This window comes from Pantoea sp. GM_Pan_3 (genome assembly GCF_026541045.1).
Classification (GTDB): domain Bacteria; phylum Pseudomonadota; class Gammaproteobacteria; order Enterobacterales; family Enterobacteriaceae; genus Pantoea; species Pantoea anthophila.
The window spans coordinates 230685-287682 of the sequence record NZ_JALNVA010000002.1; the positions used below are offsets into that span (position 1 = coordinate 230685).

The following is a 56998-nucleotide window of genomic DNA, read 5'->3' on the forward strand; positions in this document are numbered from 1 at the left end:
TGGGTCGTCACGAAGTCAGTGTCGATAAACGCCACTTTATTGGCATATTTCACCGCGAAATCGATGTACTGCGCCTGTCCCAGCGCGATCTTGTCGTAATCAGAATATTGCAGCGCCATTTCGTCACCGCCCAGATGGGAAAAGACATAGTCGCGGCCATATTCCCAGGCACTGGTGGTGTTGAAGATGTTGGCGAGTTTGTTCACCAGCGTCGATTTACCGCTCGACTCGCCGCCGAGGATCGCCACGGTACGCACAAAGAAGGGTTTAACTTCTGTCGGGATGTATTCCCAGAAGCGGAACGGATCCTGACGGATCTGCCCGCCGCTGATGCTCATAAAGGATCGGTTGGGATCGACCAGCACGGTCTGAATGCCCAGGTGCTGCTGATACATCTCCGCATCCGGCGCTTCGCTGGTGTAGATACAGTCCGCAGCAATGCCGTGCTCGCTGAGAAAAGCGCTGACGCCCTCACTCCAGACATCCCAGCCGTGCGGATAGGGTTCAATCCCCTCCTCGTTGAAGGCGTGAATGCGGATGTTTTTCTGGTACTTAAAGGTCTGCAGCAGCCAGCGCAGGCGATCGCTGACCGTCGGCTGCTGGGACATGGCGCTGTTCTCAAACAGCTCCCGATCGCGCGGCTCATCGTAGCCCATGATGATGTGCAGCTCATCCACCTGACTGCAGGCGCGCTGGATCAGATAGATATGGCCGGTATGCAGCGGATAGAACTTACCGAATACCACGCCCACCCTTTTATCACGGCGCGGAAATTCCAGCCCCAGAAAGCGGTGCAGCGCTTCCAGCTTCTGCGCGCTGGGACTTTTGATTTTGGCATTGAGCAACTGGCTCAGATAGCCTTTGGTCATGCCGCTGGCGTCAGCGACCTGTTGCAGCGTGTGCCCCTGCTGGCGAATGGCCGTTTTCAGATACTCAAACGACGACATGTCGTGCCTCCTGCATCAATGCGGTTAAGGTGGGTGCCGCCTGCCCGTGGTTTTTCCGGGCAGGCGTCAGGCGCGTTACAGATCGTCCAGAATCGCCAGCGCATCGGCCAGCTTTTTCGCGCTGAAAACCTGCATCCCGGCAATCGGTTTTTTCGGCGCATTTCCTGCCGGAACGATGGCACGTTTGAAGCCGTGCTTCGCCGCTTCCGAGATGCGCTCCTGACCGCTGGGCACCGGGCGGATTTCACCGGCCAGCCCCACTTCGCCGAAGATCACCAGATCCTGCGGCAGCGGACGATCGCGCAGACTCGACACCATCGACAGCATCAGCGCCAGATCGGCGCTGGTTTCGGTGACTTTGACGCCGCCCACGACGTTGACGAACACATCCTGATCCGCCATCTGCAATCCGCCATGACGGTGCAGCACCGCCAGCAGTATGGCCAGGCGGTTCTGCTCCAGCCCGACCGCGACGCGACGCGGGTTGCCCATCATTGAGTGATCGACCAGCGCCTGAATCTCCACCAGCAGCGGTCGCGTTCCCTCCCAGAGCACCATAACCGAGCTGCCTGAAGTTATCTCTTCACCGCGCGACAGGAAGATCGCTGACGGATTGCTGACTTCGCGCATGCCCTGTTCGGTCATGGCAAACACCCCCAGCTCATTGACCGCACCGAAGCGGTTTTTATGACTGCGCAGGGTGCGGAAGCGGGAGTCGGCATCGCCATCCAGCAGCACCGAACAGTCGATGCAGTGCTCCAGCACTTTCGGACCGGCCAGCGAGCCATCTTTCGTGACGTGCCCCACCATGATGATCGCCACGCCGCGCGTTTTGGCGAAGCGTGTCAGGTAGGCGGCGGTTTCCCGCACCTGGGCGACGCTGCCCGGCGAGGACTGGATCTCCGCCATGTGCATCACCTGGATCGAGTCGATCACCATCAGCTGCGGCTGCTCCTGCTCGGCGATCAGGCAGATCTGCTCAATGCTGGTTTCCGACAGCATGTTCACATTTTCGGTGGGCAATCCCAGACGATGGGCGCGCATCGCCACCTGTTGCAGGGACTCTTCACCGGTGACGTACAGGGTTTTCATCCCTTCCGACAACCGGCACATCACCTGCAGCAGCAGCGTGGATTTACCGGCGCCAGGGCTGCCGCCAATCAGAATCGCACTGCCCGGCACCACGCCGCCGCCCAGCACCCGATCAAACTCTTTAAAGGTGGTGGAGAAGCGCGGGAGTGCCTCCAGGCTGATTTCTGAGAGTTTCTGCACCCGGCTGGTGCCGGCGCTGCCGGCATAGCCGCTCAGGCGCTCGTTGCGCGCAGCCGCGGGTGAGGCGGCAATGCGCACCTCGGTGATGGTGTTCCAGGCGTGACAGGCACTGCACTGCCCCTGCCAGCGTGGGTAATCTGCGCCGCATTCGTTACAGACAAATGCGCGTTTTGCCGCTTTGGCCAAATCAATTCCTCAGTTAACGCTCTTCGTGGATCAGGCTGCCGGTCAGGATGCAGAACACCCCCATGAGATCGGCATGGCGAATGGTGACCGCAGTCTGCTCATTCACCTTAGGTTTAGCATGGAACGCAATGCCCAGCGCGGAGGCTTTGATCATCAGCAGGTCATTGGCCCCGTCGCCAATCGCGACCGTCTGTTCCGGCGCGATATCAAAACGCTGCGCCAGCTTCTTCAGCGTATCGGCTTTATATTGTGCGTCGACAATCGGACCCAGCACGTTGCCGGTCAGTTTGCCGTCGCGGATTTCCAGTTCGTTGGCGACCACGGCCGACAGATGCAGCTTATCGCGCAGGTATTCGGCGTAGTAGGTGAAGCCGCCGGAGGCGATAGCCACCTGCCAGCCCAGCGCCTGCAGCTTCTGCGTCAGGGTGGTTAAGCCCGGCATTAAAGGCAGCTCATCACGCACCTGTTTCAGAATATTGGCGTCTGCGCCCTGCAGGGTGGCAACGCGCTGACGCAGGCTGGCGCTGAAGTCGAGTTCACCGCGCATCGCGCGCTCTGTCACTTCTGCTACCTGCTCACCGCTGCCTGCCAGTTTAGCGATCTCGTCGATACATTCGATCTGAATCGCGGTGGAGTCCATATCCATCACCAGCAGACCGGGGGTCTTGAGGTAAGGGATTTTACCCAGCGGCGCCACGTCCAGCCCGGCATCGTGCGCCAGTTTAGTCGCAAACGGCGTCAGCGAGCCCGCCAGGCGGATCACCTGATACTCATCGACGTTCCAGGCGCTGACAATCACCATCGCTGCACCCAGCTGATGCTGATAATCGGTCAGCCGTTGCTTATCCAGCCCGCGGCCATACAGCAGCCAGCCGGTGCGGCCAGCGCGATAATCCAGCGGCATCACTTCATCACCGCTAAGAGAAAGGGGCAAACCCGGCCAGAGAGAGACATCGGCGGGAAGATCGCACCAGGTTAAACGATTTGGCATCAGAGCTCCTGTAGGGACAACAAAACCACGCAAGAGGCTACCCTGTCTGCGTCGCTTCTGGCAACATAATCTCCAGGCTTTCTGTTGTGACATGACCCGGATGAGTAATGGCTAAAACCGCGCTGAAATTTCGCTTACATCGTACCGTGATCGTTCTCATCTCGATGACGCTGCTGGTCGCCCTGATGCAGGGCGTCTCCTGGTTCAGTACCGGTCATCAGATGGCGCGTTCTGAACAGGTCGAAGAGCTGGCTCATACGCTGACCAGCCAGGTGGCGTTCAGCCTTAAGCCGTTGATGGACAACAGTGAAAACAACCGTAATCAGATAGAAGCGATTCTGAATCAGATGACGGCGAACAGCCGCATTCTGGATGCGTCGGTGTATGACGGTGATGGCAGCCTGGTGGCGCACAGCGGAGAAAACATCAACGTGCGCGACAGGCTCGCTCTCGACGGGCAGCGTGCGGGCAGCTATTTCAATCATCAGATTGTGCAGCCCCTGGCCGGAAACGATGGCCCGCTGGGCTTTCTGCGCGTGACGCTGGACACCCATGTGCTGGTCACCGACTCACATCAGGTCGACAACACCACCAATATTCTGCGCCTGATGATGCTGCTGGCGCTGGCCATCGGCATTATCCTCTCCCGTACCCTGCTGCGCCACCGCCGTACCCGCTGGCAGCAGTCACCGTTCCTGCTCACCGCCAGCACGCCGGTGCAGGAGGATCGGGATGAAGATGACCCGAAGAAAGAGTAATGTCCGGCTCTGATGAGAGGATAAAACGAGAAAGGCCCGCTGTGCGGGCCTTTTTTATACTGCCGGGCAAACCAAATCCGGCTTAGCCTGACCGCAACGAATAAGCTAAACGCGCAGGGAACAGGGGCAGAGGAGGAAAGCGTCCCGCGCCAGGGACAAAAACGTCGGGAGCGTTTTTGAACAACGCAGAGCGTTGGCCCGGCTACGGGCGCACCTCAGGGATGAGGTGCGTAATTGCGCGGGCCGAGCGGCCACGGATGGCTTAAGCGACTTTCCGATCTGACCCTGTTCCCTTCGCCGGCTCGGTCTCACCGCTGTCCCGTGCTGAGTTTGTGAAAAACGAGAAAGGCCCGCTCTGCGGGCCTTTTTTATGGGAACGTTGCGGATTTGCGAGATAGCTTCCCTTAGCCGATCAGCAGCGCTTCCAGCTCAGCCAGCGATTTGACCTGCCAGGTCGGTTTGATATGTTCCGGCAGCGGCCGGGTGCCATGATCGAGCCAGCAGGTTTTCACCCCGGCATTCATGCCGCCGAGAATATCGGATTCCGGCGTATCCCCGACCATCAGCACCCGCTGACGATCCGGATTGCCCATCAGGTTCAGCGCATAATCAAAAATCTCCACCGCCGGTTTTGGCACCCCGACCTGCTCAGAGATCACCAGCGCCGAAAAGTAGTCGCGGAAACCGGTGCGCTCCAGGCGCGTCTGCTGCAGCGCGGTAAAGCCGTTGGTGATGATGCCCATCTTTACCCGACCGTGCAGCTGCTTCATCAGGCTCACCGCGCCTGGCAGCGGCGTACAGATCTCGCCCATGGCGGTCAGGAAGCCGCTGTTGAGGATCTCCGGCGCGACGCTGAGCTTTTCGCTCCAGTGATTGAAACGCTGGGTCTGTAACTGCAACGCGGTAATCGTGCCGTTCTGATAATCGACCCAGAGCGGCTTGTTAATCGCCTGATAGTCGCTGTAATCCTGGTCGGAGAACTGCACGTCATAACCGGCGAACAGCCGCTGCAACCCGGCATAAGCATCAAAATGAAAAAGGGTATCGTCCGCATCAAACAGGATGCAATCCCACTGTTCTGACATTAAAGCTCCTTAGCACCGCTACAGCGTCAGCGCCATCATCAGGGCATCTTCACGCCCGCTGGCGGTGGGATAGTAGTTGGAACGACGGCTCACCTGGTTGAATCCCATCTGCTCATAAAGCGCAATGGCGGGCAGATTGGACGCCCGGACTTCCAGCCACAGCGTCAGCACATCGCGTTTTATTAACTCGTCGATCAGATGCTGCAACAGCTGACGGCCAAATCCCCGGCGCTGCCAGGCGGGATCGACCGCGATGTTAAACAGCGACGCTTCATCCAGCACCACCTGGGTAATGGCAAAGGCGGCCATTTTTCCTTCGGCATCCAGCCGTAAATTGAGGAAGCGCTCGCCCTGATTGCTGGCAAACGTCTGTTCACTCCAGGGAAACGCGTGACTGCGACGCTCGATGGCAAAGGCCTCGGCCCGATCGTCAGGGGTGAGTAAAGAGATGGCTGTCATGGTTACACATCTGTTGCCAGAGCGCGCGTCTGGCGACGCCGCTGCTGATCAGTTCATTGAAAGCGGCGCTGGTCAGTGCCACGCCATTAAAATTTTGTGCACTCTCAACCCCAAGCAGCCAGCCGGCGCAGTTCAGCGTTTCCGGCAGCATCTGGAGTTGATCCGGCGTCACGGTCATCACCTGGGCGGGTTGAAGATTGAGCGTCTGCAGCACGTCGCGCATCAGCGGTTCATCCAGCCCGGGGGGCACGTCAGCGACAATGATTAACTGCGTGTCCGGCGCCAGCGTGACGGCAATTTCGCCCTGAAGCACGCGCGGGCGGCGCAGTTGATACTGCGTAATTCCCATTTGCTGTAAAAGCCAGTCGCGCCTGGACGTCATGGTGTTACCTGTTGGCTGCCTGAATGCGACGCTATGCTAGCAAACCCATCGAACATGCGCCAACAAACCACTATAATCCCCGCTCAGATCTTACAGGAGCTCTACATGTCTGCTTTTACCCCGGCCAGCGAAGTCATTCTGCGCCACAGTGATGAATTTACCGCCCGCCACGTTTTATTTGCTGGCGATTTGCAGGATGACCTGCCCGCTCAGCTGGAAACCGCCTCGTCGCGCGTGCACACCCAGCAATATCATCACTGGCAAAACCTGAGCCGCCGTATGGGCGAACAGGCGCGTTATGGACTGGTTGCGCAGGCGGAAGATGTGCAGGGCTGCGATACGCTGGTCTACTTCTGGACCAAAAATAAGCCGGAAGTGCAGTTCCAGCTGCAGAATCTGCTGTCGCTGCTGCCGGTGGGCTGCGACGTGTTCGTGGTCGGTGAAAACCGCAGCGGCGTTCGCAGTGCAGAAGGCATGCTGGAGTCCTGGGTAACGCTGGAGAAGATCGACAGCGCGCGCCGCTGTGGTCTCTATCACGGTCGCCTCGACGCACAGCCTGACTTTGATGCCGGCGCCTTTGGTCATCAGTATCAGATGGATGACCTGACGATTCACACCCTGCCTGGCGTCTTCAGCCGCGATGGTCTGGACAGCGGCAGTGCCCTGCTGCTCTCCACCTTTACGCCACACACTAAAGGAAAAGTGCTGGATATGGGTTGTGGCGCGGGCGTCATTGCCGCCTCACTGCACGCCCGTTCGCCTAAAGTACGCCTGTGGCTGTGTGACGTTCACGCGGCGGCGATTGAAGCGAGTAAGGCGACGCTGGCCGCCAACGGCATTGAGGGCGAGGTCTTCCCCAGCAACGTCTTCTCTGACGTCACCGGACGTTTCGACATGATTATTTCTAACCCGCCGTTCCATGAAGGCACGCAGACCAGCCTCGATGCGGCACAGGCGTTAATCCGTGGCGCGGTGAAGCATCTGAACACCGGCGGTGAACTGCGTATCGTTGCCAATGCCTTCCTGCCCTATCCACAGGCGCTGGATGAGGCGTTCGGCAGCCATGAAGTGATCGCACAGACTGGCCGCTTTAAGGTTTACCGTGCCGTCTATGGTCGCGGTGCGAAAACCCGTTAATCCTTTTTTCCGCTGCTGACCGCGTTGCCGGGCTGAAAATGTTGCTTTTTAGAGCGATCGTTTCAGCCCGACGAAATAGTTGTTGACGCAAAGAGTAAAATCTCTAGAATGCGCCTCCGTGGTTGTAACATTCTCAGGGTGTTACGGGTATGCGAAGGTGGCGGAATTGGTAGACGCGCTAGCTTCAGGTGTTAGTGTCTTAACGGACGTGAGGGTTCAAGTCCCTCTCTTCGCACCAAAATCACATGTTTCATATCGCGAGCACTGCGCGAAGGTGGCGGAATTGGTAGACGCGCTAGCTTCAGGTGTTAGTGTCTTAACGGACGTGAGGGTTCAAGTCCCTCTCTTCGCACCATTGCGGTGATATGAAAAGACAACAAGATGCGAAGGTGGCGGAATTGGTAGACGCGCTAGCTTCAGGTGTTAGTGTCTTAACGGACGTGAGGGTTCAAGTCCCTCTCTTCGCACCAACGTTGTCATCCTCCGGCTTTATTCATGTTTTCTTCCAGTTCTGACCGTTTCTTTGCCGTTTCAGGCTCGCCTTCTGATTTTTACACCTTCTCTGTTACGCCAGCATGACGCCTCTGCGCTGTTGCTAATTCAGATGAAAATTCACGGAAACCGCCGCCAGTCCGGTCGCTAATGCCAGGCAGGATGGCAGCAGCAGATAGTGACGCAGGCGCTGATGAAAGAGCATCACCACCGTCAGCAACAGCGCAACGATCATCACCATTCGCCACTGACTGAATCCCGGCTCCCACAGGGCAAACAGCGGCAGCGCTATGCACGGCAGCAGAACCCCCCACGCACTATCCAGTTTTTTACCCAGTGCCCAGCTGATTCCCCACAGGCCGCAGGCCGCTACAATCGCTATCCCCATGACGCCAACCTCAAATGATAAGCATTCCCATTATCATATGACAGTTTTTCCCGTTCTGCAGCCTGTTTTTGGCTGGCCCGGCGCTGAAGATGACAGATCATCTGGAAAATGCTAGATTGCGGCCGATAACACCTTTAATAACAGCACTAGCAATATTTGCTCATTGTCCTGCAGACCCCTCCTTTCTGCTGGCTTGCGCTTTGGTATTTCAGGGTCGTCACGAGTATTTATAATGAAATTACAATCATATGAAGAACTGAAGCAGAGTAAATACCGGCTTTCAGTGATGCTTTTCCTGTTTTTAAATATCGCCGTTTCCCTCTTTTATCTGCTGCCAATAATGAGCACGGAAAAAAGTGAGACGACTCTGCCGGTTATGTGTGTCGCCGCCTTCAGCTCCCTCACGTTAATTGCCCATTTAATCTGGCCCAAAGTTAAACTCCCCCTGTTAAATCCTGTTGCGCTGCTATTAGGGATCTTCTGGGCCTGGCATATTAATTATCGTTTCCATCTGGTGTTCTATTTTGATGGTGGCTTTCTGATTATCAGCCTGATCAGCGTGTTATTTATCAGCGCCATCGCCCTGAGCGATTATCTGGTGGCTTTCTGTCTGCACGTCGCCCCGCCCGTTCTGACCGTATTGCTGCTCGACAATGGTCAGCATCTGCCGCTTATTCTGCTGACCATCTCCCTGCCGCTGATCGGTTTTTCATTGCAGCACCTGATGCGCCGCCGGGCCGACAACTTTACCCTGCGTCTGATGCATCAGCTTTACGAAGAGAAAGAGACCTTCAGCGACCTCAGCATGCTCGATCCGCTGACCGGGCTGTATAACCGCCGTGGCCTGAAGAACCGGCTCGACAATATCCTGGAAAACCACGCCGGCAGCCACTTTGTGCTGTTGCTGGATATCGATCACTTCAAGGCCTACAACGATAATTATGGCCATGCGATGGGCGATCAGGCGCTGGCGCGGGTCTCTGTGGCGATCCGTGATGCGGTGCGTTCGCGCGATGTCGTTACCCGCTATGGCGGTGAAGAGTTCCTCGTGCTGATGACCAACGTGAACAGCTCCATTGCGATGAAGCTGGCAGAGCGCATCCGTCAGTATGTGGTGGATTTAGAGATCCCCCATCTGTTCAATGAGACTGTGTCAACGCACGTCACCATCAGCGCGGGGATTGCGCCGATTTACGACAACGAGTTCGACCAGGCCGTCGCCAATGCTGACAGTGCTCTCTACGTCGCGAAGAATCAGGGCCGGAATACCATTCTCGCCTGGGAAGATTTACCCAGAGAGGCGCCTCACACCGCAGAAGAGCCCGTATAACACGCTGATAACCGGCATCCGCCCCTGTTGATCTGACCGATCTGTCGCGGTCATCGCCGGGCTGATTTCTCCTCTCCTCCCCTGCTGTTTTTACCGCCAGCAACCGCACGCTTTTACGCCGCTTGTAGAGTTAATCAATAACGATTATCATTTGCTTTCTTATCTACACTTTTCGCGAGTCGTCATGGCAACCGCTTCAGCTCAGGAACAGCGTTTCAGCGCTCAGTCGATGATCTTCCGGCAGAATGACCGTCCACTGGCGGAAAGTCTGTATGAACGGCTGCAACAGCAGCGCAGCTATCTGCTGGATTCAACGAAGCTCAGCCAGTCAGCCCCGCGTGATGCGCAGACCCTTGCCGTCTGGTCACACGCTGACGCCTTCGCCCCGCTTATCCGGCGCTACAGTGACTATCTCTATCGCGATCATCCCGATGCGGTGCGTGAAGCGAAACCCGTGCTCTCACTCTGGGCGCAGTGGTATTTCGGCCTGCTGATCCCGCCGCTGCTGATGGCCCTGCTGCAGGAGTCCCGCGCGCTCGACTGCTCGCCTGAACACATTCGTGTCGGTTTTCATGAGCATGGTCATCCGGCCACCTTCTGGATTGATGTGCAGGAGGATGAGGAGGCGCGCTATCTCAACCCGCTGCAGCGCATCGACCGCCTGATTCAGCAGCATCTCATCCCGGCCGTGAATGGCATTACGCAGCATGGTGACATCAATGCCCGCCTGATCTGGAACAACATGGGGTTCACCTTCCAGTGGTTCCTGGGTGAGCTGAAAAGCCAGATAGATGAGACGCTGGTTCTGCAGCTGGAACAGGCGCTGTTCTTTAACCAGCGGCTGCTGGATGGCAGCGACAATCCTCTCTATCGCACCATGATCCCGCGTGACGGTGAGCTGGTGCGGCGCAGCTGTTGCCAGCGCTATCGCATTCCCGATGTTCAGCAATGCGGCAACTGCACCCTGAGCAGCAGCTAAACAGACCCGATTCCCGCGAATTCTCCGTTTATCCCGTTTACAGGCACAAAGGCTTGTGGCAATTTTTACGCCTTCGATCAGCCTGGAGAGAAAGATGAGTCTGGAGTCTGTGCGCCAGTTCTTCGCCGAACACGCCCCTGAAATTGAAATTATTGAACTGGCAGAGAGCACCGCAACGGTCGGGATGGCCGCTCGCGCCCACGGCGTGACGCCAGGCGAAATAGCAAAAACCCTGTCGCTGAAAGTGAAAAACGAGGTGGTGCTGATCGTGACGCGAGGCGATGCCCGGCTGGACAATCGCAAGCTGAAAGCGGCGCTGGGCGCGAAAGCGCGCATGCTGAGCGTTGACGAGGTGATTAACTGGACCGGCCACCCGGTGGGCGGCGTCTGTCCTTTCGGTCTGGAAAACCCGCTGACCGTTTACTGTGATGTTTCACTGCGCAGTTTTGAAGAAGTCTTACCTGCCGCTGGCGCTATCCATAGCGCCGTCCGCATTTCGCCGCAGCAGATGGCTGAACTGACGAATGCCCGCTGGATTGATGTCTGCGAAGCGATCTGACCCTTTACTTCTGCTCAGCTAATCAGGCGTCTGAAAGCCTGCTCAAGGATCGATAACAGCAGCGTGTTATCGACGCGATGCAGGACATGCACCGAGGCGCCGCACTGCTCGGGCACACCGACAGAGAGCCGGAGCGGCTGCCGATAACGCCAGCTCTTGCCGCGCGTGGCACCGGGACGCAGCTCGATGTCGACCCGGTAATCGATCCCTGAGGCGACACGCTGATTCAGCAGCCAGGCGACCACCAGCGCATCGTGGATCCAGCATCCCGCCAGCTGACGGGTCTGCATCGAATAGTCGATCCACGGACGCAGCGTGTCGCGCACAAAGTCGGCCAGTGGATGATCGACGGCAGTCAGCCGGGTCAGATCCTGCTGGGTCAGCAGCGTCTGCGTGGTGACATCCATCGGCACCAGCGTTACCGCAGCACCACTGTGCAGCACCTGGTGCGCCGCTTCCGGGTCCAGGCCGAAGTTGGTGTCTTTGATATAGTCATCCAGCGCAAAGACGCCTCCCATGACCACAATCTCCGCCACCGATTCGGCCATCGCGGGATAGCGCTGCATCGCCAGCGCCACGTTCGTCAGCGGGCCAATCGCCACCAGCGTAATCTCGCCCGGATTGTCGCAAATCAGCCTGCCGATAGCATCAGCCGCGTCAAATCCGTCCGCGCTGACATCGGCTGGCTGACGGACATCCTGCCAGAGATCGGCCAGCGCCAGCTGATTAACCCGGTTATCGAGCGTCTCGCGCCACGGCGCCGGATCTTCCTGCAGCGCCTGTGTCGCCCCCTGCACCACCGGAATGGTGAGTCCCAGCCGGGCAATCAGATCTTTCGCCACGCGCGCGCCCACCTCACTCGGCGTATTACCCGCCACGGTGGTGATTAATTCCAGCGACAGGCCGGGTGAGGCTAAGGCCAGCGCAATTGCCAGGCCATCATCGGTGTTGGCACCTGCAATCCCATTACCGGGATCGCAATCAATAATGATTCTTTTCATCTTCTTATTCGTTAACTCTGAGATTGCGGCGTGCAGCCGCAGGATTCACCGATTTCAAGATAGTGTGGAAACTCCTTTAACTGGGCTTCGCTCTGCCCCTCTTTCAGCATGTGGATCGCCGCACGCGCCATCTCGCGCAGTGGCTGACGCACGGTCGTTAATGTCGGAACATGAAACGATGACTGATTGGTCCCGTTGAAGCAGACCAGCGCGACATCCTGTGGCACCCGGATCTGATGCTCCGAAAAGGCCCGCACTGCGCCAATCGCCTGACCTTCGTTGCTGGTGAACAGCGCGCGGGGCACGCAGCCACGGGCGATCATCGTCTGCACCGCTTCATATCCCCCCTGCGGGGTGTAGCTGGCGGGAAACATCAGCGATTCATCAATCGGCAGGCCGCGCTCCTGCATGGCATCGCGCCAGCCCTGAATACGATCCTGCGCATTAAGCATATCGACCGGACCGGTGATGATGCCGACCTGCTGATAGCCGTGGCTCAGCAGATGTGCCGTGACCTGCCAGGCCGCCTGGCGCTCATTGACGCGCAGCATGTTCACGCCCGGCTGAGGTTCCACCCGTTCCAGCATCACCAGGGGCGTGCCGCTCGCTTTAATCAGGTCAATGTAAGGATGGCGATCGACGCTGTTATAAAACAGGCCATCGACCTGCCGGTTGAGCAGCCCCTGAATAAGCTCCAGTTCGCGCCGGCGATCGTCACCGGCATCGCCCAGCAGCATGACATGACCGTGATTCATCGATTCCTGCAACAGCACGTGTGCCATGGAGGCGACAAACGGATTGCCGATGTTCGGCACGACCAGACCAAAGGTTTTGGTGTTGCCGGACGCCAGCGCCCGTGCAGCCGCATTGGGCCGGTAACCGGTCGCTTTAATCGCCTCCAGCACCCGCTGCCGGGTCGCCTCGGCGACCGGACGCGGCCCGTTGTTAATGACATAACTGACAACTGCCACTGAGGTGCCTGCCGCTTTCGCCACTTCACTGCGGGTCACTTTTCCCGTTAACGACTTAGGCACATCACTTTCCTCCCTAAAAAAACAGGCCGCTTTACACGGCCTGCTGCTTATTTCGTTTTGCCCTGTCAGATGGCGTCATCAGGCAGATTGAGATCCCGCCCTCGCGTCTCAGGCGCAACAAAGGTGGTAAAGAATCCAATCGCGGCCATCGCCGAGAAGTAGACCGCAATCGGCCACCAGTGTCCGGTATAAGAGAGCATAGCAGCCGCAATCAGCGGTGCCGTGCCGCCGGAGAGAATCGAACCCAGCTCCTTCGCCACCGCCATTTTGGTGTAGCGATGATGCACGCCGAACATCTCCACGCCCCAGGCGGCCTGCACACCAAAAATACCCAGCGACGCCAGCCCCATGCCCACCACAATCACCGGAATGACCAGCATCGGTTCACGCGTATCCAGCAGCGTAAAAGCGGGCCAGGCGTAGAGCATCAGCAGCAGACAGAAGACGCGATAAACGATCCGGCGACCAAAACGGTCAGAGAGCCAGCCCGCAAAAGGGATGATCAGGAAACCCAGCAGCGACGCAAGGAACACCGCCGTGGTCGGAACCGACTTATCCACCAGCAGAACCTTCGCGACATAGCCGACGATGAAGCCCTGCGACAGATAGGAGGGACCGTTTTCACCGATGCGCAGCCCCACCATCGTCCAGAAGGCGCGGGTGCGCTGGAAGAACGGCCGCGTATCCTTCACCGGCGGGGTCGCCAGCACTCCGGCGCGCGCCGCCTCCATCTCCGCTTTTCTGCGCTCAAAAACCGGGGTTTCCCGCAGATGACGCCGGATCCACAATGCCACCAGCGCTATCAGCGCACTGCTGAGAAAAGGAATACGCCAGCCCCACGCCAGCAGGCTCTGCTGATCCATCTGCACCACCAGCAGCCAGACCAGCGACGCCAGCAGTGTGCCGCTGTTAGAGCCCAGCGCGATAACGGAAGCGACCAGCCCGCGACGCTCTGCGGGCGCATACTCGCCCAGCATGACCGTACCACCAGAGAGCTCTGCACCCGCGCCGAACCCCTGCGTGAAGCGCAGCAGGACCAGACAGGCGGGTGCCCAGACGCCAATCGTGGCATAGCTGGGAATTAAGCCGATAAAGGTGGTGGAGGCCCCCATCAGAATGATGGTGGTGATCATGACCGCTTTTCGCCCTTTGCGGTCGCCGAGCCAGCCGAAAAAAAGTGCGCCGATAGGCCGGGCAACGAAGCCGACTGACCAGGTGGCAAAGCTGGAGAGCAGCGCCATGGCCGGTGTCGATTCGGGAAAGAAAACATCGCCGAAGATGATACCGGCAGCCAGACCATAGAGCGCGAAATCCGCGTACTCCATCGCCGTTCCGAGCCAGCATGAGAATGTGGCGCGCCAGAAATCTTTGCGGCCTGAGGGGGTATTAAACCGCGCATCGGCGGCTGAAGAGGATGACAGTGATGCCTGCTGCTTAACGGAATTGTGTGCCGTCATAACCCTATCCCTGAATGCGTATGCAGATCGATAAACGCCCGTCCATGGGTCGATTCCCTGATAAAAGCGGAATTCCCCGGTGGCGACGTTCAGTTGACTAACCATGATGAAAGGTTAAAGGATTCCCTGGTGTTGGAATCATCTGCCTCGCCCGTTTTCGCCGATCTTTTTTAACCGGTCACTTAAACTGAGCGAATGTAACTTAACAATCGATGGAGCCGACTGTGCATCGAGCACCGTGAGCAATCACTGGGGACCTAGTGTATCTACGCGCGTAGATAAATCAAGCGATCCCGACGCAAAATGTTAGTCAGACTTCACTATCACAGTGCGTCATCATGGTTTTTTATCGCAAATTCAGCCAGTTAACAGCGCCTCACTTTGCACAAAAAAAAGTCATCACTCGCGTTAAGTCAGCACTTTCTCTAATCATTAAGCATGATAAACAGGCGGGGCTGCTTTCATCGGACTCTGTTGTCGCACAGCTCTGTGACCGCAGGATGACACTCAGGCTCGGGCTGAAAAATCGCTGCGCGCGCAAATAATGCGTTACCCTGAAAAAAAGGCCAGGCAGAGAATGTATGACCATTATTCTGATGCGACACGGTAAACCCGATCATCAGGCCGCAGGCCGTCTGAGCGTGCAGGCGCTGGCAGACTGGTGCGAAGCCTACGATCGGTCACAGGTCAGTGACGGACCGCCGCCGCGCACTGTCCACATTGCCCGTCAGGCGGCGGTTGTTGTCTGTAGTCCCCTGCCCCGCGCGCAGTCCTCCCTGAGTCAGCTTGGTCTGCAGCCGCATGAGGTGAATGCTCTGTTCAGTGAAGTTGCCGTGCCGATGCTGCGAATGGGCGCGATGCAGCTGCCGATCCTCTGCTGGCTGGCGCTGCTGCGGTTGCTCTGGTTCTGCGGATATGCGGGTGATGCGGAGTCACTGCCTCATGCGCGCCAGCGCGCCGCGGCGGCCGCAGAAAAGTTAATCGGGTACTCCGCTCAGGGCACCGTGCTGCTGCTGGGCCACGGCATCATGAATAAGATGATTGCCCGGGAATTACGTAAACGGGGCTGGCAGGCGGAGAAGCATGCCAGCAGCCGCCACTGGAGTTCCGCGATCTATCATCGCCCGTTTATCTGATCGAGCGAAAAATAGCCCAGCACTTCACACCCCGTTCCCACGCGCGGCGTGGCAATCACTTTACGCTGCGCCAGATCGATCACGCTCAGCGTGCCATCATCCTGATTGGCAATCAGCAGCTGCTTTTTGTCGGGGGTAAAACAGCCATCCATCGGCATGTTACCCACCGCGATGTCACCCAGCGGGTTCAGTAAATCGTCAAACAGCGTGACCAGGGGTTCCTGATCCCCTATGGCCACCAGCTGTTCGCCATCGTCGCTGAAGCGCACCACCTGGCAGGGCTGCTGATGGCCCGGCAGCGTCAGGCGCTGACGGATGCGGTGGCTTTGCCGATCGATCACATAGAGCAGCGGCGCGTCAGCCGCGCTGGCGACCAGGTAAGGGTGTTTCGGTGAGGCCGCGATACCGGCAATCGGGCCAGGCAGCAGAATGGTGTCGATGACCCGCCCTTCCGCCTCACACAGATCCACCACCGTGATGGTGGCATCCTCTTCGTTATCGGTGAAGAGCTTGCGGCCGCTGGGAGAGAGCGTCAGGCGATGCGCATTGTGCGAAGGAATCGGAATAACTTTTTCGACCTTGTCACTCTGTGGATCGATCACCGCCACGGCGGCGCTCTCCTCACAGCAGAGGTAGACTTTACCGTCGCGCCCCAGCTGACCGCTGTGGGGTGCCCGCAGCGGCGAGAGATCGATAAAGCCGCTGATCGTCCGACGCGCTAAATCAATGACCGCCACTTTATGACCCGGATGGGGATTGTCGCCATGCACGCCGTCGCCATAGACCGGCACATAGGCTTTACCCCAGGGGGCCAGCATCAGGAGTTCATGCGGGCGCGGTGGAAAGGCGTTCAGTTCCCGCTCAACCGCGAACGTCTCCGGATTAAGAAACAGGACGCGATTGCCCCGCTTATCGACCGCCAGCAAACCCCATGATTCACTCTGCATGTGCGCTCCTTTCTCAGTAAGTTCTTCTTAAGCGTAGACAATGCGCTTCAGGCTGTCTGATTCGGCGGATTGATGAGCCGGGCTTACGTCACACATTAAGCGCAATCACGCCCGCCCCCGCATTCCCGTAAGCACCACGGTCCCGCGATTCAGATATTCCTTAATAACGGCGCGTGCCGGGATGAAATAAATGATTAATTACGGCCATAGTTTTATTTTTATTTCATGCCCGGCCTGATTCCGTTTTATCCTAAAGTCAAAAAAAGGCATAGCTAATCAGTAAATAATGTTTTATTAAAAAGGTGCAGTGCAATTCCAGATAGCCGTGAGGAAACTACCGCGCGCTCAGGCACTGCGTCGCCACCAGGGAAAACCTTTCAATAATTCCCGCACGCATCGGGGTTGCAGCCAGTCTGTAATGCCGCCTGTTTCCGCCACATGCGAACAGGCAGAGTCTGCACTATGACGGGAAAATAAAAATAACAGGTATATCATGACTGCACATCGCCAACGTCCAGCGCATAAAATCTGGCGCAACTGGAAAAGAATATCGTTCAGCAGCCAGATGTTATGGAATAAAAAACAGCAAAGACTCTGTCGGGCGCCGGAATATGATCCGGGTCAGGAAGATAATGTCGTTTTAATCGCTCAGCAGAAAGATCTGCCGGAGATTCCAAAGATTGTCTGGATGGTCTGGCATAATGAACAGCTGCCTGCCTCGATGGCGCTCAATATCAGCAAAATACGGCGGGATAATCCCGATCACCAGGTTTATCTGGTGACACAGCGCACCCTGTCGCAATGGCTGCCCGACCTCCGGTTTATCTCAGCCGATCTGACGCTGGCGCATAAAAGTGAGATCATCCGGCTGGAACTGCTTCACCGTTACGGCGGCATCGGCATTGATTGCAGCACTCTGCTGTTTGAGGATCTCGCCTGGGTGCATCGCGTTCACGAGGCGCGGTCTCTGGATCTGATCGGCTACTACCGTGAGCAGTCAACGCTGAACCTGCTTGCGCCGGTCATTGAAAGCTGGTTTCTGGCCGCCCCGGCGCAGAACCCTTTTATCCGTGAATGGCTGAAACAACTGGCCCCGGTTAAAAATGTCGGCATCCGCAACTATTTCCATGAGCTGCAGAAGCGCGATGACTTTCCGCTGCTTGTGCAGAATATGGATAACCCGTCCCGTCAGCTGCTCTCACTGGCGCAGCAGGTGGCGATGCGTGAATACCGGCGGGCCAATCTCTATCTGCGTAAAGGTGAAGCCAGCGCCTGGTATTATCAGCGCCTGCACGCCGACAGCAGCAGCGCCTTTGCGCAGTCAGTGCTGTTTCAGCAGCGTCCCCAGACGCCGCCACCGATTATTAAGTTAACCGGCAATGAGCGGCTGCATCTCGACTTCAATCTGCGTATCGGCCTCTATAACCGCAGCAGCCTGATTGGGGAGATGATGCATACCCGTTCGCCGGGACTGGCACTGCCCTCAGTGGTTAAAGCGGGCGCGTAACCAGTGTGTAAAGGTGGTGACCGCGCGCGGCACCTGTGCCGCCCAGGGTCGCACGATCCACAGGCGGGCGGCAAAAGCGCCGACCGGCTGCCACTCCGGTAACACCCGCTGTAACGATCCCGCTGACAGCGCCTCACGGGCGCTGAAGTCGGGCAGCATGGCAATGCCCAGACCCTGCAGGGCCGCATCGCGGATCGACTCACTGTTGTTAGTGGCAAAGCTGCCCTGAATCTGCACCTGAACCGTTTCGCTCTCCCCCGGCGCGACAAACCGCCAGCGCGGTGACTCGACGCCGCGCGGGTAGTAAAGGCAGTTGTGCTGCGCCAGTGCCTGTGGCCTCTCCGGCACGCCCTGCGCCCTGAGATAGGCTGGCGAGGCCACCAGCACGGTCTGCGTGTCGCACAGTGGCAGTGCCACGTGCGTTTCCGGCAGCGTGTCACTGTGGCGAATCGCCAGATCAAACCCCTCGCTGCTCAGCGAGACAAGGCGATCCGTCACATCCAGCTGCAGTCGTACCTGCGGATAGTCGCGCAGAAACTCGCCGATAACCGGCACCAGTTGCTGGCGGGCAAACGCCACGGGTGCGGTGATGCGCACCAGACCCCGCACCGGCCCGGCGGTATCCCGCACGCTGAAAAAACTCTGTTCGATGCGGGCAAAAGGCTCGCGCAGCTCCTCCACCAGCTTCTCACCGGCGGAGGTAAGCCGCACGCTGCGCGTGGTGCGCTGCACCAGCATCAGACCCGCTCTCTCCTCCAGCTCTTTGATCTTCTGGCTCATTGCCGCTTTGCTGACATCCAGCCGCGCTGCCGCGCGGGTGAAACTGCCCTGCTCTGCCAGTACCGTCAGCCAGTGCAGATGCTCCCACAGGGTGTCCGTCTTCATCTCTTTCATCAGCATTGTTCACAATAATGAATAATCATTTCAGGCTACGCGCTTTTTCCCGCCGGATAAAGCCGTCACCATAGGCGTCTTATTTCTCAGGAGAAACCGCTATGCCACTGCTGCAATTTGATGTTATTGAGGGTCGTTCAGAATCAGAGCTGCGTACATTACTGGATGCCGCGCACCGGGCCGTGCTGACCGCCTTTAACGTGCCGGAACGGGATCGCTATCAGATTGTTCATGAAAACAAACGCTATCAGATGGTGTTTCAGGACACCGGGCTGGGATTCAGCCGCAGCGATAATCTGGTGATGGTGCGGGTCTTTACCAGTCCGCGCAGCAGCGAACAGAAACAGCGGTTTATGGCGGAGCTGGCGCGCGAACTGCGTGAGCATTGTGGCGTGCAGGGCAACGATCTGATGATCAGCTTTATCACCAATGACAAAGGCGACTGGAGTTTTGCCGACGGCGAAGCGCAGTATCTGACCGGCAAACTCTGAAAAGCGGCCCGGACGCCTGCTCTGCTGACGGTGCGCGCCAGCCACCGTCACGTCTGCTGAACGCCCGGCAGGCACGACACAAAATCCCTCTGCGCTTCCTCGCACAAATCCGCCGGATATGTTGCAGCCTGATGACAGCCAATATAGATTGTCGAAAAACCATCCCCCGACGATGGCCGGTTGCGTGACGCCCCGCGCCCCCCTGCAGAGAGAGGATTTCCCGTTGTCCGAATTTGTGTCAGTCGTGCTGTTTCTGGCTGCTATTGCTATCTATTCCTGTAAAGCCGGGCGTAACAGATTCTGGTTTGTGCTTGTTCTTGTTCTGCTGGTGATATTTGTGGTGCTGAACGCCACCCTCTACGCCAGCAACTATTTCACCGGCGACGGCATTAACGATGCGGTGATCTATACCCTGACTAACAGCCTGACCGGGGCGGGCGTCAGTAAATATGTGGTGCCGGCCATCGGGCTGATCATCGTGCTGTTTCTGCTGTTCTGCCTGCTCTCCTGGGTGCTGCGGCGGCGTAAACGTCCCCATCATCTGGGCTGGTCGTTGCTGGCGGCCGCCTGCGCGATCGGCTCGGTGCAGACTACCCCCGCCTTTCGTCAGGTCGCGACGCTGATCGTGTCGCATACCCAGCTGGCCGATTCTGACTTCGACACCTTCTATAAAGTGCCGCGTAACCGCATTGAACAGCCGCGCCTCAACGTGGTTTATATCTATGGCGAGAGTTTAGAGCGCACCTATTTTGATCCGATTGCCTTCCCCGGCCTGGCACCTGAGCTGAGCCGTCAGAAAGAGCAGAGTATCGATTTCAGCCAGACCGAACAGCTGCCGGGCACCGATTACACGATCGCGGGCATGGTCGCCTCACAGTGCGGCATTCCGCTGTTTGCCCCGTTTGACGGCAATGCGTCGGCGTCACTCTCCAGCTTCTATCCGCAAAATGTCTGTCTGGGCGACATCCTGAAAAACTCCGGCTATGAGAACTGGTTTATTCAGGGTGCCGATCTGCGTTTTGCCGGTAAGGATGTCTTCCTGAAATCGCACGGCTTCGATCCTGCCAACCTCTATGGTTCGCAGGAGCTGAAAAGCCGCGTCGCCGATCCCAGCTACCGCAATAACTGGGGCTATTATGACGACACGGTGCTCGACGAAGTCTTCGAGAAGTATCAGGCGCTCTCCCGGGCCGGTAAACCTTTTGCGCTGTTTACGCTGACCGTCGACACTCACCATCCTGACGGATTTATCTCGCGCAGCTGTCAGCGCCGAAGCTACAGCATTGAGGGAAAACCTAACCAGTCCTTCAGCGCGGTCGCCTGTTCACAGGAGCACGTCGCGCGGCTGATCGATCGCATCAAAGCGTCACCGTGGTTTAAAAATACCGTAATCGTGGTGAGTTCCGATCATCTGGCGATGAACAACACCGCGCATCCCTGGCTGATCAAACAGCCGCGTCGCAATCTCTTTATGGTGATCCGCGGGGATAAACCGCAGGCGGAGCTGCTGGAGGCAAAGCGCAGCACGCTGGATAATGGCGCTACGCTGCTGGATATTCTCGGCGGCGATAATGCGATAGGCCTGGGCCGCAGCAGCCTCTCTTCGCTGTCGCTCTCAACGCAGTTTGACGATATGAAGAGCAAGGTCATGAGCTGGAAGCCCGATATTATCCAGCTCTGGAACTTCCCGAATAAGATGGAGAACTTTACCGTCGATCAGACGAAGAATACCTTCAGCTTCTCCGGGACCACTTTTAAGCTGCCGATTCTGTTCCGCATCAGCGACAAACACGTTGAGCCGATGCCGGAAGGGGAATATTCGGCACCGCTGCGCTATCAGCTGGCCGATTTCGCGGCAGCCGATAAATTCGTCTGGGTTGATCGCTGTTTTAAAATGGCGCGACTCTGGCAGCCGTCGCTGGCCCTCTCCGGCGATCTCTGTGTGGCGATGGGGCAAACCGGCGGCACACCGTCCGTTACCCACATCGACAAACCGCAATGGAAAGGCCGGGTGCAGTTCCCGGACGGGCCGATCAGCGATGCACGTTATCAGCAGAATCTGGCGCAGATCCGTATCGAAGATAACAATATCCGCTACAGCGCTGACAGCTTCCGGCTTGATATCCCCGGCGCGCCGCTGAGTGTGAAAAGCTTCAGCGGCATCTCACGCCCGGAGAGCTGGGGACGCTGGTCGAATGCCAATCTCGCGCCTGAGGTGCATATCGACTACGTCGATGCCCTGCCCGCGAAGTTCGATCTGGTGATCACGGCGCGGGCTTACGGCGCGAATGTGCACCGGCCGATTCCGGTTCGCGTGGGCAATCAACAGCAGCTGCTGTCGCTGGGCGAAGCGATCTCGACCCATACCCTGCATTTTGATAACCCGGACGCCAGCCACCAGCTGGTGATCGCCCCGCCTGAACCTCAGCTGAGCAACACCGGCAATATCACGGGGCAGGACCCGCGCAAACTGGGCATTGGCATGGTCGAACTTAAAATCGTGCCCCAGCCTTAATCCCCTCTTTTCTCTTCAGGCCTCTGCCTGTTTTGCAGAGGCCTCTTACTTTGTCGCCACCGGTTCAGGGCCTGCCGCGCAGCGCTTCCAGCTTCTCACGCTGCTGACCATCGGCGGTAAAATTCTCCTCCGCCAGCCAGCGCTGCAGCCCGCTTTTCACCTGCGGCCACTCGCGATCGATTATCGAAAACCAGCTGGTGTCGCGCGAGCGACCTTTGTAAACAATGGCCTGGCGGAAATCACCTTCATACTGAAAACCGAGGCGTGCCGCGGCTCTGCGAGAAGGCGCATTGCAGCTGTCGCATTTCCACTCATACCGGCGGTAACCCAGGGTTTCAAAGGCGTACTGCATCAGCAGGAAATGCGCCTCTGTTGCCATACGCGTCTGCTTCAGTCGGGGCGAAAAAGCGACATGACCGACTTCCATCACCCCATGTTCAGGCTGGATACGCATTAACGACAGGCTGCCCACCGCCTCTCCGGTGGCGAGGTCGATCACGGCGAAATGCAGCGGGTCGCGGCTGGCCTCCAGCTGCCGGAGATAATCCTGCCACGCCTGGGGATCATCGAACGGCCCCATAAACATATAGGTCCAGTCGCGCCCATCTTCCGCCAGCGCCCAGGCGTCAGACAGGGCCTCTCCATGCCGCGCGGCGCTGAAGGGCTCCAGCCGACACGACTGACCGGTGAAAACCTGATGTTGTGGCAGAGGACGCGGCTGCCAGTCTGGCAAAGGCTGGCCGACCGGCTGACCATAGTGATTAAGGTGTTGTGACATATCGCCTCCCGGCTGCAGATAGTGTCAGCAGAGTGCCACGTTCCCGGTCGCTTAAAAAGCCTGCCCCTCAGGCAACATCCCGAATCCTTTACCCGCAAACAGGCTGACGCGCCGGGCTGCTCTTCAGCAGGCTGGCGCAGCAATCGAGTGGCGGATCATCAGATGGGCATCGAAGCGCGGCACAGGGCCGGGGGCCTCGCCGCGGATGGCGGCGATCAGACGTCGTGCGGCTTCACGGCCCATTTCATAGACCGGTTGCGCAATGACCGTCAGCGGTGGCGTCACAATCTCACTCCACGGGAAATTGTCATACATCACAAAAGAGAGATCGGCCGGGATACGCAGCCCGCGCTGCGTCACTTCACGCAGCAGCCACATGGCGACCACGCTGTCAGACGCCACCAGCGCGGTGGGCGGCTGCGGACGCTGCCACAGCGCTGCGACGATACGGCTAATCGATGCCTCGTCCAGCGCGTTCACCTGCACCAGCGACGGATCAAACGGCACGCCTGCGTCAGCAAAGGCCTGCATCATGCCGCCCACGCGCTGGGCAACCGGCGTCAGGCCAAAATCGTCCGGCGTGCTGTAGTCAGTGGTCAGCGCCATGCTGGTGATATAGGCGATATGGCGATGCCCCGCGGCCAGCAACCGGGCCGTGACATCTGCGGCCACGTCGGTAAATTCACAGCAGACCGCGTCTACATCAAGACCGGTTACCGCGCGATCGAACAGCGTCAGCGCTCTGCCCTCTTCCTGCACCTGTATCAGATGCGCGTTCTGCTCCAGGGCTGAACAGCAGGGCGCAACGATAATGCCATCGACCCGCTTTTCCAGCATCACCCGCACCGCATCCTGCTCCGCCTGCAGCTTTTCATCACTGTTGCTCAGCAGCAGATGGTAACCCGCCGTGCGCGCCACGTCCGCCATGCCACGCAGGGCCAGACCAAAGTGAGGATTCTCAATATCGCCGACAATCACCCCGATAGTATTGGAGCGGCCGGTGTTCATACTGCGCGCCAGCGCATTGAGCCGGTAGCCCAGCGCGGAGGCGGCGCTGTTGACCCGCTCCTGCACCTCATCGCTGACCGCGCCATAGCCACCCAGCGCGCGCGCTGCCTGGGCTTTGGAAACATTTGCTGCGCGCGCCACATCTGCCACGGTCGGCGCTTTGGATCGTCTGTTCTGGCTGGTCATAATTATTTCGAATCACAGGTTGATGACAGGAATATTGACGCCGAAAAAAGGCTGTGCTTAAACTCATTGTAACTCCTTGAGACCGGTCTCACAATGTTTCTGTCTTAAGGTGCCACCTGCGTTGAGACCGGTCTCAATCAGAATTACTGGCTCAACAGTCTCTGATGTTTAAACCTGCAAAAACGGATGAGCTATGAAATCGCAAATCACACTGGGCAAACTGCTCGGCACCGCACTCGCACTCTGTTCACTGTCGTTCTCTGTGCTGGCCGCCAGCGACAACAATCCTTATGGGCTGATCGAACCGGGTCAGCTTCGCATCGCCAGCGTCGGCGACTCAAAGCCTTACACCTTCACCGACGCCAGCGGTCAGTTCACCGGCTTCGACGTCGAATTTTTCAGAAATGTCGCCCACCGCATGGGCATCGATAAGGTCGATTTTATTGGTCAGGACTTCTCGGCCATCATGCCCGCGGTCGCCAACGGTCAGTACGATGCGGCGGTGGCGGCGATTGGCATCACCCCGGCGCGGGAAAAAACGGTCGATTTCTCCACCGGCTATCTGGCCGGATTCCTCACCGTTCTGACCCGCCATGACAGCGGCGTGAAAGATGTCGCCACGCTGGCCAAGCACCGGCTCGGCGTGGTTCAGGGCACGCTCCAGGAGAACTATGCCGTGGAGCACTTCCCGCAGACCGATCTGGTGCGCTTCCCGGATAACAACAGCGCGGTCTCTGCCCTCAACAACGGCACGCTCGATGCCGTCTTCCTCGACTACGAGGCGGCCAAAAGCTACGCCGAACGCTTTAAGCTGGTCTCTGCCGCCGATATCCCCTCTTTTGATGCACCGGCGGGCATTGCCATTGCCAAAGGTAAACCCGCCTTCAAGGCTGCGCTGGATAACGCCATCAAGGCTGCGATGCAGGATGGCACCTGGCAACGGCTTTATCAGAAGTGGTTCCCCGGATCGCCGATGCCAAAACAGTATCTGCCTGGCGGTCAGTAAAGAGGTGGACGTTTACGTCCTGAGTTAACCGGGGGATGCCCCGCTCTGCAAGGAGACGGCGATGGAGCTGCTCACGATTCTTTCCCGCACCTTCTTTGATTTTTCATCAATGAGGGAAGTACTGCCGCAGATGCTGACCACCGGGCTGGTCAACACGGTGATTATCTCACTGGCGGCGACGCTGCTCGGCACGCTGTTTGGCCTGCTGCTGGCGCTGATGGGCATCTCGCCCTCGCGCTGGCTGCGGGTGCCTGCCCGGCTCTATACCGATCTGTTTCGCGGTCTGCCTTCCATTCTGACCATTCTGCTGATTGGTCAGGGTCTGGCGCGCTTCAGCTATCAGCTGTTCGGCCCGACACCCTATCCGCTGGGGATCTTCGCCCTCAGCCTGATCGCCAGCGCCTACATGGGCGAGATTTTTCGCGCCGGTATCCAGAGCGTGGAACGCGGCCAGCTGGAAGCGTGCCGTGCGCTGGGGATGAGCTATGGCCGGGCCATGCGACGGGTCATCATCCCACAGGGGATCCGTCGCGTGCTGCCCGCCATCGTTAACCAGTTCATCGCCATCATCAAGGATTCGTCGCTGGTCTATCTGCTCGGCCTGATGACGCAGCAGCGTGAGCTGTTTCGCGTGGGTCAGGATGCGGCGGTGCTGACCGGCAACCTGTCGCCCCTGATGCTGGCAGGACTCTTCTATCTGATGATCACGGTGCCGCTGACGCACATGGTCAACTATGTCGATGTGCGCTACCGCACCGGACGCCGTCGTCTGACGGCCCCGCAAAGCGGTCTGAAAGAGGTGGATGAGGTCAGACCGTCCGGCGGCGCCGTTCTGGTCACTCACCCCCGGATGGGAGGCAACCATGAATAATCTGAATGGCGCGAGCTGGCGCGGCGCCAGCCTGGAGCTGCGCAATCTGACCCTCGCCTATGGCCCGATTGAAGTGCTGCGTAAGGTCTCCCTGCAGGTGGCCCCCGGCACCACCACCTGCATCATCGGGCCATCGGGATCGGGTAAATCGACCCTGCTGCGCGGTATCAACCGGCTGCACGAACCACAGTCGGGGGATGTTTTGCTGGCCGATCGCTCCGTGCTGCGCGACAAGCCTGATGCGCTGCGGCTGCGGATTGGCATGGTGTTCCAGCACTTCAATCTCTTCCCCGATCACACTGCGCTGGAGAACGTCGCCCTCGCCCCCTGGTGTGTCAAAGGCCTTCCTAAGGCGCAGGCGATGGCGATTGCGCGTCAGCGGCTGGAAGAGGTCGGTCTGGGTCAGCGCGCCGACCACCGGCCGCGCGATCTCTCCGGCGGGCAGCAGCAGCGGGTCGCGATAGCCCGGGCGCTGGCGATGGACCCGGAGGTGATGCTGTTCGACGAGGCCACCTCCGCGCTTGACCCCGAACTGGTGAAAGGGGTCCTGACGCTGATGGCGGATCTCTGTCGTCGCGGCATGACGATGGTGGTGGTGACACATGAAATGGGCTTTGCGCGCAAAGTGGCGGATCAGGTGGTGTTTATGGACGAAGGCGAGATTGTGGAAGCCGGGCCGCCAGACGCCATTTTTGACGCGCCGCAGTCGCCGCGCCTGCAACGTTTTCTCTCTGAAGTGCTGTAACTGAGCAAGGAACCTGACAATGGCGGTAAAAACTGAAATGAAGGTGGTGGTACTGGGCGGCGGCGTGCTGGGCGTTTCGACGGCGCTGGAGCTGACAAAACGCGGGGCGGCGGTGACGCTGGTGACCGAGGCGGAGGTCTGTTCCGGCGCGTCGGGACGTTCACTCTCCTGGCTCAATTCGGCGGGTGAGCGCTCCCGGCCCTATCATGCGCTGCGCATGGCGGGCATCGATCGCTATCGCACGCTGTTTGCGCAGCACCCTGACCTCGACTGGCTGCGTTTTGATGGCGGACTTTGCTGGTTCAGCAACGATGCGGCCGGGACGCAGGCGCGACACGCCTATGAGAAGGCGCACGGCTACGACTCTCAGCTCATGAGTGCCGATAACGTGGCGCTGGCGGATGCGACGGTCGATCCCGATGCGCTGCCGTCGCAGGCGATCTTTAATCCGGGTGAAGGCTGGGTCAGCCTGCCGCACCTGGTGGATTATCTGCTGAACCAGTTCCGGTCACGCGGCGGCGAAGTGATCGAACACGCCGGTAAAGCCGCCGTGATCACCGACCAGGGCCGGGCCTGCGGCATCCGCAGTGACAAGGGGGAGATGCGGGCGGATGCGGTAGTGGTCGCCTGCGGCCCCTGGACCCCGGACGTGATCGCCCCGCTGGGCGTGACGATCCCCAATGGTTCGCCGGTCTCGATGCTGGTGATCACGGAACCGGCCGGGCATCAGCTGAAAGCGGTGCTCAACACCCCGCGCGCCGCCATCAGACCGAATCCCGGCAACCGCTACGCGTTGGATCATGACTGGTATGAGGCGGATATCCAGCCGCTGGCCGACGGCGATTACCATATTGATGAACATGTCGTGGCCACGCTGGCCGCGGAGGCGAGCCGGCTGTTACGCGGCGACGAGCCGCTCAGCGTGCAGAGCTGGAAGATTGGCCTGAAGCCGATTCCGGGCGATGGCGATCCGGTGCTGGGTGAACTGCAGAAGGTGCCGGGCTGTTATGTGGCCTTCACCCATTCGGGTGCCACGCTGGCGCTGATTGTCGGCGAGCTGCTGGCGGAGGAGATCGTGACCGGTGAGAAGCATCCGATGCTGGCCAGTTTTGGGGCTGAGCGCTTCGGCTGAAAAAAAGCCGGTCATCACGACCGGCTGATTATTTTAGCCACGGAAGAAGATATCACCCGATTTCCCCATGACGATTTTGCCGGTGTCATTGGTAATCAGGATGTAGTTGGCGTTGATGTAGGCCCAGTGGGTGTTCTCCTGCGGGGCCGGCAGATTGCGTTTCTGCCACTCAACGATAGTGTAGGTTTTATCCGTGTACTTCTCTGGCACCGTGTCACCGATGTTGTACTGTTTGTAGTCGATGATGATGGTGCTGAGATCGTAATTCGGACGCGCACTGTTGGCCGTTGACGGCGTGGTAGGCGTCGTCGGCGTAATGCCATCGTTAGACGGTGAGCTGGTCGGTGCCTGGCTCTGCGCGGCACCGTTGTCCGGCTGGGCGCTGCCTGCACCAGACTGCGGCTGGGCATCCGGGTTAGCGGGCTGGATCTGCGGCGGAGGCGGAACGCTGTCGGTTGCTTCGCCAGCCGCCTGAACAGCAGGGATCAGGCTCAGTGAGCCAACCAGTAATCCCATTGATAAAAGTACACGTTGAGTCCTGCGCATAATGATTTCCACGTTGAATTTTGACAGTCAGGCTAAATTTATCGCACTTCAGTTCCGGCGCGATGACGCTATGTGCCAGGCAACACAGCGCAATTCACTTTATGGCGCCCTGGTCAGCGGTAACGGATCGCTGTGCGACCACTTTATCCTGAGTTGCCAGATCGACCAACAGCGCAATGCCTAAATAGTTACTCCAGTTAAAACCGTTCTGCAGCACCACAATCGCGTTACCGTGACCTTTATCGTAGCCGATAAAACTCGCGTAGCCGCCGATGTAGCCCACCTGATAGGTGATCGGCTGCCCTTCTGTTGTCTCGGTGACCCAGGCGATATTCTGCGTCTGTGCGCCCTGCCGGTACCAGGCACGGTTCACCGCCGCAAACGCCCTGTCCCGTTCTGCATCACCGGTGGCCGTTAGGTGCGCGCGCAGATAGCGACTCAGATCGCGCGCGCTGCTGTAAAGGCTGGCCGCCGCCACCATGTTGCCGTGAAAATGCCAGTCAGGCGTCAGCGCGCCACGGCGGATAAATTTCGGCTGATCGCCGGCGTGGCCCAGCGCGCGCCACGGATAGCCCGCCAGCGTTTCCGGCTCAAAACTGCTCTGATCCATCTTTAACGGGGCGAAGATAAGCCGGGACGCCAGCGTCTGGATATCCTGATGAAAGCGCTCGCGCAGAATGAAGCCCAGCAGCGCATAGCCGAGGTTGGAGTAGCAAGGCCTGCGAACCGCCGGAGCAGAGAAATCCGCCAGGTAACTCAGCACGCTATCGCTGTCCAGATTGCCGTAGAAGTTCTCGCCCGTGCCGAGATAGCGGATGAACTGGTGCAGCATCGGCAGATCCATATCCTGCCGCGGCAGACCGGAGGTATGCGTCACCAGCTGCAGCAGCGTGATGCGGCGTGCGTCACGACTCAGCGGCACGCCCGCGGGCAGCAGATCGGCCAGCGTGTCGCTCCAGTGCAGTTTGCCCTGATCCACCAGCTGGATAATCACCTCGGCCGTCACGCCCTTACTCAGCGATCCCAGCGCAAACAGGGTGTCCGGGGTCACCGGATAGCGATGCACCCGATCGGTGACGCCAAATGAATAGTAGTGCGTTGGCTCATCATGATGGATGACGGCAATGCTGATGCCAGGAACCTGCTTCTGCTGCATGTAGTGCTGCACGATGTCATCGACATTTTCGTTGAAGGTGGCATGCGTCAGGTAGACACGATCGCTGACCGGGGCGGAGGTTTGCGACAGGGTGCCACAGCCGGTCAGCAGAACGATCGCCGCAGCGATCCCGCAGGGTCTGCCGATCCGCTGAGCGACCTGAGCCAGCCGTCGGAGGCAGAACGCAGCGATCCGGCTGCCAGAAAATTCCTTTTTCATAAAGTAATCATTCAGTTAAGTAGAGTTATCGCGCAGCAGGCTGGCCGTAGCGCAAAAAGGTACCATAAAGTGCGGCGGGCTATCGCCTGCATAATGGGGTAAAAGGGGGGTTAAACGCAGGTTAACCCTGCTGATGCCGGACAGCGTTAGCTGTGTTGCTGCCCGCAAGGGTGTACACTGCTGCGGTTTTAAGGCTCAACGCCGCGCTGAAATTTAGATATGCCCGGGAGGCAACCGCATGAAAGAAGGCCCACTGACCGAAAAAGAGCTGCAATGGCTGGAAGATATGCTGGAAAAGTATGGCAGCGAAGCGTCGATTCTCGATGTCTCCGAACTCGATGGACTGCTGACGGCGATCCTCTCCGGTCCCGTAACCGTGGAACCCAGCCAGTGGCTGGTGGCCCTGTGGGGTGGCGAGAAACAGATTCCGAAATGGAGCAACGAGCGCGAAATGACGCGCTTTATGTCGCTTTGCTTCCAGCATATGAATGACGTGGCAGACCGCTTAGCGGAATTCCCGGAGCAGTTTGAACCGCTGTTTGGCATCCGTGAGATGGAAGGACTGGAGTTTACCGTGGTGGAAGAGTGGTGCTTCGGCTATATGCGTGGCGTCGCACTGACCGACTGGTCGGCGCTGCCCGCGGATCTGCAGCCTGCGCTGGACGCTATCGCCCTGCATGGCACCGAGGAGAACCTCGAAAAGCTCGACGCCATGACACCGGAAGAGATGGAAGCCAGCATCGAAGCTATCCGCCCCGCTGCGCTGGCGCTGCACGATCACTGGATCTCGCAGCCCGAGGCGGTGCCGGTACCGCAACAGCCGGTGACCGTCGATAAGCAGCCCGGCCGCAACGATCCCTGCCCGTGCGGCAGCGGCAAAAAATATAAGCAGTGCTGTCTGCATTGATCGCTGAAAGGGCTGAATACACAGCCCTTAATTAATAGCTGTAAGTCGCCTTAATATAACTTCTTATATAAATCAATTTCGCCTCGTGTATTTAGCGAATGTGCAAAATTTTTCCTTTACTTTTCGCAGCAGAAACATGATCTTAATATACCATCAGAAAGGAATACAGATTTTATTTAAGCCAGTAACATATTAGGGACGTAGCATGGCAATATTGAGGAAGTTAAAGGACATTAGTAGGAAAAATAGGTTAGATCTGATTTTTCTTTTGACGTTTATGTCAGTCATCGGCTTTTCAGGACACCGTCAGGCAATAAGAGAAATCGTGGGTTCAATTGGCATAGTAGTCGTGATCTCATCTGTTATCTTTCTACCTCAGCGAGCGCTTGATATTTGTAATTTTTTTATATTTCAATACCAAGACCGCAAATTAAAAAAAATTGCAGGAATATTTACTCTTTCATCCTGGATTTCCTTCTTATTAGGCTACATGATACTTCCATTTGGCTTCTTGATTACAGGTCGTCTTTTCCTTTTGGCTTTCATTCTATTAACTATCATTGCTAGCATCCTGACATTTTATGATTTAGAGCAAAGTGGCAACATTCATATCCGAAAAGGTCGATTAGTACTTTGGTTTTTGTTACCTATATTTTTTATTTTTACAAACTCTCTGGCATCCAGCTACTTCACCCAAATAAGTGCGTTAGACATTTCGTCTGTTCCATACACAGAGTTTGCATGGAAGTTTGTCTTTTCAATTATGACCCTTACATTGTTACTCCAACCAATAAGTTATGGGATATTCATTACCCAAACAGATAAAACTCAGGGGTATCAGAGCGCAACTTTACTTGCTTTATTACTGTCCGCCACATTTATGATGGTTGCGATTCCTCATTGGAGTTCAAACATTCTTGCGTCGGTTCTGGACCATGCTACTCGATTTGAATGGCGTGATGAAGTCATGTGTGGAACTTTGAAAATAAAAAGAAATGATGAGCATTATTTCGGTTTCAATAGCGATAAATATACGGTCTATTTCTCTAATTCTGACTACTGGGGATTTTACGAGCTAAAATGTGTCAGGGATCAATACAATAATGATACCTTCAGACTATTTCCGGTATACATTAAAACACGTCGCCCTTGGTTTAATCACTAACACATTGTTCTTTCATTTTGCAATTCGAAGATTACTACTGGCGTATTGTATTTTCAGTCTCATGCTAAAATTTATTTATATGAAATAATCTTAAAAAGTTAGCAGATTTTTGTTTTTTATGTGCTATAGAATAATGTGATCAAGCTGCTCTGCTTCGCCAACATCTTTCTTTAAGTGGTGAGTATCGGCATCGATCAGGGGTGAACGGTTTATGCCTTTCAGGAGCTGAAGTTCTCAAAAGAATTTTCGATACAGGGCTTTACCCTGTTTAAAGCAGGCGCGCTGGTGGAGACATTGCTGTAGGGCTGGTTATCCGATCTGGCCTTCGCCTACCTGATTGGCGATAGCTTTGCCAAGCTGGGCCTGGGCATGATCGCAGACGGCACACCAATCTTCGGCCTGACCGGCTGGGCAGGTACCTTTGCCGCACTCGATACCGCCGCTATCGCCTGTATCTGTCTGATGGCGATGGTCGCAGTAATGGAGGAGCGCAAGATTCGCCGCGAGAAGCGACTGCAGCGGCTGAAGATGGCATAAAGATGTTATCGGGCCCGGCGGATGCCGGGCTTTTTTTGTGCCCAACCCGTCACAGGACTCTGTTTGGCTTTTGCTGACTCAATTCGCCGTTACGCTTAATGCTTGCAAACAGGCTGGAACAGGCATTTTATCCTCTCCTCTTCAATTTTATTTTCTTCCTGACAACGTAATAACAGGCAATCGTTAATAGCAGATTTGATGCCAGAAACGCTGCGAGATTTAATGATGAAAAAGCCTGTTCATCCGGGAAAAAGGATGAATAAGGCAGCGTTCGAAAAAGCAGCCAAAAGATAAATGTGAACAAAAAGATTTTCCCCAACCGACGCAACGTTGAGAAAGCCCACTCTTTAGCAAGATAACCTGGCCTTATCCTTCGCGTAACGCCGTTGAAAAAAGTGATGAACACACTCATAACAGGCACGCTGATCAGGGTATTAACTAAAATGCTGATGTAGTCCCTTAATGATTCCCGGACCTCCGGGTCAGGCTCACCCAGAATAAAACGAGTCAAAACCTGAGCGTTATGAAAATTAAATGATGCTGTTAAAGCGTTCACTCCCCCCTCATAGGGAACCGCTTTAGCGACAAGCAGCATAATTACAGTAAACAACGCTATCCTGATAAAAAGATTAAAGGCACGCTTTGCCATGAGCAATGACCTTAATATTTTCATAAACCATTAGCTCCTTCATACAACAACCCTCTCTCTATTGCATTCTCAATGGTGCATTACGTAAGAGACCCTATACACAAACTTTCCATGCAGGGCCATAAATAATTCCCCCCTGCTTTTTCTCTACCCTATTCTTTATCAACCAGGCGGAAGAATGATTTTTTCTGTAGTTTTCTGATTTCAATGCCTGACACAACTGAGAGGCATGCCCCACCTCTGAGGTTGCCTGAAGCATCAACGTGCGGCTTCAGGCAACCGATGAGAGCAGATAAAAACGCTCCCGTATTCAGAGGCTGATGCTTTCGCTGGTGTGCCACCTGCCGCATAGCTGTCCGCCATCCGGCAAATCTGCCCGTCGCCATCACAATGACCATCACACCGCAATCAGCCTTCTCCCTGACCGTTCATCTCGTCTCTGTTATTCCAGAACCCGCTGTCAGGTGGTCAGCCAGCCCCCCGGGTTGTGGCCATGTTTTAATATTTACAGGGTCTGGTGCCTTTGCTTAGATGATAACTCCCAAAGGCGAATAACTGATTAAGCGGAACCTGAAGATGATGAAGGCGCTGACAGAACGGCAACTGACCATTATGCGACAGCTTATTTCTCATAACAGTTATGTGAGCCTGCGCGCTATTTCAGAAAAAACGGCCATCACGCCAAGAACGTTACGCCGCGACATTGCCGATATTAATGAAAAACTCGCTGACCAGGGGATCACACTGAGCGGTAAAAGTGGGAGAGGCATCACAATTAAATTTGCTGACGCCACATCCGAAATAGCGGCCCGACGAATTTTTTCTGCAGAGGTGGACGATTTCAGCAGTAACGTCAGAATGCTGAAAATAGCCTCCGATCTGTTAATGCTCTCACCCCGAAGTTCGTCAATCAGTGAGCTGGCCGATAAATATTTTATCAGCCGCGCATCAATAGTGAATGATTTAAAAACATTAGATGCCTGGTTACATCAGTTTAATTTAACGTTATTAAAAAGTCGTACCGGCACCAGCATTAAAGGCAGTGACCAGAATATTCGCCTGGCGATGAAAGCGCTGGTCTTAAAATCGATTTACAACCGCCAGGACATGATGGAGAGCCGCCTGGATGAAAGCACGCTGCAGGAGCTTTCAGAGAAGTTTGGTCAGCAGGCTGTCCATTTCACCCTGCAGCTCATCAATTTTATTGAACAGCAGCTGCACTATACGATAAGCGATCCTTACTACATTAATCTGTTCACCCACGTTCTGGTGCTGATTCACCGCAGTCACTCACCGATGCACAGCCCGGACGCCCGCGCCGTGGTCATGAACCGGGTCAGCGACCCGCACGCCTGGCAGGTTTCACTGGCGGTCATAGAGCGTATCGAGACGGCTTACAATACGCTGCTGGTCGCCGAGGAGGCGCACTCCATCTATCAGTATCTGGTGTCGTCCGGTAAAGCGGGCGGCGATGCCGATCGGCACGATGACGCGCTGATTTCAGAACGGGAAACCCGCTTTGCTGCGGCGCTGATCGACCGGGTGGCGCAGCGAATCAACATCGCCATCACCACCGATCCGAAGCTGCAGGCTTCGCTGACTTCACACATCAAGCCGATGCTGAACCGCCTCAGATATCACATCCGGATTAAAAATCCGCTGCTGCACGATATCCAGACCGAACTGGGCACCGTGTTCGCCGCCGTCAAAGCGGTGATCCGGGAGCTGACGCAGGAGTATCAGCTGGATGAAATCAGTGACGATGAGGTGGCCTATCTCACCGTGCATATTCAGGCGGCCATCGAAAACAGCATTAAGGTAAAGCGGGTGCTGCTGGTCTGCTCCAGCGGCCTGGGCACCTCGCAGCTGCTTTACGGACGGATCCTGCGCGCCTTTCCTGACTGGCAGATTATCGACATTGTGCCCGGTAAAAACATCGCGGACTCCCTGAAGCGACAGGCGTGCGACGTGGTGATCTCGACTATCCGGCTGGAACCGCTGGAAAAGCCGGTGGTGTATGTCTCCGCCCTCTTTTCGGCGAAAGATATCGCCAGGGTTACCGAATGTCTGGTATCGAACTCAATTAATTAATGATGGAGAAATAAAATGACGACAGCCGTGGCGATTAATGAAGTGCTTAAAGAAGAGTGCATTATTCTCGATGTCGATTGCCAGACCAAAGAGCAGATTATTTCTCAGCTGACTGACCTGCTCTGCCAGACCGGGGCGGTCACGGATAAAGCCGCTTTTCTGAGAGATGTTTATCTGCGCGAGGAGTTAGGCTCAACCGGATTTGAAAATCATATTGCCATTCCGCACGGTAAATCGGCTGCGGTCGTTAAAACCCGGATTGCCGTCGGACGCCTGCGCCAGGATATTCCCTGGGAGACCATCGACGGCACCCGGGTGCGGCTGGTGATCCTCTTCGCGGTTAAAGAGTCCGATAAAGATGTCGGCCATATAAAAATGCTCGCCAGAATATCCATTGCCCTCGGTGACGAAGAGGTGGTTGAACAATTACTGAATACAGAACACCGCGAAGAGATGTTTCATTTACTCCTGTCCCGCTCGGGAGCCTGAATAACAGGGAGAGCGTGACAAAATAAAACAGTAAGGAGGTTTGCAGACAGTCGCCATCCATCAGTCGTTAAAAAGATAAAAATAAAATCGTTTCCTTTTACCGGAGAACGTTTATGAACATTATTGCCATTACCGCCTGTCCTACAGGTGTTGCCCACACCTACCTTGCCGAAAGTAATTTAAAAAAAGCGGCGAAAAAACTGGGGCTGAATGTATTAGTGGAAACCCAGGGTGCCATAGAAAGCGAATATATTCTCAGCGACGATGATATTCATCAGGCTGACGTGGTGTTGATTGCCGCAGATAAAAAAGTTGAGATGGCACGCTTTCAGCATAAAAACGTGATTGAAGTGCCCGTCACTCGTGCGGCGAAAGATGCGGAAGGTCTGTTAAGCGCCATCGTGAATGGCGAGCTGGCACCGAAGCTGGTCGAATCTGCGTCACCGACCGGCGCTGCGGAACCGGCTTCTGCGGCCAGAGAGGCGTCGGCTTCCCGCTCCTGGGCGTCGGAGATTTATGTCCACCTCATCACCGGTGTGAACCTGATGATCCCGTTTGTGGTGGCGGGCGGCATTCTGATCGCGCTGAGTTTTTCCTTCGGGATTACGGCGGCCACACCAGGGGACGCACATTTCAGCCCGATAGCGAAGATGCTTTCTGACATCGGCGGCGGCTCCGCCTTTGCCCTGATGCTGCCGATTCTTGCGCTGGGCATCAGCCAGTCGATCAGCGGTAAAGCGGGCATCGTGGCAGGGGCCGTGGGCGGGATGATGGCGATCCACACCGGCTCCGGCTTTCTCGGTGCGCTGATTGCCGGCTTCCTGGCGGGCTATATCACGCTGCTCATCAACAACCATATCCACCTGCCCAAAGCGGTCGCCGGGCTGAAGCCCATTTTAATCGTGCCGCTGCTGAGCGTGCTGCTGACCGGCGCACTGATGGTGCTGCTGATTGGTGAGCCGATCAAGATGCTGCTCGGCTGGCTGACCGCCTTCCTCAGTTCGCTGGGTAACACCAATGCGGCCATTCTGGGCCTGCTGTTCGGCATGATGGTGGCTTTTGATATGGGCGGCCCGCTGAACAAAACCGTCTGTATGTTTGCGATTGGCCTGATGTCGAGCGGCATTTATGGCCCGATTGCCGCCTGTATGGCGGCGGGCATGGTGCCGCCGCTGGGCATCGCGCTGGCGACCACCCTCTTCCGCCGCAAGTTTACTGAGCAGGAGCGGGAAACCGGCAAGGTAACCTACATCCTCGGCCTCTCCTTCATTACCGAAGGCGCGATCCCGTACGCGGTCGCCGATCCGCTGCGCGTCATCCCGGCGATTGTCGCGGGCTCCGGCTTAGCGGGCGCGCTGTCGATGATGCTCGGCTGCGCGTCCCGCGCTCCACATGGCGGCATCTTCGTCATCTTCATTCCTAACGTGATCAGCAACGTCATGGGTTATCTGTTTGCGATTGCCGCAGGCAGTCTGCTGACGGCGCTGATTCTGTTGTTCCTGAAAAAAGATATCTCTCTTCCTGCAAAACAAGGATAAAACCTATGCTTTACAACATGAAAGACCTGCTCAGCGTGGCCCGGCAGCATCAGTTTGGCGTGGGCGCGTTTAACATCGCCAGCGCTGAGTTTGGACGCGTGGCGGTTGAGACGGCCGAGCGACTGGATTCACCGCTGATTCTGGAGATCCACCCTGATGAGATGGCGTTTACCGGCCCGGAGTTCATCGGCTATCTGCGGACGCTGGCGATTCAGGCGCGGGTGCCGGTGGTGATCCATCTGGACCATGGCCGCACGCTGGAAGAGGTGATGAAAGCGATTTACGCCGGTTTTACCTCAGTGATGATGGATGCCTCCTCGCACCCTTTTGAGCAGAACATTGCGCTGACGAAGAAGATTGTGGAGATCGCCCACGCGGTGAATGTCTCCGTGGAAGCGGAGCTGGGCACCATCGGGGTGGCAGAAGGCAGCGGCGAAGGCGGCAGTAATGAGATTCTCTATACCGATCCGCAGCAGGCTGAGACCTTTGTGCGCGAGACCGGCACCGACACGCTGGCGGTCGCTATCGGCACTTCGCACGGCCTCTACCCTAAAGGCAAGCAGCCGAAGCTGGATATCGAGCGTCTGCAGCAGATCCGGAAGGTGGTGGATATCCCGCTGGTGCTGCATGGCGGTTCGGGTAATAAAGACAGCGAGGTGGCGGAGTCGATTCGTTATGGCGTCGGTAAGATCAACATCTCCAGCGATATGAAGAAGGCGTTTTTTGTGGCGCTGGAGCAGGAGCTGAAACAGGGCGGACACGAACCCAATGCGCTGTTTGTAAAACCGATGCAGGCGGCGGGTGAAGTGGTTGCGGCGAAGATGGCGCTGTTCAGTTCGGTGGGGAAAGCGGCGCTGTACCGGTAAGGGGTTGTGTGGTGGATGGCTGGGATGAGGTTTAGTTACTCTGCGGCTGAAACGTCAGCGGGCGGCGCGGAAAGAATAGCGCAGCGTTTATCCAGTAGCGACTCAACGGACGCCCGATTGCCCTTATCCCAGCCGCGCCGGGTAGTTAGCACGATAAACCCTTTTTCTCCCGAGAACGTCGTCGGGATGAGCGCCACGCCAGACTCCGCCAGCTGCGGCGAGGAGAGATGGAAATGGCGTGCCACGGAGGAGACAGGATAGATCCCCATCGCCGTCGGCTGTATGACGCGACGGGCATAGTAGGTGTGATTCAGCAAACGATCGGGTAAGGGTCGCCAGTCATCATGAATAAAGGGGCGCTCGGCCTGAAGCTGACGATAGACATCTTCCCGCAGGCAGGTCAGATGAATATGCAGTTGGTTCTGGCTGCGGCCATAAGCGGAATTGAGCGCCATGCCGAGCCGATCTTCAGGCACGGTAGCACCATAAGCCGCCATCAGACGATAGCGCATTAACCAGGCGTAGCCGAAATAATCGGGACGTCCGGGTCGTGATAGCGCAATGCTCTCGATGCCTGACATCGCCACCGTGGGCACCAGAATAAAGTGCAGCCTGTGACGGGGATTCTGGATGATGCTGTAGCCCTGAGTGTTGTCCTGCGGCAGATAGATTTGCTGGCAGGGTGCCGGATCGCGACGGTAGTGGTAGTTATTCATGCAGAGGTCATGCGTGACCGTCCACAGCGCATCAGAGCGGGCGCATCCTGTGAGCAGCAGCGCGATGACCAGCGACAGAGGCAGGCATCGCCACAACGATTTTTCGTTCAGTGGATTGCGTCCGGTCAGGAGACTCAATGCAGGTACAACCTCATCAGCAGGGGTTCATATTGGGGAGTGTTTATCTGAATGGCGAATCAGCATTCAGCATCAAGAAAGAGATGCACTAACCTTTTGCTTCAAAAGCTTCAGGAATTCTGCAGGCGTCGTTTCCCATAAGTCTGTAGAAAATTCTTCGCCATAGCGGCTTTTGAAGTCCTCCTCCAGATTGTCACATTCCCTTATAAACTGCTCAATATCGCCAATCAAGCCATGCCGGGAAGCAGCAGTGGAGTCTGCAATCCATGCGTTGATTTGAGCATCAACACTCTCACCACTACCGAACAGGTCATAATCCTGTCCAAAATAGATGGCAATGAGGCTGTCCAGTCCGGCTATATTCATGTTTTTCAACTTTGTATCCCGGGGCTCAGTTAGTGAGAATTTTGGTCAACTCGATCTCGCGGGTAGCAGGGTTAACGTACAGATAAAACAGTTGCCCATCCAGCTGATCAGGCTTTGCCCATATTTCCTTCTCCCCCAGACTGCGCTTTTGCTTCACGTATCCCAGCTTTTCGAGATAAGCACGTAGTGAAGCCGTATCTGTAGCGCCTTTGAATAGGATGCTATTTGAAGGGGAATAGCCGTCTCCAGGGTGAGACTCGAAGTAGAACTCGTTAGTTATACGCGGTGCTTTTTCGATATCGGGGTCTGTCAGCATATGGTAGTTAAAAAAATCATTTTCTTTATAAACAGTCGCCTCATCAGAGCCCGATGCAACCAACCAGACAAACAAGCCGCCACAAACAAGCACGGTAGCAACCATAACCGCGGACCACTTAAACAGGTTTTTCATTGCTTCGTCCCTATGAATGAGAGTGATGTCCCATCACTGGTAACGACCCTAACGACTCCAGATGTGAAGTCGTTCCAAGGCCTGAGCCAGGTCATAAAATGCGGAAGATTTACCTGATAGGGCTGGTGTCGCACACATTGATCATCTGGGTCAGGAAAAAGAATCGGACGGAATCCGTGATTTTTATGGGAGCCGATAGCTCCGTAGTGATCCCAGCGGCGAACAGCTGAATCATAGCTGACTGGCTTGAGACGATAGCCATACCGACCCGGTATGATAGCCCGATAAAATCCGAACAGATCGGACACCAAATCTTCACCACTAAAACCGCTGTCTGTATACCAAGAAAATGACCTCAGACTTTGCAGGCCTTCAAATCTGGATGCGGTGTTCATCATCATCGCCAGCATGATTCTGTTTATCTCATCGGTGCTCCGGCCTCGCTTAATTTCCCAGTGAGAGAATTTGCCAACACCAAATCGCGATTTGAACTTAAACACTCCCATATCCTGCCGATACATGACTGAATATGATGGCTTGCCGCTGCGCTCGCCCTCAACGAACTGACGCCTCAGTGCAGCAACGTCATTGCCACGAGCATGGCCCATGTCAATCCAGCCCAACACTTCGGTGTAGACAATGCCTCTGTCGAGTACGTCAAATGATGCTCCATCCTTAATTTCTCTTCTGGTGCTCATACTTACATCTCCTTATGTAGTTCGCCCGAGAATGGTATAGCTGATTTTTCAGGCAGTCCAGACAGGAAGCAGTTTTCATTAGCCTGCTTCTGGTTAATTATTACTCCATTCGCACTACATGCCGGTTCAGGCTACAAACGCAAAATCAATTGGCTATGACGGCGATGAAATCAATCTTTCCTCAGGTATAAAAAAACATCCTTGGTAGTAGAGCAGCAGGGACTGAACCAGAGCAGATATGAGCCTAATTCAATTTTTATCATCAATTTACTTCGGGCTGTAAGTGAATCCGTTGCGGCAGAGATGGCACTGTTTAGTTCGGTGTGCAAAGCGGCGTTTGTACCGGCAGGGAGATTATGTGGAATGGACTGGCCAGTAGTTGAGATTTGTAGAGGCGCCATTAGTCAGTATCTTTTTTTAGTTTGGGCAAATCTTAAGTTGAACTGGCAGAGCTTATGTAGATAAGAAAATACAACGTTAAAGGTAGTCCAGATAAGGTGTTTAAATGGGCAGGTGAAACGTTCCTAAAACGTTACGCTTAAAATTTAGTCATTTAGGTAAGTCTTTGTATTAAATAAGTTAAATTGCATAGCCGAATCAACAAATCATCACCAAAAAAGCGAGCAACCTACGTAAAAAAAGATGACAAAAGCCCATCAAACGTTTATTTTTACGTAACGCGAATACGACATCCAGGTAACAGATGTATGGCCAATTTTGATACGGACTATTGCTACTCTTTCCCCGCCGTCAGAGGAATTCAGGCAGGCAGACCCTTTTATATCGCTACCTGCCCAATGCGTATAATTCCCAAAATTTTCAGTTTTGACGAAAATGAAGTACCGCCTGAGTTGCGAGCACAAAGAACACTTAATAAAGCCCGCATACCTGAAATGGTCCGCTACTTACTTGAAAATCCTGATGATTATGTTTTTTCAGCTCTTACTGCTTCCATTGCAGTTGATGTGCAGTTCGATGAGTATTCGGGTTCCAACAACTTAGGGACTTTGCGTGTGCCCATGGAGGCACAAATTTTAATCAATGATGGACAGCATCGCAGGAAGGCGATAGAAGACGCACTAGAAGCAAGGCCAGAGTTGGGACAAGACAATATTCCTGTCTTATTCTTTGTTGATGAAGGACTTAAACGCAGTCAGCAGATGTTTGCTGATTTGAACAAATATGCCATCAGGCCAAGCCCCTCTCTTGCTACACTTTACGACCACAGGGATATCAGTTCGAATCTATCACGATATCTGGCTATGAATATCGAGCCTTTTATCGGACTAACTGAAATGGAAAAATCCAGTATCAGTAAGTTTTCAAACAAACTCTTCACCTTAAGCAGCATCAAGCAAGCTACGCGTTCTCTGCTGGGAAAAGAACCCAAAGCCAATGATGTTGAGCAGTGCTCTGACCTTGCGGCCCTCTATTGGCAAGCAATATTTCAGGTCATGCCAGACTGGCAATTAGCTGCAAAGAAAGAGGTCTCTCCTGCTCAACTTCGTCAGGAGTATGTCCATGCACACGGCATAGGACTCCAGGCGCTGGGTCTACTGGGCCATTGCTTGCTTTCAGAGCACCCTGATTCATGGCAAAAAATAATTTGTGCTCTTAGGGATTTCGACTGGCGTAAAAGTAGCCCAGAGCTAACCAAACGTGCGATGCAACATGGTAAACTCAGTAAGACGACAGCATCTATTCAGCTTACCTGCAATGCTCTTAAAATCGCCTTATCACTTCCCCTTTCAAATGAAGAACAAGAGCTCGAAGCTCAAATGGTTATCTCATGAGTAAACTGATTCAGGCCCACGATCTGGCCGATTACGAAGATTTCATCAATCAGGAAAATTTTGCGGGGCGGCCCCTGGCAGAATACGTATCTGAAGTACAACGTATCTATTGTGCCGATAAGCGTCCGTGGGTGATTGGTTACAGCGGGGGTAAAGATTCCAGCGCTGTTATTACTTTGGTATACCTCGCCCTATTGGGACTATCGCCTGCAATGCGACATAAAGAGGTGTTTCTGGTTTCGTCTGACACATTGGTAGAAACGCCAGTCGTAGTAGATTTGATCAAGAAAACCATGCAACGAATTGAAGCCGGTGCAAAACGCGCCGGGCTTCCCATCACTCAGCATGCTGTCATGCCCAAGACTCACGAAACCTTCTGGGTGAATCTGCTGGGTAAAGGCTATCCTGCCCCTACCCGTAGTTTCCGCTGGTGCACTGAACGCATGAAAATCAATCCGGTGAGCGATTTTATTAAAGATAAAGTCAGCCAGTTTGATGAGGTTATCGTTGTACTAGGCTCACGCAGCAGTGAAAGTTCATCCCGTGCGCAGGTCATAGCCAAACACAAAATCGATGGTACACGCCTGGCGCGGCATACCACTCTTGCAAATGCTTTTATCTATACCCCTATCGATACATGGGACACTGAGGATGTCTGGAAATTGCTTAGGGGCGCTTTCCGCTATTCTCCAGATGATATTGATGAGTGGGAAAACCCATGGGGGGGTAACAACCGACCGTTGTGGACATTGTATATGGATTCTTCAGCGCAAGGTGAATGCCCTCTTGTGATCGATGACAGTACGCCATCTTGCGGGAGCTCACGCTTTGGATGCTGGACATGCACTGTGGTTACAAAAGATAAAGCAATGGAAAGCCTGATCCAGAATGGCGAAGTCTGGATGTCTCCATTGCTTAAATATCGGGATCTTCTGGCATTCACAACCGATCCTGCAAATAAAGATACTTACCGAAACTATAAGCGCCGAAGCGGCAAGGTCAGTTATCAATACGCTAAAGAAGGCGAAGAAGTAAGCGCTGAACGTAAGCATGTTCCAGGACCTTACTGGATGAAGTATCGTCAGCAATGGTTGAAAAATTTATTGGAAATTGAGCGAGATATGAATGCCCAAGGCCATACCATCACGCTTATCACTGAACCTGAACTACATGCTATCCGCCAGGAATGGTTAAAAGACCCGAATGAGCCCGATTGGTATGATGCCCTGCCGGGTATCTATCGGGAGGTCTACCAAAAAGACTTGGATTGGGTTATAGACGACCAGTCAAGATTTGATGCCAGTGATGCTGATTTGCTAATGCAGATATCTCAAGGATTTGATGTTGAACCTGAAATGGTCATGAAGTTAATCGAACTGGAAGTATCGATGGAAGGCCTGAGCCGACGTCAGGGCATCTTTGACAAGTTAGGCACCATCCTGAGACAGGATTGGGGCAGTCTTGAAGAAATTAAGCTGCAACAAGAAGCATTACAGAAACGAAACGATCGGGATATACATCAGGGCGAAGTTGCTCAGTTAGAAGCCGAACTCCAGATACTGCAGCGAAGAATTGCCGAAGTAAGTGACTCGTCTGTGCTTACCAGTGAGGAAAAAGAACATGTTAATTAAACAGCTGGTTTTGCATAATTTTAGAGTCTTTAAAGGTGAACACGTTATTGAATTAGCGCCAAGAAAACGCCAAAACGATTCTAATCCACGCCCGATAGTTTTATTTGGTGGACTAAATGGTGCTGGGAAAACATCAATTCTATCGGCTATCAGAATTGCGTTATACGGCAGACTGGCATTTGGTTCCTCAACTCAACAGCAAGAATACGTTGAGGAGCTTGGTGCATTAATTCATAACGGTTTCACTACTGGCGAAAATCAGAGTGAGGCATCTATCGAGCTCAGCTTTACTTATAATAAAGGTGGTTATGAGGCTGAATTCACCGTTACACGCTCGTGGAAAAAAGGCAAAAAAGACAAGCTTTCTCTCCAGCAAGATGGCCTACCTCTGAATGAACTGGATTATGATCAGTGCCAGGGATTCCTGAATGAGTTAATTCCACATGGAATTGCCGATCTGTTCTTCTTCGACGGCGAAAAAATCGCAGAGCTTGCTGAAGACGACTCAGGAAGTATTCTACGCACAGCGGTCAGACGTTTATTAGGTTTAGATCTCATATCGAAACTTCGAAATGATTTGATGATATTTGTCAAACGTCAACAAGCAAGCCAGCTAGAAGTTTCCAAACAGCAAAAGCTTTCTGATCTTGAAGAGCAGACTAAGCAGTATTCATTGCAGACAGAGCAGCTTTTAGAAAAGGCTGATTTTGCAAAAATGCGCATTGATTTGCTTACGAAAGAAGTCATGCGATATGAATCCCTTCTGAATGCAGAAGGTGGTGCTTTTGCCCAGACTAAAACACAGGAAAAACAGAAAGTTGATACGCTATTAAAAGAAAAAGATCGTCTAGAAAAATCTCTGCGTCATGAATGCGATGGCTCATTGCCCTATGCTTTAGCACCAAAAACTTTGGGCCGTTTGCTGGAACAAATAGATAAAGAGATAAAAATTAAGCAAGCAAGTAATTTTGAAAAAGAATTGAATGAATTCCTCTTACAGCTAAAAAATGATATTTCCTTCCGTTCAGGTACGACAGGACTTATTGCTGCCGAAGCAATTGAGGATAATTTAAAAGATTACTTAGCTAGTAAACCTAAAGGAGAGTTGTTGTTTGACATTTCAGAAAGAGAGGCTGGAATGATTGAACAGTCAATCGAGCAGGACAGTAAGAAATCCTGGGAACGTTTTGACCTCTATCGTAACCAGTTAGCGGAAGTTGAAGAGCAGCTAGAGCAAGCGGCAGCAAACATCGCGCGTGCGCCTGAAGATGATCAGCTCACAGATATATTTGAAAAACTACGAGAGCTTGACCGTCAACGCGAGAGTAAACGGCAGGAGTATCGCTCGCTTCTTGAAGAGGCTAAGCAAATCAAACAGCAGCAGCTTGAATGTGCTCGTCAGGTTCAAAAAACACATGACTTGGCTCGTAATCAGCATAACTCCGACAGTGCGTTTAATAATGCGCAAGAAACAATCAACCTGCTTGATCGATATAGCGAACTTTTAACAAAAGCCAGGGTGAAAACGTTATCAGTCAATTTTGGCGATGCCTATCGTAAACTAGCACGTAAAGAAGATTTACAGCTCAATGCACATATCAACCCTGAAACATTTGATGTCGAATTGATCGATGAAAAAGGCACAGTAATAAATCGTAAACTTCTCTCCGCAGGAGAAAAACAGATCTATGCGATTGCCATACTTGAAGCTCTTGCAAAGACCTCTGGTCGTGATTTGCCAGTAATTATTGATACACCCTTAGGCCGTTTAGACTCACAGCATAGGGATAAATTAATTAATCATTACTTCCCATACGCAAGCCATCAGGTTGTATTGCTTTCTACAGATACAGAGGTTGATGAGCGTTATTTTGTTGATCAATTGAGAGATGACATCTCCCATGCTTATGAAATCGTCTTTAATGCGAATACCAAGTCATCCATTTTAAAACCAGGGTATTTCTGGGAATTAACAAAGGAGGCAATTTGATGCTCCCTAATAGAATGCAACTTAGCCGACAAACAGAAGACCAGCTAAAAAAATTAAAAGTTTATACCGGAATCACTCCCAATATCGCTGCGCGTTTAGCATTCTTTCGCTCGGTAGAAAGTGATTTTCGCTATTTAGCAGAAAAAGATAGTAATAAACTTGATGGCTCATTAGTGCTGGATAAAATTACTTGGCTGGGGTGTACCCTTCAAGCTACGGAGCTAATTTTGAAAATGCTTTATCCAGCTTTAAAAGATAAAGAGATTATTAATGCTTGGGCAGCACATGTACAGGATGGTATTTCGTCATTAAGAAGTTATAAATGTTTAAATGATTTTGCGAATGGGATTTAATTACATGGTATATAAAATAATTTCTATAGAAAATATGCAACCAAAAAACACCAATTCAGAACTCACATTTACGAATATATTTGTAGGAGATACTCAAAACGCAAAGCCCCCTTTACTCCTTGGCTTTCAACCTACTGAAATTTCAGCTTTAGGTGCAATGCTCACCACTTGCGTTTCACTTTTTTTAGCAATTCATACAATAAAAAAATATAGTACAGATAAACGTGATGAAAAAAGATCTAAAATATTAGAAGAAAAACGCCTTCAAGCTAAAGCAGCCCAAGAAAAGATCGAAAATTTTTATGGTCCGCTTAATGCTTTATTGGAAGAGTCTAGGTTAATATATGAGCATTTTGCTATAAATGAAAAAGAAAAAAGTATAAATTCAGGAACTCATTTTCGAACGTTACCTCATCTCATAAAAATCAATAGTATGAAAACCAACGCCTTCGATGACCATGACAAAGAGTTATTGTCACAAATTACCGCTATTTCTGATACTATTGTCAAACTTATTGAGACAAGCTCTGGTTGCGTCGATAACCCCGAGCTCCATACATTATTAGGCAAATTAATTGCGCATTACAGAATATTCAAGTGTGCGGCTGATGGCAAGTTAAACAGAAATAATTCAAATTTAGATGACATTGTCTTTCCGTTAGAAATCAATGGTGCCTTAGAAAATGAGATAAGGAAAATTAAGAATATAATTAACTATCACGTAGAAAATAAAAAACAAAAAAAAGTAAATAAGTCTATCGATTTTTACAACAAAAATCATATTATCTATTACAAAAAAACTTATTCGATTGATATGGGTGATATATACTCCAGAGTCAGGAATAGATTTAAGAGGGGAGGCTTTGTTTTAGATGCAGGTTGTGGTGTTGGCAGAGATACACAGTACTTTATAAAGCATGGTTATAAGGTAACTTCATTTGATGCTTCCCAGAAAATGGTTGATATGTGTAACCAATATCCTTTTGCTTTTTGTGAGTTACTCAATTTTAATGAAATCGATTTTCCTCCAAAATTTGATTTAGTATGGGCTTGCGCCTCTCTGCTGCATTTAAAAGAATCTGAATTTAAGCAAGCTATTTATAGGCTTTATAAATCCATGCGACATGGTGGAATAATTTACTTTTCACTAAAAAAGAATATTAACGTTGATAAGCAAAGAGACTTCTATTATTATGACGAAGAAAAAATAAAAAATTTATTTATCGCAGATTTGAAAATGTCGCGGGAAGATTTTTGGGAAACAGCATCCACCATGCCGGGAGCTAGCGACATATTCGTAAATTATATATTTAGAAAGCAATAAGCTAAGCCATATAACAAGCCAGACATTCTCGCTTATTATATGGCTAAGAATCATTCGAACTCTACTTCTGATGCCGAGCCAGTTATAGAATCTTCGTCTATCAAAAAATAATCATCAAAAATTACTTCAATATCAGCGCATTGAGGAATAAGTTCTTTATACACACTTGGTATTTCTATAATACTTTCATCTGATTTGAAAGGGATGGACCACCGTTCAATAGCAAATTTAATTAAATCATACTCTCGTTTTAAAATGTTATACTCCTTCCATGTTGAGCCGTCCGTATAATTACTAATTTGCTTTTCGGAGTTAGTTGCTTTTTTATGGCAATAATAATAATCGCTATCAAGGTCTTTAAGTTTTTTATCGATAGGCTTTCTACCCAATATCGAGTTACCTCTGGTTAAAACAAGATTACCTAATCGATTAATGTATTTATCGGCGACTAGAGGATTAGGCCAATGCTTTTCCCACCACCCATTATCTCTTAACTCTTGCGGCGCGATATGTTCGATAGAGTTAATTTTTTCTTCATCCGAGCGTGCCCATGGAATACGTTTGACCCCAGAGGCGGAAATGCTGATTTCGTACTCATAAAGAAAATAATATAAATTAGTAGTCCATGTTTTGTAATTTAATTCGCCACTCATCAATTTTGTAATGGAAGCATTTAGTGACGCACTAGAATTAAGCAACTTACCTAATTCACTAATTACAAACCTGGATTCTTTATTGTTTTTTAATACTTGATTAGCGATATCCAAAATTACTTTAGAATTTTTATCTACTCGATACCTGCACAAAGCATGCATGCGAAACGTATATATTTCACATGCTCTGCAAACTTTTTCAAACGCATCTCTTCCAGAATCGGTTTGAGCAGAGAGAAATGATGCAGTTAATATTTTCTTAGTCACTCCCTGCAATCCAAGATTATCAATTGAATCTAGCCATTCTCCAGCTTGCTTTGTGCACAGCAATGAATAATAACTTTCCTTTTGCCTTGAGTTTATAAATCCAAATGCTTCTGAGTAGCTAACCCAATAATCTATAAACCCTTTAAAACTTCTTTCTTTTTGAGCGTTTTCGCCTTCAAGCAAGGCTCTATATTCTTTTACAAAACTATCATGTACATCATTATTGCTTGTATTTACGCCATGGAAAACTGAATATAATTCAGCAATAAAAGCATTCTCCGTATTACGTGAACTTACTTTAAACTTCTCCAAATTACTTATAGCTTTATACCATTGTTCATCTGGTTGGGAATCCAATCCTCGCTTATCACAAATTAGTATGCAGAAGTTTTTTATCTTATCAAATTCTGTTAGAGGTAAGCCTCTTGAATTAATTGCATCAAATGTTAAGTATCTATCGATTCTTGCACTAGCAAGATCAACATCGATAATTTGCACTTGTTTACATACTTTGTTCCTAAGCTCGATCAATTGATCTCTTACTTCGATCTTGTTAACAATTGAGGCTATATGTTTTTTTGCAGCTTCAATACACTTCATTGGCGGTGTTATATTAGCAGGTAAAGAAGGGCTGCCTAAAATATAATGCTTTAGGCATTCATCTAAGGATTGATTTTGGTTTTCAATCCTTAATCCTATATTTCCCTTTTTATATGAAATAAGTCTTTCGAGACCTTCAGATTCCACGGTCTGTTTTTCATCAATTTCAAGAAACTTCCTTTTTAATTCGTTTATAATTAACAAGAAAGTAGTTAACCGTTGCTGCCCATCTTCGAGATTATAGCGATATGTAGGCGTGCGATCGATTTCGTCCGTAAAATCATCATATTTAGTACAAATAACTGTTCCTAAATAATGAGACTGATCCCCCATAAGGTCTAAATCACTGAAAAGATCGTCAATTTCCTTTGGTGTCCAACTATAACCCCTTTGATTTTTAGGAATAAGATATACTCTTGAACCAAACATTTTCTCTAAGCTTATCAATTTCTAATTCCTTATAAGTTTAATCTATTAAAATAAGACACTTTATATAAATAATTAATAACCTTTGTAATATATTTTTTTCGGTGCCAGTAAGCTAATCAACTCTACGAACTGCTGATATTTAAGTCGACTTATTCACTATGCTACTAAGAATAGAAAAACTTAAAAATATTAATTTATCAAGGAAATATAACAACTTAATAAAACCTATAGCTTATACATTCATTAATAATTATACTCAGCATTTTAATGATTTTTGTCGAACGGCATAGCATAAAATTAGTCATTTTTTAAAAAACATAAGAGATTTTAGTGTCTTGTCTAGAATATCTTTGTGAATTTAAAACAAGTACATAGCATAGATGCCAAAAAACATCAAGCCAGATTAATTTTTTAATAGCTGCTAGCCATACAATGGATGCTGCATGAATATTAAATTAACAATATGATATTGATTATTATTTATGCTACTAAAACTGATAAAAAAAGCCGCTCTTGATTAAGCGACTTTAATTTACATACGTGGTGCCGAAGGCCGGACTCGAACCGGCACACCTTTCGATGGTTGATTTTGAATCAACTGCGTCTACCGATTTCGCCACTTCGGCACTGAAGGGATGCGGAAAACGTTGGGGATTATACCGTTACTCCCTGTTTCCGCAACCCTTATCCGCAGGCTAAGGTACAACTGCTGAAAAAACCATCTTTTCAGATTTTACGTTCATCAGATGACTGCCTTGCTGATGCCGACTACTCACCCTCGCCCGCTCTACAGCTGTTCCTCCAGCCCTCATGGTTGCCTGGCGTAACCAAAGCGCTAACCCGAAACAGGCTTCACATCCGCTACCAGCGTGGGCAGATCCCACGTGCCGCCCGCATGGATATAGCGGCACATCCCGGTTCCGCCGTCATAGCTTTTGCGGAAAGCCTGACCATCCCAAACCCAGCTCTCCTGGTTCATGCAGTCGCCGATGCCCCGGCCTTTCTGCACGCTGGTGATCTCGCCCTTGTCGTAATCCGAGCCGGACACGGTTACCAGCACCGGCTGGCCTTTCAGCTGATTATCAATCACCCAGTAGCCATAGCCTTCGTTGTAAGCGGCTCGCCAGCAGAGCGCCGAAAGCAAGGCATGTGTCTCATCCAGTGGCGTAAGGGTGAGTCCGTCGGTCTCCGGATCGCTGTTTTCGGCAGGTGAGTACAGGCTGTCGCACGTGTCATCGTCATTGCGATTGACGGTTGAAAGCAGTCGGGTTTTCAGCGCGTCGATTTCCGCATCGGTCAGCAAACGGGGTTCGCCGCTGACGGTTTTTGCTGCCTGGATAACCGGTGCGGGCACAGCCTTAGCCACGCTGCTCTCCGGCTTATTGCCCTTTTTGGTGAGCGCGCCTGGCGTGCCGATCCGGCCCTGCACGTCGTCCGCTTTCACCAGCACGGCATAGGCGCCTTCGCCGGAAAGCAGGAAAGGCTTTGTGCCGCCTTTAAATTCAACTTTACCGTTTCCTTTGACGGCGCTGATGACCGCAGAAGTCTGACTGGCCGACATGCGCCAGTTATCGTCAGCCGCCACCAGATCGCCGGCTGATTTCCCGTCGATCCACAGCGTCAGCTTTTCCGCCGGTTCGCTGTCATCTTCGGTGTCGCCCAGCGTCACCTCTCCCACCGTCTCTGTTCCGGGTCCGGCGGCACGGGTGAGCAGGATAGAGCCGGACGGATCCTCTTCTTTGCCATAACCCGCAATGCGGCAGGTCAGCGTATTATCACAGGCGACTTCCCAGTCTTTATGTTCAAAGGTGGTGCCGCTCTGGCTGGCCTGAGCAGACAGGGAGAGCATCGCCAGAACGAACAGCATCGGTTTACGGTTCACTTTATTCCCTCATGTTTTACGTCAGATATCAGCGTGGGTATCACTCTGTCACCGAGGGAACGTGGAAACCAGCAGCCATCGTTGATTTCCACCAGGCTTTGACGAAACGCCCTGCCATCCCAGACCCACTCTTCTTTAAACACGCAGCTGCCGGCACTGCTTGCCAGCGAAACATTGGTGATTACCCCCTTTTCCCAGGTCTGTGCGTCGGTGGTGACGGCCACCGGCTTCGCTTTACGTTGCGGGTCGGTGACCCAGAAGCCGTATCCCTGGTTATAGGCTGCGCCCCAGCACTGGGTGGAGAGCAACGTGTGCGTTGCATCCAGTGGCGTGGCGGTAATATCGCCGCTGATAATATGGTCGTTGACGTCCTTCTCTCCGACTGCGGTCAGATAATCACATTCCTGGTCCTGGGTTAACGCGGCAAGCAGCTGCGGCCTGAGCGCTGCCGCCTCTTCTTTTGTCAGAACAGAGGGCTGGGAGTGACTGATCTGTCCCGCCCGGATAACCGGAACAGCCACCGCTTTCGCGACGCTCTTTTCGGGCCTGTCGCCTTTTTTCACCCAGGCACCCGGCGTGTTGATGCGACCCTGCACATCATCCACTTTCAGCAGGGCTGCATAGGCGCCATCACCGGAAAGCTGAAGGGTCTCATTATCCCCTCTGAACTCCACTGTGCCGCGGCCTTTGATAGCCTGAATCAGCGCCAGCGACTGCGCATCTGACAACCACCAGCGATGCGCTTTCTGCGTCGCGTCACCCACACGCTGGCCGTTGATCCAGAGCGTAAGCGTTGTCAACGGCTTCTGATTTTCATCATCCTCCGGCAGCATGATTTCGCCAGAGGTGGCGGTATCCGCGCCCGCTGCACGCGTCAGCAACACGCCGCCCAGATTCTCTTCTGTGGTTTGCCCGCCGACACGGCAGGTTAAGGTGTTATCGCAGGCTACTGACCACGCCTTGTGATTAAAAGATACGCCGCTTTCCTGGGCGATCACCGGGGTGGCAAGCGCTGCCACTAGCATTACCCGCTTCTGAATAACCGTCACGCTGCTTCCTGTTCCCTGAATGTGAGGTGAGTGAAATGACAATCTGTTGCTAAGCAGAGGGCGTCCCTGCTGATGGATCCAGCGATAGCGACTATCGCGTCACCCTCTCTTTTTTGTTATGCGCTTCAACCAGCGCACGGTGCAACTGGCCGATGGAGAGATCGCGGATGGCAGGCTCGGGAATGCCGCGTAGTCGCCTGCAAAGGTAAGCGATCCCCAAAAAGTCGAAGCCTTCACTATGGAAAAGATATTCGTTTTCTTTCAGGGAAAACACCTGACGAAAATCCTCTTTTCCTGCACAAAAGCGCACGCCAAAAACGTTCTCCGCTTCCTCCAGCAATTCAACTCCATCATCACCGGTAATACCCAGGTCCTCTTCCAGCCAGGTATTTTCATCGAGGATTCCCCGTTTATACTTTGAAAAGTCGCGAATAAAAGCAATAACGTCTGCTAACGCAGGTTCCATATCCCTGCTCCTGTATAAGCGCACTGCGCTATTCTCTCATTTCACAGTCGCCCAAACGTCATTTCCTGTACCTCGGCTGCTGGATTAGCCTCTCTCACGGCGGCAAGAAAACCGGCAAAATCCCGATTAAAAAGGGTGTAGTTGTTCAGGACTCTGAACTCCCTTTCGGTGCTATATGATCCGGTGAGGTAACGCACCAGCCATACTCTGCGATTACTGACTTCAGTTCCGCTGACTTTTATCCTGATAATATTTTCCAGTGGCACTTTGCAGAGTGTTTCGCCTTCACGCTGCTGATACAGGAAGTCGCTGTCATAGTAATAATCTTCCGTATTCATGCCCAATTTTTTCAATATCGGCGTATTAGCCGATATCTTTTTCATCTCTCTTGGAGAAGGAGGGGGCCCTTTTTTTCGGGGCAAAGGCCTGAATGAAGACCAGATGAGCAAAATGAAGAACGCTAACGACAGCAGTGAAATAATAAACGAAATAATCTGATGCATTTAAACATTCCGGACTGCGCGGATAGTTCCTGATTATATCCAGGAAGATATGACGCCGTTATCCGTTTTTACCGCCCTGAGCAGCGAGCAGCGCCTTTTCCAGCAACGGCAGAGGCGAGCCAGCCGCCTGCATCGGCAAGCGCTGGCCCTACTTCAGACAACTTTCATAAGCGGCAAATCAGACGTTAATATTTTTCCAGCAGTTGCTCCAGTAACTGTGCCAGCCTATCCTGAAGCTCCTTTTCCGGCTCCCTGCTCTTAGCCTCTGCCACTATTACAACAGCGTCTGCTGGCAGTAAATCCTGCGGCCAGGCTGCCAGCGCATTCAGCGCCATATGGCGGTTGCGCGTCACCGGGCTTTTTAAGCCTGTCCGGATTAGTATCCAGCCCTGTCCGGGAAAACGGTTTAAATCCTGCAGGACAAAACTGAGCGCCGAATGCTGCTGATACCGCGGCCCCATTCCCAGAGACTTCTGCGGTCCGGAGCCGATGGCGTCCAGATCCAGCTCGCTTTCCGCCAGCGCGATAACCTGCGCAATATAATCCGGATTATCGGTCTGCATCAGCTGATACCAGAGGCCGTTTTCCGGCTTTTCACGGTGCCGCTGATAAATCGCGGGCCATGGATCCCCGCCCTTCTCTCTGTAAAGCTCAAGTGCTATATGAAAAATCATGCCGTCATCGTCATGCAGCCCTGCTTCAATCAGCGCGGGCCACTCGGGTAAGGCACGGATCTGCGCGCACAGCGTGCCCAGCCGCTCTGTTTCCGCCTCGCTGGCAAACGAATCTTCATCCAGCAGCCTGCCGATTTCTCCTGCAACCTTATAATGCAGCAGGTCGGCTGCAGCGCCAGGCACGATATGCGCGAGGTAACGCTCGCAGGCCTGCGCGGCAAAAGCATAGTGACTGATACCTGGACCAGGCTCACCGTGGATCATCCCGAGCAGGATTTCAGCGGCTCCCTTTAGCAACTCCGCATCGACCTCGCCTTGCAGAGCGTCGTGCAGCAGGCCATATTCGGCACAGTGCAGGGCGGTATATTCCACCATCACGTCATTTTTATAGCCTTCCCTTAACAGCCACTGACGAATGGTCTGATCCAGCGTTTCTGGCAGTCGCTCGATCAAATGGATACGCCCCCAGCCAGCAGTGCGCTTCGCCAGCGCCAGCCACACCAGCGCGAACTCCTCCGGCGGCAGGATAGCCCGCATCGCCACCACGGCATAAAGGGTGAATTCATCATGGCAGCCTAACGTCTGCAGAATGTTGACGCTTTGCTGATACGGGAAAAACGCCAGCAACGCCATCGCTAATTTCACCACATGGCGGTCAGGTGCCTGCGTTACCAGAAATAGCACCAGCGCCCGCAGGCGGCGAGCATCAATCGCCTGAGAACTTCCTATCATTTTCAACAGATCATCGATAAAGCCCAGCGGTGTATCCTGCTTTACCAGCTGATAAAACGCCTGCATATTTTTACTGCTGCTGCGCCGGAGCACGCGGATGATCGCCTGCGTCACCTGAGCAGCTTTTTCCTGGTCACCGTCGTTCGCCATATGATGACTAAAAACCCCATCTAACGCGCCGGGCGACCAGCGAACTGTTTCTTCAACTTCCTGCCATGCAGGCTCGTCAGGCAGCATCTGTGCGGTGTAAGGCAACACGCTGGTTTCGTCTGACCACTGCGCCAGAAAATCATAAATAGCGCGCTGATCGGATGACCAGACGATCGGAAAACGCTGTTCGTCTGGATGACGGAAGATATTGGCGATCCACTCTTTCATTTTCTATTCCCTTATTAGTCCGTTACGCCATGCTCAGCACGGTTCTCATCAGCAACGCATCAAGATCGCTGCAGTCGCGCCGCTCGCTATCCGGCAGCGTTTCACTGATGCGCCCTTCATCCAGGCACTGGTGGATGAAAGCATGGATGCGATCCATACGCTCACCATATTCCGCTTCGCCTGCACGCTGCTTGCGCGCAAGCAGCTGTTCTATTTTGGCCAGCAGAGAGGGATCCGTTACCGTCCCTGCCAGCAGATCTTCAAAACGCATAGGCGGCACACCTTTTCCGGCCTCTATCCACTGCACCGCCAGCAGTGGGCGCAAAACGTAGAAGTACTTTTTCAGCCGCACGCTGTCGCCCTGCAGATATCCCCGAAAGTTCTTTTTCGCCATGGAGAGATAGTGCCAGCGCGCCCGTAATGGTGAAAACCAGAGCGGTATTCTTTCCCGCAAATCAGCGACGATAGCCGCTTCCTGCTGATAGACCACAGGCGAATCCAGCCATTCGATCAGTGTAGGGTTGGCTCGCTTTAACAGGCCCAGCGCTTTTCGCCACTCCCAGCCACAGACGTCGAGCGTATCGTCTATCGGTAGCTCAATAACGTCGCGCGGCGGCTCAATACGCAGATACCACTCTGGTTTATGGACATAGAGAAAACGCACATCATAATCGCTGTCTGGTGAGGCAAAGCCCCAGCCGCGACTGCCTGACTCACAGGCATAGAGTACTTTGACCGAATGCTCTTCTTCTATCTGGCGCAGCACGCCACATACGCGTTCGCGCATTGCGCTATTCACGCCATGCAATCCTGTTCTCATTTTTTTATCCTTTTACGCAAACAACCTGTGACAAGGTGTGCACCACTTCCACCAGCGAAGACTGGGCGGCCATGACAGCATCAATGTCTTTATAAGCCATCGGGATTTCGTCGATGACCTCTTTATCTTTTCGGCACTCTACGTGCGCCGTAGCGCGTCGCTGATCTTCCACGGTAAACCGGGCTTTCGCCGCCGTGCGGCTCATGGTTCGCCCCGCGCCGTGACTACAGGAGCAGAAGCTCTCTTCGTTACCCAGGCCACGCACGATAAAGCTCTTCGCACCCATAGAACCGGGAATAATCCCCATCTGCCCTTTTTGCGCTGAAACCGCGCCCTTACGCGTTACCAGCACCGACTCGCCAAAATGCGTTTCCCGCTCAACATAGTTGTGGTGGCAGTTCACTGCTTCCAGGTGCGTACTGAAAGGCTTACTGATAACACGTGACATCGCCGCCAGCACACGCTCCATCATGGCCTCGCGGTTATGACGGGCGAAATCCTGCGCCCAGCTCACCGCTTCCACATAGTCGTTAAAATGCCTGCTGCCCTCCTCAAAATAAGCGAGGTTACGATCCGGCAGATTAGCGATATGGCGCTGCATATCCTTTTGCGCCAGTGCGATAAACAGGTTACCGATGGCATTCCCTACCCCGCGCGATCCGCTGTGCAGCATCACCCACACCTGCTGGCATTCATCCAGGCAGACTTCAATAAAATGATTGCCCGTTCCCAGAGTGCCCAGATGCTGATAATTGTTGGTTTTAAATAGCGCGGGATGCTTTTGCGTTAGCGTATTAAAGCGCGGCGCCAGTTCGGCCCAGTGGCGATCCACCTCCTGAGGCGGGTCTTGCCAGGCACCTTTATCGCGACGGGATCGGGTATTAGTGCGACCGTGCGGCACCGCCTGTTCAATGGCGCTGCGCACACCCGACAGATTGTCTGGCAGATCGCTGGCCATCAGCGAGGTGCGCACCGCAATCATGCCGCAGCCAATATCCACGCCGACCGCCGCTGGGATAATTGCGCCTTTGGTCGGAATCACGCTGCCGATGGTCGATCCTTTACCCAGATGCACGTCCGGCATCACCGCCAGATGGCGAAAAATAAACGGCATTTTTGCCGTATTAAGCAGCTGATCGCGCGCTTCTGGTTCAACCGGAACGCCATGGGTCCACAATTTTATCGGCACGCCCTTTTCCTGCTGGAGGGTCTGATAGCTATTTTTCATTTCGTTCTCCTCATTGCTGTG

53 protein-coding genes, 4 tRNA genes and 1 pseudogene (1 of these 58 running past the window's edge) are annotated in these 56998 nt (G+C 53.4%); 28 read left to right on the forward strand and 30 right to left on the reverse strand.

What is annotated here, in order from left to right; genetic code table 11:
• The 3 genes from nadR to serB form a co-directional block, all read right to left on the reverse strand.
• Nucleotides 1-947, reverse strand: the 5' portion of a protein-coding gene (gene nadR / locus OXR04_RS08855) for a multifunctional transcriptional regulator/nicotinamide-nucleotide adenylyltransferase/ribosylnicotinamide kinase NadR (protein WP_009092260.1). 295 nt of this gene lie to the left of the window's left edge; the window shows 947 of its 1242 coding nt (coding positions 1-947); the start codon lies at nt 945-947; its stop codon lies beyond the left edge, outside the window.
• A gap of 75 nt (nt 948-1022) precedes the next feature.
• Complete coding sequence (gene radA / locus OXR04_RS08860; protein WP_009092261.1) at nt 1023-2405, reverse strand: DNA repair protein RadA; 1383 nt, start codon at nt 2403-2405, stop codon at nt 1023-1025.
• 13 nt (nt 2406-2418) lie between these two features.
• Nucleotides 2419-3396 carry a phosphoserine phosphatase gene (gene serB / locus OXR04_RS08865; protein ID WP_046101170.1) on the reverse strand — a complete coding sequence of 326 codons (978 nt, stop codon included), beginning with the start codon at nt 3394-3396 and terminating at the stop codon, nt 2419-2421.
• Between the two features lie 107 nt (nt 3397-3503).
• On the opposite strand from serB, the gene OXR04_RS08870 reads away from it, so the two are divergent.
• Entirely contained in the window at nt 3504-4154 is a 651-nt protein-coding gene (locus OXR04_RS08870; RefSeq protein WP_009092263.1) for a YtjB family periplasmic protein, read from the forward strand.
• 404 nt (nt 4155-4558) lie between these two features.
• On the opposite strand, the gene yjjG is transcribed toward OXR04_RS08870, so the two are convergent.
• Genes yjjG through OXR04_RS08885 form a run of 3 tightly spaced genes read right to left on the reverse strand, consistent with a single transcriptional unit; the run spans nt 4559 to nt 6080 of the window.
• Nucleotides 4559-5239: a pyrimidine 5'-nucleotidase gene (yjjG, locus tag OXR04_RS08875; protein ID WP_267369778.1), complete on the reverse strand. Its 681-nt coding sequence runs from the start codon at nt 5237-5239 to the stop codon at nt 4559-4561.
• 18 nt (nt 5240-5257) lie between these two features.
• A complete protein-coding gene (gene rimI, locus OXR04_RS08880; RefSeq protein ID WP_009092266.1) occupies nt 5258-5698 on the reverse strand; it encodes a ribosomal protein S18-alanine N-acetyltransferase in 441 nt (146 codons plus the stop codon).
• A complete protein-coding gene (locus OXR04_RS08885; protein WP_267369777.1) occupies nt 5670-6080 on the reverse strand; it encodes a DNA polymerase III subunit psi in 411 nt (136 codons plus the stop codon). Before OXR04_RS08885 ends, rimI begins: the two co-directional genes overlap by 29 nt.
• Before the next feature lie 105 nt (nt 6081-6185).
• Between OXR04_RS08885 and rsmC the strand changes: the two genes are divergently transcribed.
• The 4 genes from rsmC (at nt 6186) to OXR04_RS08905 (ending at nt 7687) form a co-directional block, all read left to right on the forward strand.
• Complete coding sequence (gene rsmC / locus OXR04_RS08890; protein ID WP_058957763.1) at nt 6186-7217, forward strand: 16S rRNA (guanine(1207)-N(2))-methyltransferase RsmC; 1032 nt, start codon at nt 6186-6188, stop codon at nt 7215-7217.
• Between the two features lie 151 nt (nt 7218-7368).
• Nucleotides 7369-7455: transfer RNA gene (locus OXR04_RS08895), tRNA-Leu, on the forward strand.
• A 30-nt stretch (nt 7456-7485) separates the two neighbouring features.
• Nucleotides 7486-7572, forward strand: a tRNA-Leu gene (locus OXR04_RS08900).
• 28 nt (nt 7573-7600) lie between these two features.
• Nucleotides 7601-7687 (forward strand) — tRNA-Leu (locus OXR04_RS08905).
• A 125-nt stretch (nt 7688-7812) separates the two neighbouring features.
• Here OXR04_RS08905 and OXR04_RS08910 read toward each other — a convergent pair.
• Nucleotides 7813-8097 (reverse strand): DUF1435 domain-containing protein, encoded by a 285-nt coding sequence (locus tag OXR04_RS08910; RefSeq protein WP_111207685.1) that lies wholly within the window; start codon nt 8095-8097, stop codon nt 7813-7815.
• Between the two features lie 232 nt (nt 8098-8329).
• On the opposite strand from OXR04_RS08910, the gene OXR04_RS08915 reads away from it, so the two are divergent.
• The 3 genes from OXR04_RS08915 to OXR04_RS08925 all read left to right on the forward strand — a co-directional run bounded on the left by OXR04_RS08915 (nt 8330) and on the right by OXR04_RS08925 (nt 10965).
• On the forward strand, nt 8330-9427 hold the full coding sequence (locus tag OXR04_RS08915) for a diguanylate cyclase (protein ID WP_046101167.1): 1098 nt from the start codon (nt 8330-8332) through the stop codon (nt 9425-9427).
• Between the two features lie 184 nt (nt 9428-9611).
• A complete protein-coding gene (gene fhuF, locus OXR04_RS08920) occupies nt 9612-10406 on the forward strand; it encodes a siderophore-iron reductase FhuF (protein WP_046101166.1) in 795 nt (264 codons plus the stop codon).
• Between the two features lie 94 nt (nt 10407-10500).
• The gene (locus OXR04_RS08925; RefSeq protein ID WP_046101165.1) at nt 10501-10965 is read left to right on the forward strand and encodes a YbaK/EbsC family protein; all 465 of its coding nucleotides are present in this window, start codon (nt 10501-10503) and stop codon (nt 10963-10965) included.
• Between the two features lie 14 nt (nt 10966-10979).
• Here the strand turns inward: OXR04_RS08925 and OXR04_RS08930 are convergent, their stop codons facing one another.
• From OXR04_RS08930 to OXR04_RS08940, 3 genes are all read right to left on the reverse strand, one after another.
• On the reverse strand, nt 10980-11966 hold the full coding sequence (locus OXR04_RS08930) for a nucleoside hydrolase (RefSeq protein WP_009092274.1): 987 nt from the start codon (nt 11964-11966) through the stop codon (nt 10980-10982).
• Between the two features lie 11 nt (nt 11967-11977).
• Nucleotides 11978-13000, reverse strand: coding sequence for a LacI family DNA-binding transcriptional regulator (locus OXR04_RS08935; RefSeq protein WP_009092276.1), 1023 nt, complete (start codon nt 12998-13000; stop codon nt 11978-11980).
• Nucleotides 13001-13065: 65 nt separating this feature from the next.
• Nucleotides 13066-14457, reverse strand: coding sequence for an MFS transporter (locus OXR04_RS08940; protein WP_167428826.1), 1392 nt, complete (start codon nt 14455-14457; stop codon nt 13066-13068).
• Between the two features lie 581 nt (nt 14458-15038).
• Between OXR04_RS08940 and OXR04_RS08945 the strand changes: the two genes are divergently transcribed.
• Nucleotides 15039-15593 (forward strand): histidine phosphatase family protein, encoded by a 555-nt coding sequence (locus OXR04_RS08945; RefSeq protein WP_009092279.1) that lies wholly within the window; start codon nt 15039-15041, stop codon nt 15591-15593.
• Here OXR04_RS08945 and OXR04_RS08950 read toward each other — a convergent pair.
• Nucleotides 15575-16540: a WD40 repeat domain-containing protein gene (locus OXR04_RS08950; RefSeq protein WP_140028830.1), complete on the reverse strand. Its 966-nt coding sequence runs from the start codon at nt 16538-16540 to the stop codon at nt 15575-15577. The genes OXR04_RS08945 and OXR04_RS08950 overlap by 19 nt on opposite strands.
• Nucleotides 16541-17033: 493 nt before the next feature.
• Between OXR04_RS08950 and OXR04_RS08955 the strand changes: the two genes are divergently transcribed.
• Nucleotides 17034-18047 (forward strand): capsular polysaccharide synthesis protein, encoded by a 1014-nt coding sequence (locus OXR04_RS08955; RefSeq protein ID WP_046101160.1) that lies wholly within the window; start codon nt 17034-17036, stop codon nt 18045-18047.
• Here the strand turns inward: OXR04_RS08955 and OXR04_RS08960 are convergent.
• On the reverse strand, nt 18024-18941 hold the full coding sequence (locus OXR04_RS08960) for a LysR family transcriptional regulator (protein ID WP_267369776.1): 918 nt from the start codon (nt 18939-18941) through the stop codon (nt 18024-18026). The two genes, OXR04_RS08955 and OXR04_RS08960, sit on opposite strands and share 24 nt — an antisense overlap.
• Before the next feature lie 101 nt (nt 18942-19042).
• Here OXR04_RS08960 and OXR04_RS08965 point away from each other — a divergent pair, with 101 nt between their 5' ends.
• Both OXR04_RS08965 and opgB read left to right on the forward strand, forming a co-directional pair.
• Nucleotides 19043-19432, forward strand: coding sequence for a tautomerase family protein (locus OXR04_RS08965; protein ID WP_009092284.1), 390 nt, complete (start codon nt 19043-19045; stop codon nt 19430-19432).
• Nucleotides 19433-19655: 223 nt separating this feature from the next.
• Nucleotides 19656-21947, forward strand: coding sequence for a phosphatidylglycerol--membrane-oligosaccharide glycerophosphotransferase (gene opgB, locus OXR04_RS08970; RefSeq protein WP_267369775.1), 2292 nt, complete (start codon nt 19656-19658; stop codon nt 21945-21947).
• Nucleotides 21948-22011: 64 nt separating this feature from the next.
• Here the strand turns inward: opgB and OXR04_RS08975 are convergent, their stop codons facing one another.
• Both OXR04_RS08975 and OXR04_RS08980 read right to left on the reverse strand, forming a co-directional pair.
• Entirely contained in the window at nt 22012-22725 is a 714-nt protein-coding gene (locus OXR04_RS08975; protein WP_167431992.1) for a GNAT family protein, read from the reverse strand.
• Nucleotides 22726-22848: 123 nt separating this feature from the next.
• The gene (locus OXR04_RS08980) at nt 22849-23919 is read right to left on the reverse strand and encodes a LacI family DNA-binding transcriptional regulator (protein ID WP_058958262.1); all 1071 of its coding nucleotides are present in this window, start codon (nt 23917-23919) and stop codon (nt 22849-22851) included.
• A 193-nt stretch (nt 23920-24112) separates the two neighbouring features.
• On the opposite strand from OXR04_RS08980, the gene OXR04_RS08985 reads away from it, so the two are divergent.
• The 4 genes from OXR04_RS08985 (at nt 24113) to OXR04_RS09000 (ending at nt 27673) form a co-directional block, all read left to right on the forward strand.
• A complete protein-coding gene (locus OXR04_RS08985; RefSeq protein ID WP_058958261.1) occupies nt 24113-24925 on the forward strand; it encodes an ABC transporter substrate-binding protein in 813 nt (270 codons plus the stop codon).
• A gap of 61 nt (nt 24926-24986) precedes the next feature.
• A complete protein-coding gene (locus tag OXR04_RS08990; protein ID WP_009092289.1) occupies nt 24987-25796 on the forward strand; it encodes an amino acid ABC transporter permease in 810 nt (269 codons plus the stop codon).
• Nucleotides 25789-26541 (forward strand): amino acid ABC transporter ATP-binding protein, encoded by a 753-nt coding sequence (locus OXR04_RS08995; RefSeq protein ID WP_009092290.1) that lies wholly within the window; start codon nt 25789-25791, stop codon nt 26539-26541. Before OXR04_RS08990 ends, OXR04_RS08995 begins: the two co-directional genes overlap by 8 nt.
• A 19-nt stretch (nt 26542-26560) precedes the next feature.
• Complete coding sequence (locus tag OXR04_RS09000; RefSeq protein ID WP_267369774.1) at nt 26561-27673, forward strand: FAD-binding oxidoreductase; 1113 nt, start codon at nt 26561-26563, stop codon at nt 27671-27673.
• A 33-nt stretch (nt 27674-27706) separates the two neighbouring features.
• Here OXR04_RS09000 and OXR04_RS09005 read toward each other — a convergent pair whose 3' ends face one another.
• A complete protein-coding gene (locus tag OXR04_RS09005; RefSeq protein WP_033736413.1) occupies nt 27707-28219 on the reverse strand; it encodes an RcnB family protein in 513 nt (170 codons plus the stop codon).
• 94 nt (nt 28220-28313) lie between these two features.
• Nucleotides 28314-29594 (reverse strand): serine hydrolase domain-containing protein, encoded by a 1281-nt coding sequence (locus tag OXR04_RS09010; protein ID WP_267369773.1) that lies wholly within the window; start codon nt 29592-29594, stop codon nt 28314-28316.
• 238 nt (nt 29595-29832) lie between these two features.
• Here OXR04_RS09010 and OXR04_RS09015 point away from each other — a divergent pair, with 238 nt between their 5' ends.
• From OXR04_RS09015 to uhpT, 3 genes and pseudogenes are all read left to right on the forward strand, one after another.
• Nucleotides 29833-30501, forward strand: a complete 669-nt coding sequence (locus OXR04_RS09015) for a YecA family protein (RefSeq protein WP_046101153.1) — start codon at nt 29833-29835, stop codon at nt 30499-30501.
• 205 nt (nt 30502-30706) lie between these two features.
• Nucleotides 30707-31666, forward strand: coding sequence for a hypothetical protein (locus tag OXR04_RS09020; protein WP_267369772.1), 960 nt, complete (start codon nt 30707-30709; stop codon nt 31664-31666).
• Nucleotides 31667-31768: 102 nt separating this feature from the next.
• Nucleotides 31769-32203: pseudogene (uhpT, locus tag OXR04_RS09025) on the forward strand (hexose-6-phosphate:phosphate antiporter); the annotation flags it as partial.
• Nucleotides 32204-32330: 127 nt separating this feature from the next.
• Here uhpT and OXR04_RS09030 read toward each other — a convergent pair.
• Complete coding sequence (locus OXR04_RS09030; protein WP_267369771.1) at nt 32331-32852, reverse strand: hypothetical protein; 522 nt, start codon at nt 32850-32852, stop codon at nt 32331-32333.
• A gap of 579 nt (nt 32853-33431) precedes the next feature.
• On the opposite strand from OXR04_RS09030, the gene OXR04_RS09035 reads away from it, so the two are divergent.
• From OXR04_RS09035 to OXR04_RS09050, 4 genes are all read left to right on the forward strand, one after another.
• A complete protein-coding gene (locus tag OXR04_RS09035; protein WP_267395090.1) occupies nt 33432-34943 on the forward strand; it encodes a PRD domain-containing protein in 1512 nt (503 codons plus the stop codon).
• A gap of 15 nt (nt 34944-34958) precedes the next feature.
• Nucleotides 34959-35432, forward strand: a complete 474-nt coding sequence (locus OXR04_RS09040) for a PTS sugar transporter subunit IIA (protein ID WP_052722456.1) — start codon at nt 34959-34961, stop codon at nt 35430-35432.
• A gap of 113 nt (nt 35433-35545) precedes the next feature.
• Nucleotides 35546-36970 (forward strand): fructose-specific PTS transporter subunit EIIC, encoded by a 1425-nt coding sequence (locus OXR04_RS09045; RefSeq protein WP_111207669.1) that lies wholly within the window; start codon nt 35546-35548, stop codon nt 36968-36970.
• 5 nt (nt 36971-36975) lie between these two features.
• A complete protein-coding gene (locus OXR04_RS09050; RefSeq protein WP_009092306.1) occupies nt 36976-37836 on the forward strand; it encodes a ketose-bisphosphate aldolase in 861 nt (286 codons plus the stop codon).
• 35 nt (nt 37837-37871) lie between these two features.
• On the opposite strand, the gene OXR04_RS09055 is transcribed toward OXR04_RS09050, so the two are convergent.
• From OXR04_RS09055 to OXR04_RS09070, 4 genes are all read right to left on the reverse strand, one after another.
• Nucleotides 37872-38648, reverse strand: a complete 777-nt coding sequence (locus OXR04_RS09055) for a CDP-diacylglycerol diphosphatase (protein ID WP_267369851.1) — start codon at nt 38646-38648, stop codon at nt 37872-37874.
• 114 nt (nt 38649-38762) lie between these two features.
• The gene (locus tag OXR04_RS09060; RefSeq protein ID WP_267369849.1) at nt 38763-39056 is read right to left on the reverse strand and encodes a contact-dependent growth inhibition system immunity protein; all 294 of its coding nucleotides are present in this window, start codon (nt 39054-39056) and stop codon (nt 38763-38765) included.
• A 25-nt stretch (nt 39057-39081) separates the two neighbouring features.
• A complete protein-coding gene (locus tag OXR04_RS09065) occupies nt 39082-39507 on the reverse strand; it encodes a hypothetical protein (protein WP_267369769.1) in 426 nt (141 codons plus the stop codon).
• Entirely contained in the window at nt 39504-40205 is a 702-nt protein-coding gene (locus tag OXR04_RS09070) for a hypothetical protein (protein WP_267369768.1), read from the reverse strand. The genes OXR04_RS09065 and OXR04_RS09070 overlap by 4 nt, the downstream gene beginning before the upstream one ends.
• Before the next feature lie 707 nt (nt 40206-40912).
• Between OXR04_RS09070 and dndB the strand changes: the two genes are divergently transcribed.
• From dndB to OXR04_RS09095, 5 genes are read left to right on the forward strand one after another with little or no spacing between them, the layout of a single operon-like run.
• Entirely contained in the window at nt 40913-41998 is a 1086-nt protein-coding gene (gene dndB / locus OXR04_RS09075) for a DNA sulfur modification protein DndB (RefSeq protein ID WP_267369767.1), read from the forward strand.
• Nucleotides 41995-43629, forward strand: a complete 1635-nt coding sequence (gene dndC, locus OXR04_RS09080) for a DNA phosphorothioation system sulfurtransferase DndC (RefSeq protein ID WP_267369766.1) — start codon at nt 41995-41997, stop codon at nt 43627-43629. Before dndB ends, dndC begins: the two co-directional genes overlap by 4 nt.
• Nucleotides 43619-45619, forward strand: a complete 2001-nt coding sequence (dndD, locus tag OXR04_RS09085) for a DNA sulfur modification protein DndD (RefSeq protein WP_267369765.1) — start codon at nt 43619-43621, stop codon at nt 45617-45619. Before dndC ends, dndD begins: the two co-directional genes overlap by 11 nt.
• Nucleotides 45619-45972 carry a DNA sulfur modification protein DndE gene (dndE, locus tag OXR04_RS09090; RefSeq protein WP_267369764.1) on the forward strand — a complete coding sequence of 118 codons (354 nt, stop codon included), beginning with the start codon at nt 45619-45621 and terminating at the stop codon, nt 45970-45972. Before dndD ends, dndE begins: the two co-directional genes overlap by 1 nt.
• On the forward strand, nt 45962-47296 hold the full coding sequence (locus tag OXR04_RS09095) for a class I SAM-dependent methyltransferase (protein WP_267369763.1): 1335 nt from the start codon (nt 45962-45964) through the stop codon (nt 47294-47296). The genes dndE and OXR04_RS09095 overlap by 11 nt, the downstream gene beginning before the upstream one ends.
• 50 nt (nt 47297-47346) lie before the next feature.
• Here the strand turns inward: OXR04_RS09095 and OXR04_RS09100 are convergent, their stop codons facing one another.
• From OXR04_RS09100 to OXR04_RS09140, 9 genes are all read right to left on the reverse strand, one after another.
• Nucleotides 47347-49263, reverse strand: a complete 1917-nt coding sequence (locus tag OXR04_RS09100) for a DUF262 domain-containing protein (protein ID WP_267369762.1) — start codon at nt 49261-49263, stop codon at nt 47347-47349.
• Nucleotides 49264-49786: 523 nt separating this feature from the next.
• Nucleotides 49787-49871: transfer RNA gene (locus OXR04_RS09105), tRNA-Leu, on the reverse strand.
• A 209-nt stretch (nt 49872-50080) separates the two neighbouring features.
• Complete coding sequence (locus OXR04_RS09110; RefSeq protein WP_033736633.1) at nt 50081-51112, reverse strand: DUF1176 domain-containing protein; 1032 nt, start codon at nt 51110-51112, stop codon at nt 50081-50083.
• A gap of 11 nt (nt 51113-51123) precedes the next feature.
• Nucleotides 51124-52152, reverse strand: coding sequence for a DUF1176 domain-containing protein (locus OXR04_RS09115; RefSeq protein ID WP_267369761.1), 1029 nt, complete (start codon nt 52150-52152; stop codon nt 51124-51126).
• Nucleotides 52153-52267: 115 nt separating this feature from the next.
• Nucleotides 52268-52642 carry a hypothetical protein gene (locus tag OXR04_RS09120; RefSeq protein WP_267369760.1) on the reverse strand — a complete coding sequence of 125 codons (375 nt, stop codon included), beginning with the start codon at nt 52640-52642 and terminating at the stop codon, nt 52268-52270.
• Between the two features lie 41 nt (nt 52643-52683).
• A complete protein-coding gene (locus tag OXR04_RS09125; protein ID WP_267369759.1) occupies nt 52684-53145 on the reverse strand; it encodes a hypothetical protein in 462 nt (153 codons plus the stop codon).
• Between the two features lie 185 nt (nt 53146-53330).
• On the reverse strand, nt 53331-54929 hold the full coding sequence (locus OXR04_RS09130) for a hypothetical protein (RefSeq protein ID WP_267369758.1): 1599 nt from the start codon (nt 54927-54929) through the stop codon (nt 53331-53333).
• A gap of 22 nt (nt 54930-54951) precedes the next feature.
• Nucleotides 54952-55749, reverse strand: a complete 798-nt coding sequence (locus tag OXR04_RS09135; protein ID WP_267369757.1) for a nucleotidyltransferase domain-containing protein — start codon at nt 55747-55749, stop codon at nt 54952-54954.
• Nucleotides 55750-55753: 4 nt separating this feature from the next.
• Nucleotides 55754-56977, reverse strand: a complete 1224-nt coding sequence (locus OXR04_RS09140; RefSeq protein WP_267369756.1) for an RtcB family protein — start codon at nt 56975-56977, stop codon at nt 55754-55756.
• Between the last annotated feature and the right edge of the window lie 21 nt (nt 56978-56998).

Bases quoted from the DNA above. Each gene is read 5' to 3' on its own strand.
- fhuF (WP_046101166.1), top strand. From the start codon at position 9,612: ATGGCAACCGCTTCAGCTCAGGAACAGCGTTTCAGCGCTCAGTCGATG.
- OXR04_RS09110 (WP_033736633.1), bottom strand. From the start codon at position 51,112: ATGCTGTTCGTTCTGGCGATGCTCTCCCTGTCTGCTCAGGCCAGCCAG.
- OXR04_RS09015 (WP_046101153.1), top strand. From the start codon at position 29,833: ATGAAAGAAGGCCCACTGACCGAAAAAGAGCTGCAATGGCTGGAAGAT.
- serB (WP_046101170.1), bottom strand. From the start codon at position 3,396: ATGCCAAATCGTTTAACCTGGTGCGATCTTCCCGCCGATGTCTCTCTC.
- OXR04_RS08990 (WP_009092289.1), top strand. From the start codon at position 24,987: ATGGAGCTGCTCACGATTCTTTCCCGCACCTTCTTTGATTTTTCATCA.
- OXR04_RS08980 (WP_058958262.1), bottom strand. From the start codon at position 23,919: ATGACCAGCCAGAACAGACGATCCAAAGCGCCGACCGTGGCAGATGTG.
- OXR04_RS09135 (WP_267369757.1), bottom strand. From the start codon at position 55,749: ATGAGAACAGGATTGCATGGCGTGAATAGCGCAATGCGCGAACGCGTA.
- dndD (WP_267369765.1), top strand. From the start codon at position 43,619: ATGTTAATTAAACAGCTGGTTTTGCATAATTTTAGAGTCTTTAAAGGT.
- OXR04_RS09095 (WP_267369763.1), top strand. From the start codon at position 45,962: ATGGGATTTAATTACATGGTATATAAAATAATTTCTATAGAAAATATG.
- OXR04_RS08985 (WP_058958261.1), top strand. From the start codon at position 24,113: ATGAAATCGCAAATCACACTGGGCAAACTGCTCGGCACCGCACTCGCA.
- OXR04_RS08975 (WP_167431992.1), bottom strand. From the start codon at position 22,725: ATGTCACAACACCTTAATCACTATGGTCAGCCGGTCGGCCAGCCTTTG.
- OXR04_RS08965 (WP_009092284.1), top strand. From the start codon at position 19,043: ATGCCACTGCTGCAATTTGATGTTATTGAGGGTCGTTCAGAATCAGAG.
- OXR04_RS09115 (WP_267369761.1), bottom strand. From the start codon at position 52,152: ATGCTAGTGGCAGCGCTTGCCACCCCGGTGATCGCCCAGGAAAGCGGC.
- OXR04_RS09035 (WP_267395090.1), top strand. From the start codon at position 33,432: ATGAAGGCGCTGACAGAACGGCAACTGACCATTATGCGACAGCTTATT.
- OXR04_RS09065 (WP_267369769.1), bottom strand. From the start codon at position 39,507: ATGAAAAACCTGTTTAAGTGGTCCGCGGTTATGGTTGCTACCGTGCTT.
- OXR04_RS09000 (WP_267369774.1), top strand. From the start codon at position 26,561: ATGGCGGTAAAAACTGAAATGAAGGTGGTGGTACTGGGCGGCGGCGTG.
- OXR04_RS09070 (WP_267369768.1), bottom strand. From the start codon at position 40,205: ATGAGCACCAGAAGAGAAATTAAGGATGGAGCATCATTTGACGTACTC.
- OXR04_RS09030 (WP_267369771.1), bottom strand. From the start codon at position 32,852: ATGGCAAAGCGTGCCTTTAATCTTTTTATCAGGATAGCGTTGTTTACT.
- OXR04_RS09120 (WP_267369760.1), bottom strand. From the start codon at position 52,642: ATGGAACCTGCGTTAGCAGACGTTATTGCTTTTATTCGCGACTTTTCA.
- dndB (WP_267369767.1), top strand. From the start codon at position 40,913: ATGGCCAATTTTGATACGGACTATTGCTACTCTTTCCCCGCCGTCAGA.
- OXR04_RS09040 (WP_052722456.1), top strand. From the start codon at position 34,959: ATGACGACAGCCGTGGCGATTAATGAAGTGCTTAAAGAAGAGTGCATT.
- yjjG (WP_267369778.1), bottom strand. From the start codon at position 5,239: ATGTCAGAACAGTGGGATTGCATCCTGTTTGATGCGGACGATACCCTT.
- OXR04_RS08885 (WP_267369777.1), bottom strand. From the start codon at position 6,080: ATGACGTCCAGGCGCGACTGGCTTTTACAGCAAATGGGAATTACGCAG.
- OXR04_RS09010 (WP_267369773.1), bottom strand. From the start codon at position 29,594: ATGAAAAAGGAATTTTCTGGCAGCCGGATCGCTGCGTTCTGCCTCCGA.
- OXR04_RS09130 (WP_267369758.1), bottom strand. From the start codon at position 54,929: ATGAAAGAGTGGATCGCCAATATCTTCCGTCATCCAGACGAACAGCGT.
- OXR04_RS08910 (WP_111207685.1), bottom strand. From the start codon at position 8,097: ATGGGGATAGCGATTGTAGCGGCCTGCGGCCTGTGGGGAATCAGCTGG.
- OXR04_RS09140 (WP_267369756.1), bottom strand. From the start codon at position 56,977: ATGAAAAATAGCTATCAGACCCTCCAGCAGGAAAAGGGCGTGCCGATA.
- rimI (WP_009092266.1), bottom strand. From the start codon at position 5,698: ATGACAGCCATCTCTTTACTCACCCCTGACGATCGGGCCGAGGCCTTT.
- OXR04_RS08930 (WP_009092274.1), bottom strand. From the start codon at position 11,966: ATGAAAAGAATCATTATTGATTGCGATCCCGGTAATGGGATTGCAGGT.
- dndE (WP_267369764.1), top strand. From the start codon at position 45,619: ATGCTCCCTAATAGAATGCAACTTAGCCGACAAACAGAAGACCAGCTA.
- OXR04_RS09050 (WP_009092306.1), top strand. From the start codon at position 36,976: ATGCTTTACAACATGAAAGACCTGCTCAGCGTGGCCCGGCAGCATCAG.
- OXR04_RS08915 (WP_046101167.1), top strand. From the start codon at position 8,330: ATGAAATTACAATCATATGAAGAACTGAAGCAGAGTAAATACCGGCTT.
- OXR04_RS09020 (WP_267369772.1), top strand. From the start codon at position 30,707: ATGGCAATATTGAGGAAGTTAAAGGACATTAGTAGGAAAAATAGGTTA.
- OXR04_RS08945 (WP_009092279.1), top strand. From the start codon at position 15,039: ATGACCATTATTCTGATGCGACACGGTAAACCCGATCATCAGGCCGCA.
- OXR04_RS09005 (WP_033736413.1), bottom strand. From the start codon at position 28,219: ATGCGCAGGACTCAACGTGTACTTTTATCAATGGGATTACTGGTTGGC.
- OXR04_RS08955 (WP_046101160.1), top strand. From the start codon at position 17,034: ATGACTGCACATCGCCAACGTCCAGCGCATAAAATCTGGCGCAACTGG.
- OXR04_RS08925 (WP_046101165.1), top strand. From the start codon at position 10,501: ATGAGTCTGGAGTCTGTGCGCCAGTTCTTCGCCGAACACGCCCCTGAA.
- dndC (WP_267369766.1), top strand. From the start codon at position 41,995: ATGAGTAAACTGATTCAGGCCCACGATCTGGCCGATTACGAAGATTTC.
- OXR04_RS08940 (WP_167428826.1), bottom strand. From the start codon at position 14,457: ATGACGGCACACAATTCCGTTAAGCAGCAGGCATCACTGTCATCCTCT.
- OXR04_RS09060 (WP_267369849.1), bottom strand. From the start codon at position 39,056: ATGAATATAGCCGGACTGGACAGCCTCATTGCCATCTATTTTGGACAG.
- OXR04_RS09125 (WP_267369759.1), bottom strand. From the start codon at position 53,145: ATGCATCAGATTATTTCGTTTATTATTTCACTGCTGTCGTTAGCGTTC.
- OXR04_RS09045 (WP_111207669.1), top strand. From the start codon at position 35,546: ATGAACATTATTGCCATTACCGCCTGTCCTACAGGTGTTGCCCACACC.
- OXR04_RS08960 (WP_267369776.1), bottom strand. From the start codon at position 18,941: ATGAAAGAGATGAAGACGGACACCCTGTGGGAGCATCTGCACTGGCTG.
- OXR04_RS08995 (WP_009092290.1), top strand. From the start codon at position 25,789: ATGAATAATCTGAATGGCGCGAGCTGGCGCGGCGCCAGCCTGGAGCTG.
- OXR04_RS08950 (WP_140028830.1), bottom strand. From the start codon at position 16,540: ATGCAGAGTGAATCATGGGGTTTGCTGGCGGTCGATAAGCGGGGCAAT.
- OXR04_RS08870 (WP_009092263.1), top strand. From the start codon at position 3,504: ATGGCTAAAACCGCGCTGAAATTTCGCTTACATCGTACCGTGATCGTT.
- rsmC (WP_058957763.1), top strand. From the start codon at position 6,186: ATGTCTGCTTTTACCCCGGCCAGCGAAGTCATTCTGCGCCACAGTGAT.